Source organism: Variovorax fucosicus, assembly GCF_030316825.1.
GTDB classification, from domain to species: domain Bacteria; phylum Pseudomonadota; class Gammaproteobacteria; order Burkholderiales; family Burkholderiaceae_C; genus Variovorax; species Variovorax fucosicus.
In genome coordinates, this window is the sequence record NZ_JASZYU010000002.1 from 997,425 (window position 1) to 1,054,547 (window position 57,123).

The 57,123-nt window shown below is 64.7% G+C and carries 52 protein-coding genes (1 of these 52 cut by a window edge); 32 read left to right on the top strand and 20 right to left on the bottom strand.

From position 1 onward, the window contains the following. Window positions 1–6: 6 nt before the first annotated feature. The 12 genes from QTI05_RS16960 (at window position 7) to QTI05_RS17015 (ending at window position 12,526) form a co-directional block, all read left to right on the top strand. Window positions 7–675: a nitroreductase gene (locus tag QTI05_RS16960; protein ID WP_286622325.1), complete on the top strand. Its 669-nt coding sequence runs from the start codon at window positions 7–9 to the stop codon at window positions 673–675. A 16-nt stretch (window positions 676–691) separates the two neighbouring features. Next, on the top strand, window positions 692–1,834 hold the full coding sequence (locus QTI05_RS16965; RefSeq protein WP_286622326.1) for a CaiB/BaiF CoA transferase family protein: 1,143 nt from the start codon (window positions 692–694) through the stop codon (window positions 1,832–1,834). 8 nt (window positions 1,835–1,842) lie between these two features. After that, window positions 1,843–1,977: an acyl-CoA dehydrogenase family protein gene (locus QTI05_RS16970; RefSeq protein ID WP_286546184.1), complete on the top strand. Its 135-nt coding sequence runs from the start codon at window positions 1,843–1,845 to the stop codon at window positions 1,975–1,977. A 238-nt stretch (window positions 1,978–2,215) separates the two neighbouring features. Next, window positions 2,216–3,427, top strand: coding sequence for an acetyl-CoA C-acetyltransferase (locus QTI05_RS16975; protein ID WP_286622417.1), 1,212 nt, complete (start codon window positions 2,216–2,218; stop codon window positions 3,425–3,427). Between the two features lie 23 nt (window positions 3,428–3,450). Next, on the top strand, window positions 3,451–5,571 hold the full coding sequence (locus QTI05_RS16980) for a 3-hydroxyacyl-CoA dehydrogenase NAD-binding domain-containing protein (RefSeq protein ID WP_286546187.1): 2,121 nt from the start codon (window positions 3,451–3,453) through the stop codon (window positions 5,569–5,571). Window positions 5,572–5,586: 15 nt separating this feature from the next. Further along, window positions 5,587–6,009, top strand: coding sequence for a PaaI family thioesterase (locus QTI05_RS16985; RefSeq protein ID WP_286622327.1), 423 nt, complete (start codon window positions 5,587–5,589; stop codon window positions 6,007–6,009). Window positions 6,010–6,050: 41 nt separating this feature from the next. Next, window positions 6,051–7,214 (top strand): acyl-CoA dehydrogenase family protein, encoded by a 1,164-nt coding sequence (locus tag QTI05_RS16990; protein WP_286546192.1) that lies wholly within the window; start codon window positions 6,051–6,053, stop codon window positions 7,212–7,214. A gap of 45 nt (window positions 7,215–7,259) precedes the next feature. Continuing rightward, window positions 7,260–8,918, top strand: a complete 1,659-nt coding sequence (locus QTI05_RS16995; protein WP_286622328.1) for a CocE/NonD family hydrolase — start codon at window positions 7,260–7,262, stop codon at window positions 8,916–8,918. 15 nt (window positions 8,919–8,933) lie between these two features. After that, window positions 8,934–9,641 (top strand): nitroreductase, encoded by a 708-nt coding sequence (locus QTI05_RS17000; RefSeq protein ID WP_286622329.1) that lies wholly within the window; start codon window positions 8,934–8,936, stop codon window positions 9,639–9,641. Window positions 9,642–9,743: 102 nt separating this feature from the next. Further along, the gene (locus QTI05_RS17005; RefSeq protein ID WP_286622330.1) at window positions 9,744–10,820 is read left to right on the top strand and encodes a phosphotransferase; all 1,077 of its coding nucleotides are present in this window, start codon (window positions 9,744–9,746) and stop codon (window positions 10,818–10,820) included. A gap of 49 nt (window positions 10,821–10,869) precedes the next feature. Beyond that, window positions 10,870–12,090 (top strand): acyl-CoA dehydrogenase family protein, encoded by a 1,221-nt coding sequence (locus QTI05_RS17010; protein WP_286622331.1) that lies wholly within the window; start codon window positions 10,870–10,872, stop codon window positions 12,088–12,090. A 61-nt stretch (window positions 12,091–12,151) separates the two neighbouring features. After that, the gene (locus QTI05_RS17015; protein WP_286622332.1) at window positions 12,152–12,526 is read left to right on the top strand and encodes a VOC family protein; all 375 of its coding nucleotides are present in this window, start codon (window positions 12,152–12,154) and stop codon (window positions 12,524–12,526) included. Between the two features lie 142 nt (window positions 12,527–12,668). On the opposite strand, the gene QTI05_RS17020 is transcribed toward QTI05_RS17015, so the two are convergent. Further along, on the bottom strand, window positions 12,669–13,352 hold the full coding sequence (locus QTI05_RS17020; RefSeq protein WP_286622333.1) for a TetR/AcrR family transcriptional regulator: 684 nt from the start codon (window positions 13,350–13,352) through the stop codon (window positions 12,669–12,671). Between the two features lie 190 nt (window positions 13,353–13,542). Here QTI05_RS17020 and QTI05_RS17025 point away from each other — a divergent pair, with 190 nt between their 5' ends. From QTI05_RS17025 to QTI05_RS17050, 6 genes are all read left to right on the top strand, one after another. After that, window positions 13,543–15,090, top strand: a complete 1,548-nt coding sequence (locus QTI05_RS17025) for a class I adenylate-forming enzyme family protein (protein ID WP_286622334.1) — start codon at window positions 13,543–13,545, stop codon at window positions 15,088–15,090. After that, on the top strand, window positions 15,084–16,031 hold the full coding sequence (locus QTI05_RS17030; protein WP_286622335.1) for an alpha/beta fold hydrolase: 948 nt from the start codon (window positions 15,084–15,086) through the stop codon (window positions 16,029–16,031). The genes QTI05_RS17025 and QTI05_RS17030 overlap by 7 nt, the downstream gene beginning before the upstream one ends. A gap of 972 nt (window positions 16,032–17,003) precedes the next feature. Continuing rightward, complete coding sequence (locus QTI05_RS17035) at window positions 17,004–18,467, top strand: DUF3375 domain-containing protein (RefSeq protein WP_286622336.1); 1,464 nt, start codon at window positions 17,004–17,006, stop codon at window positions 18,465–18,467. Then, entirely contained in the window at window positions 18,451–19,146 is a 696-nt protein-coding gene (locus tag QTI05_RS17040) for a DUF4194 domain-containing protein (RefSeq protein ID WP_286622337.1), read from the top strand. The genes QTI05_RS17035 and QTI05_RS17040 overlap by 17 nt, the downstream gene beginning before the upstream one ends. Next, a complete protein-coding gene (locus tag QTI05_RS17045) occupies window positions 19,146–22,589 on the top strand; it encodes an ATP-binding protein (RefSeq protein ID WP_286622338.1) in 3,444 nt (1,147 codons plus the stop codon). Before QTI05_RS17040 ends, QTI05_RS17045 begins: the two co-directional genes overlap by 1 nt. After that, window positions 22,586–23,782: a Wadjet anti-phage system protein JetD domain-containing protein gene (locus QTI05_RS17050; protein WP_286622340.1), complete on the top strand. Its 1,197-nt coding sequence runs from the start codon at window positions 22,586–22,588 to the stop codon at window positions 23,780–23,782. The genes QTI05_RS17045 and QTI05_RS17050 overlap by 4 nt, the downstream gene beginning before the upstream one ends. Window positions 23,783–23,908: 126 nt before the next feature. Here the strand turns inward: QTI05_RS17050 and QTI05_RS17055 are convergent, their stop codons facing one another. The 3 genes from QTI05_RS17055 to QTI05_RS17065 form a co-directional block, all read right to left on the bottom strand. Next, the gene (locus tag QTI05_RS17055; RefSeq protein WP_286622341.1) at window positions 23,909–24,943 is read right to left on the bottom strand and encodes an L-idonate 5-dehydrogenase; all 1,035 of its coding nucleotides are present in this window, start codon (window positions 24,941–24,943) and stop codon (window positions 23,909–23,911) included. Window positions 24,944–24,967: 24 nt separating this feature from the next. Continuing rightward, complete coding sequence (locus QTI05_RS17060) at window positions 24,968–25,741, bottom strand: SDR family NAD(P)-dependent oxidoreductase (protein WP_286622342.1); 774 nt, start codon at window positions 25,739–25,741, stop codon at window positions 24,968–24,970. Between the two features lie 63 nt (window positions 25,742–25,804). Further along, a complete protein-coding gene (locus QTI05_RS17065) occupies window positions 25,805–26,803 on the bottom strand; it encodes a 2-hydroxyacid dehydrogenase (protein ID WP_286547270.1) in 999 nt (332 codons plus the stop codon). A 203-nt stretch (window positions 26,804–27,006) separates the two neighbouring features. On the opposite strand from QTI05_RS17065, the gene QTI05_RS17070 reads away from it, so the two are divergent. The 10 genes from QTI05_RS17070 to QTI05_RS17115 all read left to right on the top strand — a co-directional run bounded on the left by QTI05_RS17070 (window position 27,007) and on the right by QTI05_RS17115 (window position 38,396). Beyond that, window positions 27,007–28,215 (top strand): aspartate transaminase, encoded by a 1,209-nt coding sequence (locus QTI05_RS17070; protein WP_286622343.1) that lies wholly within the window; start codon window positions 27,007–27,009, stop codon window positions 28,213–28,215. 136 nt (window positions 28,216–28,351) lie between these two features. Further along, window positions 28,352–29,560 carry an ABC transporter substrate-binding protein gene (locus QTI05_RS17075; protein WP_286622345.1) on the top strand — a complete coding sequence of 403 codons (1,209 nt, stop codon included), beginning with the start codon at window positions 28,352–28,354 and terminating at the stop codon, window positions 29,558–29,560. Window positions 29,561–29,596: 36 nt separating this feature from the next. Next, window positions 29,597–30,469 carry a branched-chain amino acid ABC transporter permease gene (locus QTI05_RS17080; protein WP_286622346.1) on the top strand — a complete coding sequence of 291 codons (873 nt, stop codon included), beginning with the start codon at window positions 29,597–29,599 and terminating at the stop codon, window positions 30,467–30,469. A 26-nt stretch (window positions 30,470–30,495) separates the two neighbouring features. Then, a complete protein-coding gene (locus tag QTI05_RS17085; protein WP_286622348.1) occupies window positions 30,496–31,527 on the top strand; it encodes a branched-chain amino acid ABC transporter permease in 1,032 nt (343 codons plus the stop codon). Continuing rightward, window positions 31,514–32,287, top strand: a complete 774-nt coding sequence (locus tag QTI05_RS17090; RefSeq protein WP_286622349.1) for an ABC transporter ATP-binding protein — start codon at window positions 31,514–31,516, stop codon at window positions 32,285–32,287. The genes QTI05_RS17085 and QTI05_RS17090 overlap by 14 nt, the downstream gene beginning before the upstream one ends. Window position 32,288: 1 nt before the next feature. Then, complete coding sequence (locus QTI05_RS17095) at window positions 32,289–33,032, top strand: branched-chain amino acid ABC transporter ATP-binding protein (protein WP_286622350.1); 744 nt, start codon at window positions 32,289–32,291, stop codon at window positions 33,030–33,032. Between the two features lie 38 nt (window positions 33,033–33,070). Continuing rightward, window positions 33,071–35,161, top strand: coding sequence for a hydantoinase/oxoprolinase family protein (locus QTI05_RS17100; protein ID WP_286622351.1), 2,091 nt, complete (start codon window positions 33,071–33,073; stop codon window positions 35,159–35,161). Window positions 35,162–35,171: 10 nt separating this feature from the next. Then, entirely contained in the window at window positions 35,172–36,860 is a 1,689-nt protein-coding gene (locus QTI05_RS17105; RefSeq protein WP_286622352.1) for a hydantoinase B/oxoprolinase family protein, read from the top strand. Continuing rightward, on the top strand, window positions 36,860–37,663 hold the full coding sequence (locus QTI05_RS17110) for an SDR family oxidoreductase (protein ID WP_286622354.1): 804 nt from the start codon (window positions 36,860–36,862) through the stop codon (window positions 37,661–37,663). Before QTI05_RS17105 ends, QTI05_RS17110 begins: the two co-directional genes overlap by 1 nt. 13 nt (window positions 37,664–37,676) lie before the next feature. Then, complete coding sequence (locus tag QTI05_RS17115; RefSeq protein ID WP_286622355.1) at window positions 37,677–38,396, top strand: HpcH/HpaI aldolase family protein; 720 nt, start codon at window positions 37,677–37,679, stop codon at window positions 38,394–38,396. 3 nt (window positions 38,397–38,399) lie between these two features. Here QTI05_RS17115 and QTI05_RS17120 read toward each other — a convergent pair whose 3' ends face one another. Continuing rightward, window positions 38,400–39,368, bottom strand: coding sequence for a LysR substrate-binding domain-containing protein (locus tag QTI05_RS17120; protein WP_286622357.1), 969 nt, complete (start codon window positions 39,366–39,368; stop codon window positions 38,400–38,402). 134 nt (window positions 39,369–39,502) lie between these two features. On the opposite strand from QTI05_RS17120, the gene nac reads away from it, so the two are divergent. Then, on the top strand, window positions 39,503–40,462 hold the full coding sequence (gene nac, locus QTI05_RS17125; protein ID WP_286622358.1) for a nitrogen assimilation transcriptional regulator NAC: 960 nt from the start codon (window positions 39,503–39,505) through the stop codon (window positions 40,460–40,462). Window positions 40,463–40,482: 20 nt separating this feature from the next. Here nac and QTI05_RS17130 read toward each other — a convergent pair whose 3' ends face one another. The 9 genes from QTI05_RS17130 to QTI05_RS17170 form a co-directional block, all read right to left on the bottom strand. Next, entirely contained in the window at window positions 40,483–41,232 is a 750-nt protein-coding gene (locus tag QTI05_RS17130; protein ID WP_286547300.1) for a TerC family protein, read from the bottom strand. A 170-nt stretch (window positions 41,233–41,402) separates the two neighbouring features. Then, the gene (locus QTI05_RS17135; protein WP_286622359.1) at window positions 41,403–42,980 is read right to left on the bottom strand and encodes a phospholipase D family protein; all 1,578 of its coding nucleotides are present in this window, start codon (window positions 42,978–42,980) and stop codon (window positions 41,403–41,405) included. 19 nt (window positions 42,981–42,999) lie between these two features. Continuing rightward, window positions 43,000–44,076, bottom strand: coding sequence for an alkene reductase (locus tag QTI05_RS17140; RefSeq protein WP_286622360.1), 1,077 nt, complete (start codon window positions 44,074–44,076; stop codon window positions 43,000–43,002). 67 nt (window positions 44,077–44,143) lie between these two features. Next, the gene (locus QTI05_RS17145; protein ID WP_286622361.1) at window positions 44,144–44,944 is read right to left on the bottom strand and encodes an SDR family NAD(P)-dependent oxidoreductase; all 801 of its coding nucleotides are present in this window, start codon (window positions 44,942–44,944) and stop codon (window positions 44,144–44,146) included. Further along, a complete protein-coding gene (locus QTI05_RS17150; protein WP_286547306.1) occupies window positions 44,944–45,093 on the bottom strand; it encodes a hypothetical protein in 150 nt (49 codons plus the stop codon). Before QTI05_RS17150 ends, QTI05_RS17145 begins: the two co-directional genes overlap by 1 nt. Window positions 45,094–45,100: 7 nt before the next feature. Further along, window positions 45,101–45,805 (bottom strand): SDR family oxidoreductase, encoded by a 705-nt coding sequence (locus QTI05_RS17155; protein WP_286622362.1) that lies wholly within the window; start codon window positions 45,803–45,805, stop codon window positions 45,101–45,103. A 34-nt stretch (window positions 45,806–45,839) separates the two neighbouring features. Further along, window positions 45,840–46,841 carry an NADP-dependent oxidoreductase gene (locus tag QTI05_RS17160; RefSeq protein ID WP_286622418.1) on the bottom strand — a complete coding sequence of 334 codons (1,002 nt, stop codon included), beginning with the start codon at window positions 46,839–46,841 and terminating at the stop codon, window positions 45,840–45,842. A 22-nt stretch (window positions 46,842–46,863) separates the two neighbouring features. Further along, window positions 46,864–47,676, bottom strand: a complete 813-nt coding sequence (locus QTI05_RS17165) for an oxidoreductase (protein ID WP_286547308.1) — start codon at window positions 47,674–47,676, stop codon at window positions 46,864–46,866. 90 nt (window positions 47,677–47,766) lie between these two features. Further along, entirely contained in the window at window positions 47,767–48,366 is a 600-nt protein-coding gene (locus tag QTI05_RS17170) for a TetR/AcrR family transcriptional regulator (protein ID WP_286622364.1), read from the bottom strand. A gap of 90 nt (window positions 48,367–48,456) precedes the next feature. Between QTI05_RS17170 and QTI05_RS17175 the strand changes: the two genes are divergently transcribed. Next, window positions 48,457–49,116, top strand: a complete 660-nt coding sequence (locus QTI05_RS17175; RefSeq protein WP_286622365.1) for a DUF1345 domain-containing protein — start codon at window positions 48,457–48,459, stop codon at window positions 49,114–49,116. Here the strand turns inward: QTI05_RS17175 and QTI05_RS17180 are convergent. Genes QTI05_RS17180 through QTI05_RS17190 form a run of 3 tightly spaced genes read right to left on the bottom strand, consistent with a single transcriptional unit; the run spans window position 49,088 to window position 52,037 of the window. Then, on the bottom strand, window positions 49,088–50,050 hold the full coding sequence (locus QTI05_RS17180) for a DMT family transporter (protein ID WP_444812913.1): 963 nt from the start codon (window positions 50,048–50,050) through the stop codon (window positions 49,088–49,090). The two genes, QTI05_RS17175 and QTI05_RS17180, sit on opposite strands and share 29 nt — an antisense overlap. Next, the gene (locus QTI05_RS17185) at window positions 50,047–50,547 is read right to left on the bottom strand and encodes a methylated-DNA--[protein]-cysteine S-methyltransferase (RefSeq protein WP_286622366.1); all 501 of its coding nucleotides are present in this window, start codon (window positions 50,545–50,547) and stop codon (window positions 50,047–50,049) included. Before QTI05_RS17185 ends, QTI05_RS17180 begins: the two co-directional genes overlap by 4 nt. Then, complete coding sequence (locus QTI05_RS17190) at window positions 50,544–52,037, bottom strand: DNA-3-methyladenine glycosylase 2 family protein (RefSeq protein ID WP_286622368.1); 1,494 nt, start codon at window positions 52,035–52,037, stop codon at window positions 50,544–50,546. The genes QTI05_RS17185 and QTI05_RS17190 overlap by 4 nt, the downstream gene beginning before the upstream one ends. A 111-nt stretch (window positions 52,038–52,148) precedes the next feature. Here QTI05_RS17190 and QTI05_RS17195 point away from each other — a divergent pair, with 111 nt between their 5' ends. Together QTI05_RS17195 and QTI05_RS17200 are read left to right on the top strand one after the other, a co-directional pair. After that, window positions 52,149–53,531: a phosphomannomutase/phosphoglucomutase gene (locus QTI05_RS17195; protein ID WP_286622370.1), complete on the top strand. Its 1,383-nt coding sequence runs from the start codon at window positions 52,149–52,151 to the stop codon at window positions 53,529–53,531. Between the two features lie 5 nt (window positions 53,532–53,536). After that, complete coding sequence (locus tag QTI05_RS17200) at window positions 53,537–54,868, top strand: 3-deoxy-D-manno-octulosonic acid transferase (protein WP_286547317.1); 1,332 nt, start codon at window positions 53,537–53,539, stop codon at window positions 54,866–54,868. A 1-nt stretch (window position 54,869) separates the two neighbouring features. Here QTI05_RS17200 and QTI05_RS17205 read toward each other — a convergent pair whose 3' ends face one another. The 3 genes in view from QTI05_RS17205 to QTI05_RS17215 are tightly spaced (at most 23 nt apart) and all read right to left on the bottom strand, a layout consistent with a single transcriptional unit that may run on beyond the window. Then, on the bottom strand, window positions 54,870–56,381 hold the full coding sequence (locus QTI05_RS17205; RefSeq protein ID WP_286622371.1) for a TolC family outer membrane protein: 1,512 nt from the start codon (window positions 56,379–56,381) through the stop codon (window positions 54,870–54,872). 23 nt (window positions 56,382–56,404) lie between these two features. Then, on the bottom strand, window positions 56,405–56,743 hold the full coding sequence (locus QTI05_RS17210) for a rhodanese-like domain-containing protein (RefSeq protein WP_286622372.1): 339 nt from the start codon (window positions 56,741–56,743) through the stop codon (window positions 56,405–56,407). A 10-nt stretch (window positions 56,744–56,753) separates the two neighbouring features. After that, on the bottom strand, window positions 56,754–57,123 hold the 3' portion of the coding sequence (locus QTI05_RS17215; RefSeq protein WP_286622373.1) for a protein-L-isoaspartate O-methyltransferase family protein. 314 nt of this gene lie beyond the right edge of the window; 370 of the gene's 684 nt are visible here — the last part of the coding sequence; its start codon lies beyond the right edge, outside the window — the gene reads right to left on this strand; its stop codon occupies window positions 56,754–56,756.

The window sequence follows — 57,123 nt, forward strand, 5'->3', positions numbered from 1 at the left end:
GAACCTGTGAACGTTTCGAAAGCCCTGGAATCGCGTACTGCCGTGCGCGCGTATTTGGATAAGCCTGTTCCCTCGGACCTGCTCCAGGAAATTCTCGTTACTGCGGCCCGGTCCCCTTCGGGAGGGAACCTCCAACCCTGGCATGTGTGGGCGTTCACGGGCGATCACCTGAGTCGGTTCAAGGCCGCCATTGCGGAGAAGTCGCGAGCTCAGCCGATGGGGGAGGGTACCGAATACAAGATCTATCCTGACAGTCTCGGAGAGCCTTACAGGACGCGCCGATTCAAGAACGGGGAAGATCTCTATCGCGCCCTGGGCATCCCACGCGAAGACAAGGCGGCGCGTCTCGGGCAATTCGCTAAGAACTTCGGGTTCTTCGGCGCCCCCGTCGGGCTCATATTCACGATCGACCGCGAGATGGAGCCGGGTCAGTGGGCCGATCTTGGCATGTACATGCAATCCGTGATGCTGCTTGCTCAAGAGCATGGCTTGAGTACGTGCCCGCAGGAGGCCTGGGCGTTGTGGCACAAGACCATCCAAGAGTTCGTCGATCTTCCCAAGAATCTCATGGTGTTTGCTGGTATGGCGCTCGGCTATGCCGACAGCAGCCATCCCATCAACTCTTGGCGTAGCGACCGGGCTCCCGCGTCCGAATTCCTGACGATCCTGGCCTAAGGGAATCGGACTTCGCATGACCTGCGCTGGACCACTCCACGGCTATCGCATTGTCGAGTTTGCAGGCAAAGGGCCAGGCCCTTTGTGCGGCATGCTGCTTGGAGACATGGGCGCAGAAGTGATACGCATCGAAAGGCCGGTCGAACGCACCGGCGGCCGGCAATCGGACGAGGCGCTCGATATCGTCCACAGAAACCGCCGCTCCGTGGTGCTCGACCTCCGGCAGCCGCAGGCCAGGATCGCCGCCTTGCGTATCGCAGCGTCGGCCGACGGATTGATCGAAGGGTTCCGCCCTGGTGTTATGGAGCGGCTGGGTCTCGGTCCCGAGGCGTGCCTGTCTGCCAATCCTCGGCTCGTGTATGGACGAGTCACCGGCTGGGGACAGACCGGTCCGCTGGCGGCGCGAGCGGGACACGACATCAATTACCTCGGACTCACCGGAGCGCTGCACGCCATCGGTCCAAGCGGCGGAGCCCCGGTGCCACCACTCAACCTGATCGCCGACTACGGCGGGGGTGCAATGTATCTGGCGTTCGGACTGGTGTGCGGGTTGCTCGAAGCGAAGACATCCGGCAAGGGACAGGTGATCGACGCGGCCATGACCGATGCGGTATCGAGCTTGATGACGCCAATCCACGGCCTCCACAACGCCGGCCTGTGGCAGGACAAGCGCGGCGTCAATCTGCTGGACGGCGGCGCGTCCTTCTACGGCGTGTACGAAACCCGCGATGGTGGGCACATGGCGGTCGGTCCCATCGAACCCGCGTTCTTCGTGGAGTTCATCCAGCGGCTCGGTCTGCCTGAGGATGAATTCGCTGAGCGCATGAATCCAGCCAATTGGCCAGCGCATCGCATCCTGATCCAAGCGGCATTCCGACAGAAGACGCGTGCTGCATGGGAGGGAGTGTTCGAAGGCTCCGACGCCTGCGTCACGCCTGTCCTGTCCCTGAGCGAGGCGCCCCAGCACCCACACAACCAAGCACGCGGCACCTTTGCTGAAGTGAACGGTGTCGTGCAGCCAGCAATAGCACCGCGCTTCTCGCGAACACCCGGCGGGGTGCGTTCCGCGCCGCCCCAGACCGGGGTGGACGGCCGCGCGGTTCTTGAAGAGGTCGGCTTCGCCCCGGGGGAAATCGACGAGCTCCTCGAATCAGATTAGTGCACGGCATGGTGACCGAAGCGCTTGGCAGAACGGTCGATGCATGTCTCCAGCTGCATGGCGGCTGGGGTTGCATGCGCGAGTACGCAATCTCGCGCGCCTATGCGGATGCGCGCGCGGAGCGCATTACCGGCGGAAGCTAGGAGTGGGAGCCGGCGGTAGTGGTGAATCAGAAGAAAAATGACGTCTTATTTAGGCGAAAGGTAGCTCTTGTCGGGGGCGGCTCGCAGGGGACATCTGCACTTCATGAAGGCGCCCTGTAAATATGAATTGCTATTTACTTTTATTTCGTTTGCAGGTTTAATACAGGTAACGAACGGAGCAACGGCCAAGGCGCTCGTCTGGTGCGAAGCCAGTTCGCAGTCGGTCGGAAAAGGAACAATCTTGGAAGCTTTCATCTACGACGCCGTGCGGACCCCGCGCGGACGCGGCAAGGTCAACGGAGCGCTGCATACGATCGCGCCGCTCGAACTAGGCGCTGCCGTCCTCAGGGCGCTGCCGCAGCGCGGCGCTTTTTCACCTGACCTGGTAGACGAGGTCATATTCGGCTGCGTCGAGGCGGTGGACGATCAGGGGGCCAATCTGGCGCGCTCTGCCGTGCTGGAAGCCGGCTGGGGCGACACGGTTCCAGGCTTCATGGTCGCGAGATTCTGCGGCTCCGCCCTGGATGCGGTGAACACCGGCGCCGCCAAGGTCATGTCAGGACAGGCCGACTGCATCGTGGCGGGCGGCGTCGAGATGAATTCTCTCGTGCCGATGCTTGTGGGCACGGGCGGCCCCTCCGTCAGCGATGTGTTCTTCAACGACCGTGTCTTGCAGACACCCCAGGGCGTCGCCGCCGATCTGATTGCCACGCTCGAAGGCTTCTCCCGCACGGATGTGGACACGTTTGCGGCTGCGTCGCACCGCCGCGCGTTTGACGCGCAGCGCGCTGGCGCTTTCCGGCGTTCCCTGGTGCCGGTCCATGATCGGGTCGGCCGCCTGCTACTCGCCGAAGATGAACTCGTGCGAAGCGACGTCACAGCCGAAAGTCTGGGAAAGCTGAAGGCATCATTTGCCGAGAGCGGGCAAAAGATGGGCTTCGATGCGACGGTCCGCTATCGCTATCCGCAGGTCGACCGCATCGACCACATACATCACGCAGGCAATTCGTCAGGCATTGCTGATGGCGCATCGGCCGTGCTTCTCGGTAGCGAACGTGCTGGACGTAGCCTCGGCCTGACACCGCGCGCGCGCATAGTGGCTACCGCCAGCGCGGCCACTGACCCCTGCATCATGCTCACGGCCCCGGTGCCGGCCACTCGCAAGTGCCTCGAGCGTGCAGGGCTGACGGTAGACGACATCGACCTGTTCGAAGTCAATGAAGCCTTTGCATCGGTCGTACTTCATTTCATGCGCCACATGAAGGTGCCCCACGAAAAGGTCAACGTGGTAGGGGGGGCCATTGCGCTCGGCCACCCGGTGGGTGCGACGGGCGGCATGTTGGTGGGGACCGTGGTCGACGAATTGGAGCGCCGAAACGCAAAGCGCGCGCTGGTGACCATGTGTACCGGCCTGGGCATGGCGGTCGCGACCATCGTCGAGCGCGTCTGAACAACCAGTACAGGAAGCAAAAAGTGATTGACTATTCTGTAGGCAGCGACGGCATCGCTCAAATCATCTGGAACAACCCGAACGGGCCGGTGAACATCAAGAATGCCGAGTCGCGGGCCGCTTTTGTGAAGGCCGTCGACGCCGCGGTATCGGACCCAGCCGTCACGGGCATCGTCATCAGCTCAGCCAAACGAGACTTCTTGGCCGGCGGGGACATCGATGAGATCTACTCTGCGGCCAGCCCGGAAGCAGTCATCGCCAACGTGCGCGACATTGGGGCATGTCTGCGGCGCATGGAGCGCGCGGGCAAGCCCGTCGTGGCTGCGCTGAACGGCTCCGCACTGGGCGGTGGACTGGAACTCGCGCTCGCCTGCCACTATCGCGTGGCGGCCGATGACCAGCGGTTGCGCATCGGATTGCCCGAGTCGACCCTGGGTCTCATTCCCGGCGCGGGCGGCACCCAGCGACTGCCTCGGCTGATCGGCATTGCCCCTGCGTCGAAATTGATGCTCGATGGGAAAGCCGTGAATGTTCTCGAGGCGAAGTCGCTGGGCATCATCGACGCGATCGTGCCCGCCGATGAGCTGCTTGAGGCCGCACGGGTCTGGGCGTTGTCGCACTCGAACGTCGTACAGCCCTGGGATGCCAAGGGATTCCGCTACCGCGACTTCGAGCCGCAATCGCGTGAAGGGCGCTGGTTTTTCTTCTATGGCTGGCCAAAGCTGCGCGGCAAGTCGCCGGCGGGCGATTTGGCGCCCGGGGCCTTGCTGCATGTGCTGGCCCAGGGCCTGGAGCGCGGCATCGACGCCGGCCTGGAGATTGAGGCCCGCTACTTTGGCATGGTGGCAGCCTCGCCGTCGGCGAAGAACCGAATCCGCACCAGCTTCATGGCTGCGAACGCCGCGCGCAAGCTGGCGCGTCGGCCCGCGGGGGAGGCCACTTTCGAGCCGCGCCGTGTTGGCGTGATCGGTGCCGGCCTGATGGGCGCGGGCGTCGCACTGGTCTGCGCGCGCGCCGGACTGCAGACGGTACTCATTGACACGACGGACGAAGCCGCGCAGCGCGGCAAGGCTCGAATCGCCAAGACCTTTGATGGCGCCGTCGAGCGGAAGCTGATGACGCCTCAAGCGCGCGATGCCGCTCTGGCTCGCCTCGAAGCGGGTAACAACATGGCGGCGCTCGCAGGCTGCGACCTGGTCGTCGAGGCGGTCGTCGAATCGGTCGAGGTGAAGTCCCAGGTCTTCCGCAAGATCGCCGAGGCGGCGGGTCCGCAAGTGCTGATCGCATCCAATACGTCGTCGCTGTCGATCAACGCACTTGCAAAGGGCTTGGCTCAGCCTGCCAACTTCATCGGGCTGCACTTCTTTGCGCCGGTCGACCGCATGCAATTGGTCGAGGTCATTCTGGGCGGCGAGACATCGCCGCGCACACATGCGCACGCGCTGGACTTCGTCAAGCTGCTGGGTAAGACGGCCGTCGTGGTGAATGACGGGCCGGGCTTCTACACCTCACGGGTGGTGGCTGCCTACACGCGCGAAGCCCTCACCATGCTCGACGAAGGTGTCTCGCCGGCGCTCATCGACAACGCTGCGTTCATCGCGGGGATGCCCATTGGCCCGCTGGCCATGGCCGACCTCACATCCTACGACCTGTTGACCGACATTCTTTCCAGCCTGCAGCGCGAGGGTCGCGGCACGGCCTGCGAATCCGACAAGGCGTTGGCCGCGGCGAAGAAGCTGGTCGAGGCTGCACGCGTGGGTCGCAAGGGGCCAGGCGGTGTGTATGACTATCCCGAAAGCGGCAAGGTCTTGTGGGCGGGGCTCAGCGAGGTGTTTCCGCCGCTGCGGCGGCAGCCTGAGGCGGACGAAGTGGTGCAGCGCTTGATGCACGTGCAGTCGCTGGAGACGATCCATGCGATCGACGAGGGCATCGCCGAAGACGCGATGGAGATCGATCTGGCCTCGGTGCTCGGCTGGAGCTATCCGGCCTGGCGCGGCGGGGTGCTGGCGCATGTGGACGACACGGGCCTCAAGGAATTCGTGCACCAGTGCGACGTGCTGGCCGAGCGGCACGGCCGCCGCTTCCTCAGCCCAGATTCGTTGCGTCGCCGCGCTGAGACGGGCGAGACCTTCCATGTGCATTGAGGCGAAGGGGCGGGCATGACAGCCAAATTCACCCTCGAGCAAGGCGCCCAGGTGCTGGCCGACGCCACCATGCCCGGTTGCGTGCGTGAGCTCGGCCTCACCGTGGAGCACCTGGGGAAGGGAAGCGCGACGCTGCGGATGCGGCCCACGCCGATGGCCTGCCGCGAAGGTGGTATCTACGCCGGCCAGGCGCTGTCGGCGTTGGCCGACACCGCCATGTGCTTTGCCATCTGGACCGACGGCCGCGGCCGCCGGCCCGTGGCCACGGTGGATCTGCACATGACCTTCCTGAGTGGCGGCGGCAAGGAAGACCTGCTGGCCAAGGCAGAAATCGTTCGGTCGGGCCGCACACTTTCATTCTGCAAGGTTTCGATGGTGTTGGCCGATTCGGGCAAGGATGTCGCTTCCGCAATGGCCATATTCAGCCTGCCGGCATAAGGCGCTCCCGTCCGCCATCAAGTTCAAGCGAGAAGGTACCCATGATTGAACGCACTCTCTTCGGCCCCGAGCATGAGGCTTTCCGCGACAGCTTCCGCCGCTTCCTGGACAAGGAAATTGCGCCCTACCACGCCGCCTGGGAGGAGCAGGGCTACGTCGATCGCGCGGTATGGAAGAAGGCGGGCGACAACGGCTATCTATGCATGTCGCTGCCCGAGGAATATGGCGGTTCCGGCGCGGACAAGCTCTACTCGGTGATCCAGATGGAAGAGCTGGCGCGCGGCGGCTACAGCGGGATCGGCTTCAACCTGCACAGCGAGATCGTCGGCCCGTACATCTTGCGCTACGGCACGCAAGATCAGAAGAAGAGATTTCTGCCCAGGCTCGCGAGCGGCGAGATCATCGGCGCCATCGCCATGAGCGAGCCGGACGCTGGCAGCGACCTGCAGGGCATCAAGAGCACCGCGATCAAGCAGGCCGATGGCAACTACCTGCTGAACGGCAGCAAGACGTACATCACCAATGGCTGGCACACGGACCTGGTCATCGTCGTCGCCAAGACCAACCCCACTGCCGGCGCAAAGGGCACGAGCCTCCTGCTGGTCGAACGCGGCATGAAGGGTTTGACGTACGGCAAGCCGCTCAAGAAGCTGGGCTTGAAAGCGCAAGACACCGGCGAGCTGTTCTTCGACGATGTCAGCGTCCCCGCCAGCAACCTGCTGGGCGGCGAGGCCTTGGAGAACAAGGGCTTCATCTGCCTGATGGAGCAACTGCCCTGGGAGCGCACCCAGATCGCGATCGGTGCCGTGGCCACCGCGCAGACCGCGATCGACCAGACGGTGCAATACGTCAAGGATCGCAAGGTGTTCGGCCGCGCAGTCGCCGACTACCAGAACACCCGGTTTGTCCTCGCTGAACTGCAAACGGAGGTGCAGATCGCCCGTGTGTTCGTGGACAAGTGCATGGACCTGGTGCGAGAGGACAAGCTCGACGCCGCGACCGCCAGCATGGCCAAGTACTGGGCCACAGACTTGCAGTGCAAGGTGCTGGACGAATGCGTGCAGCTGCACGGCGGCTACGGCTACATGTGGGACTGCCCGATCACCCGTGCGTACGCCGATGCGCGCGTGCATCGCATCTACGGTGGCACCAACGAGATCATGAAAGAGGTGATCTCCAGAGCGATGGGACTGGCTGGCCGCTGACCCGCCCGACCTATTCGGAAAACAACGTTGAAGGTGGAGTTGAAGATGGACAAGACTGATTTCGAACTGCGCTTTACTCGCGGAAAGCACCCCTCCGGGGGCGGATACGTCGGTCTTCGGCCCGGGTATCGGGTCGACGAGAAGCTGGGCATGGTCTGCGAGTACGACGTGCCGGTCCCCATGCGCGACGGCGTGAAGATCTACGTCAACATCTTCCGTCCCAAGGCAGAGGGAAAGTACCCGGTGGTCCTGGCGTGGGCGCCTTACGGCAAGCACGAAGGCGCGGATGACTACTACGCGATGCTCCCGGGCTGCGGCGGATCGAAGGCATTGCATTCGGAATACGCCCGCTTCGAAGGGCCGGATCCGGCGGACTGGTGTCCCTATGGCTTCATCATCGTCTACGTCGATCCGCGCGGCGCCTGGGGTTCCGAGGGCGACTTGACGTTCATGAGCCCGCAAGAGCAATTGGATGGGTATGACGTGGTCGAGTGGGCGGGAACCCAGGCCTGGAGCAACGGCAAGGTCGGCATGAACGGCGTCTCCTATCTGGGCTGGAGCCAGTGGAAGATTGCCGCGATGAATCCCCCGCATCTGGCAGCGATCAATCCCTGGGAAGGCGTGAGCGACTTCTATCGCGAACTGGTCTTCCACGGCGGCATCCGCAGCAATTTCACCGCGATGTTTCCGGGCACGATGTGCCGCCCTCGCAAACGCGCGGAGGATCTGCTGGCAATGGCCAAGGAGCATCCGCTGTTCGACGACTATTGGGCCAGCAAGAACGCCGATCTGTCGAAGATCACCGTCCCTGCGTTCGTCGTCGCGAGCTGGTCGGACCATGGCCTGCATACACGAGGCACATTCGAAGGCTTCAAGAAGATCTCTTCGAAGGAAAAGTGGCTCAGGGTCCATGGTCGCAAGAAGTGGGTCGACTACTACGACCACGTGGACATGCAGAGGCAGTTCTTCGACAGGTTCCTGAAGGGCATCGACAATGAAGTGAAGTACTGGCCTGCGGTCAACCTGGAGGTGCGCCAAAAGTACAACGTCGGCAACTACCGAGCAGAGAATGAATGGCCACTCGCTCGCACCAACTACACGAAGTTGTTCCTGAGTTCGAGCAACAGTTCCATGAGCACCTCCCCGTCGACGAAAGCTGAGCAAAGCCGCTACAGCGTTGACGACCTGAATGACAAGACTCAAAACGCATTCTTCGAATTCGACTTCAAAGAGAGAACGGAACTCACCGGCTACAGCAAACTGAAGCTTTGGGTGGAGGCTGTCGGCAGCGACGACATGGACTTGTTCGTGGTGTTCGACAAGTTCGATCGGACCGGCGACCGGGTGCCATTCCCCTCGCAGAGTGGCTTTGATCATGGCCCGGTGGCGTATGGGTGGTTGCGCGTTTCCCATCGCGAACTTGACGAAGAGCGATCGACGCCCCAGCAACCTGTTCTCAAGCATCAGAGAGAGATCAAGCTGAGCCCGGGCGAAATCGTGCCGGTCGAAATCGAGCTCTGGCCTGCAAGTGTCTTGTTCGAGCCAGGGGAAACGCTGCGGGTGACGGTCCTCGGCAGCGATCTCCATGCGCACGAAGCTTGGAAACACACCGCAGTGCGAACTGCCAACCGTGGGATGCATGTCATCCACACCGGAGGCAAATTCGATTCGCATGTGCTCGTGCCGGTCATTCCTGCCGATTGATGCCTGGAGATTCGCATGCTGCCCACTCCTGAATCCATCGCAACGGTTGACGCCGCGATCACGTCGCGCCGCGCGGTGCGCGCCTTCCTGCCGACGCAGGTGCCGCGCCGGACGGTAGAGGAAATTCTCGACGTCGCTTCGCGCGCCCCGTCGGGCACCAACATCCAGCCGTGGAAAGTCTATGTCCTGGGCGGCGAGGCGAAGGCGTCCCTGTCGCGCAAGATCCTCGATGTCTACAACGATCCGGCCGCGCTCGCGCAGCAAAGCGAGGAGTTTCAGAATCACCCGACGGAATGGGTCTCGCCCTATATCGATCGGCGTCGCAAGGTCGGTTGGGAAATGTACAACCTGATTGGCATCGCAAAAGGCGACGCGGCGAAGATGCACGAGCAGCGCGGCCGCAATTACGAGTTCTTCGACGCACCGGTGGCGCTGATGTTCACGATCGACCGCATCATGGCCCCTGCCAGCTGGCTTGACTACGGCATGTTCCTGCAGAACGTGATGGTGGCGGCGCGCGCGCGCGGACTGCACACCTGCCCGCAGGGGGCATTCCTGAAGTTTCATCGGGTCGTCATGGAACACATCGGCGCGCCATCCGAGGAAATGCTCCTTTGCGGCATGTCCATGGGATTTGAAGACACCGGGGCGCCGGTCAACGCGCTGGTCAGCGAACGCACGCCAGCGGCGAAATTCGCGAGGTTCATCGAAGTGCCCGAATAAAAGGCGCGACTGCAGAGGATCTGGCGACGGCGGGTAGAGCACGTCGCAACCCAAAGCCGGATCGAGGTACGACGGCGCACCAAACGAAAGTGACTTTCCGGTATGAATTCCTTCACTGGCACCAAACCCGTCGCCGAGCGGCATGCATTTGACGCTCTGAAGCTGGAGCACTTTCTCGCCGCGCGCTTGGCGGGTTTCGCCGGGCCATTGGCGGTCGAGCAGTTCAAGGGCGGGCAGTCGAACCCGACCTACAAGCTAATCACGCCCGGCAAGGCCTACGTGATGCGCGCCAAGCCGGGGCCGGCGGCGAATTTGCTTCCCTCGGCGCACGCAATCGATCGCGAGTTTCGCGTGATGAGCGCACTCGGCGCAACCAGCGTGCCGGTCGCACAAGTCTATCTGCTGTGCGAAGACGAGTCCGTCATCGGTCGCGCCTTCTATGTCATGGAGTTCGTCGATGGTCGCGTATTGTGGGACCAGTCGCTGCCAGGCATGGACAACGCTGAGCGCGGGGCAATCTACGATGAGATGAACCGCGTCATGGCGGCGCTGCACTGTGTCGACATCGAGTCCGTCGGCCTGAGCAGCTTCGGCAAGCCAGGCAACTACTTCGAGCGCCAGATTGGCCGCTGGGGCAAGCAGTACGCCGCATCGATCACCGAGCCGATCCCCGCCATGGACAGCTTGATGCAGTGGCTGCCGGCGCATATCCCGGCGGCGGCGCGGGACGAATCGCAAACAGCTGTCGTGCACGGCGATTTCCGGCTTGACAACCTGATCTTTCATCCGACCGAGCCGCGGGTGCTGGCCGTGCTGGATTGGGAACTCTCGACACTGGGCCACCCGCTTGCCGACTTCAGCTACCACTGCATCTCGTGGCATATCGCGAATGGTACGGGGCCCAGCCTGGAGGGTCACGACATCGCGTCCCTCGGCATCCCGTCTGAGCTCGAATACGTGCGCCGGTATTGCGAACGCACCGGGCGCAACAACGTAGATGAGGTGATGGCGGACTGGAACTTCTACCTCGCCTACAACCTGTTTCGCATCGCTGCGATCGTGCAAGGCATCGCAAAGCGTTCGCTCGACGGCACCGCGTCGAGCGCGCAAGCTGGACAGGCGGGGGAGGGCGTCAAGCGCATTGCCGCACTCGGCTGGCGGTTCGCCCAGGCAGGATAACAAGCGCCGCACATGGCGCACCCGTTCCCAGATGCAGGAGACGAAACGCATGGACTTCAACTATTCCCTACGAACGATCGAGCTACAGACGCGGCTGAACGCCTTCATGGACGAGTACGTCTACCCGGCCGAGACCGGGGTGCTCGAAGAGCTGCAGGCGAACACCGCCGCAGGCAAGCGCTGGACCCCGCTGCAGGTGATTGAGAGGCTCAAAGCCAAAGCCCGCGACGCTGGGTTGTGGAATTTGTTCCTGCCCGAGAGCGAATACGGCGCCGGACTCACGAACCAGGAGTACGCGCCGCTGGCTGAAATCATGGGCCGCGTCGTTTGGGCAAGTGAAGTCTTCAATTGCTCGGCCCCAGACACCGGGAACATGGAAATCATCGTGCGCTACGGCACGCCAGAGCAAAAGAAGCGCTGGCTCGAGCCGCTTCTTGCGGGTGAGATTCGAAGCGCGTTTGCCATGACCGAACCCGGCGTTGCGTCGTCGGATGCCACGAATATCGAGTCGCGTATCAAGCGCGAGGGGGACCACTACGTTCTGAACGGACGCAAGTGGTTCACCTCGGGCCCAGCCGACCCACGATGCGCGGTCTATATCTTCATGGGCAAGTCGGACCCGGACGCGCCGCGTCATGCCCAGCAGTCGATGATCTTCGTTCCGGCTGATACCCCGGGCGTCAAGGTGGTACGTCCGCTGCAAGTATTCGGTTACGACGACGCGCCCCACGGCCACGTGGAAATGATCTTCGAGAATGTCCGCGTTCCGGCGTCGAATATGTTGCTCGGCGAAGGGCGGGGCTTCGAAATTGCGCAGGGGCGCCTTGGCCCTGGGCGCATCCACCACTGCATGCGCCTGATCGGCCTCGCGGAACGCGCGCTCGAATTGATGTGCCAGCGCGCAACGACGCGGATCGCCTTCGGTCGCCCATTGTCGGATCAAGGCGTGACGCGCGAGCGCATCGCCGAGGCGCGCTGCAAGATCGACATGGCGCGGCTCTTGACGCTCAAAGCAGCATGGATGATGGATGTGGTCGGCAACAAGGCGGCGTTGGCTGAGATTGCGATGATTAAAGTCGTCGCACCGCAGATGGCATGCGACGTCATCGACTGGGCAATTCAGCTGCACGGCAGCGCCGGCCTTAGCCCGGATTTTCCGCTAGCGCAAAGCTACATCACGGCGCGGGCGGTGCGAATTGCAGATGGCCCGGACGAGGTCCACCGCAACACGCTTGCGAAGCTCGAACTCAACAAGTATGTGTCGCGCTGAGATTAAACAAGAACAGCTTCCTGGATGAACACGGGGACAACAGCACTGCGAGGGCCAGATTGTGATCATAGGCATTGACCATATTGTTCTAACGGTTCGTTCCCTTGACGTCACGTGCGAGTTCTACGCACGGGTGCTCGGGTTCCGGCGCATCGATGTGCAAGGGCGGCCCACCGGTTTGCACTTCGGTCAACAGAAAATCAATGTGCATGAAACCGGGCGCACCTTTGATCCAAAGGCGGCGCATCCCACGCCAGGCTCTGCCGACGTTTGCTTCATCACAGAACGGCCGATCGAAGAAGTTTGTCGCCACCTCAAAGAGTGCAATGTCGAGGTCGAAGTCGGCCCGATAGCGCGGACGGGGGCCCGCGGAGAAATGACTTCCGTCTACTTTCGTGATCCGGACAACAACCTGATCGAAGTAGCTCGCTATTGAAATCGTCTTCGGCAGTGAACTAAGAGCGGTTTGCCGCCCAGCGCGGAAACGGCTTGCGCCGCTGCATTCTCAAGGATTGATGCAACGCGCGGTGCGCGGTATTCCGATCGCGATGCCGGTGCTGGACTTCCAAAGGAGTGCGTCACTTTGCACTCAAGGTTTGCTTGGCTGCGGCGTAGTCGGCGTTGGTGAGCGACTGCCAGCCGACGGCATGCACGAAGAGCTCGGTCAATACTTTGACGGCGGTGGCATCGTCGATGAAGCGGTCCGGGAAGTCGCCGCCCTTCGCCGTCCAGTTGTAGCAGGTGTATTCGAGCATGGAGCAAAGTGCGGACGCGGCCAGTTCGGTGTCCATGCCCGGGCTGTAGCCCTCCTTCTGCGCGAGTTGAATCATGACGGAGAGCCCGCGTATGCCCTGCTGGCGGACGCTGCGCCAAGCGCGGGAGAACTGCTGATCGACCATCGCCATTTGGAAGGCCGCTGTGGCGATCGGCCAATCCTCCCGATAGATTTTCCAGAAAGCCGTCAATCGCGTTGAGAGATTTTCGAGGGGGCCTTCGGTATTGCTGACGGGTCGGTTGACTTCGTTCTTGAGTCGCTGACGGAAGTCTTCCAGCAGTTCGTGCAGCAGTTGTTCCTTGGTCTTGAAGTACAGATAGAACGCGCCAGGCGAGCGATCCGCCTGCGCCATGATGTCCGCAATCGTTGCGGCAGCGAAGCCGTCGATGGCGATTGTTCGTTTGGCGGCTTGTTTGATCGCCTCTCGCGTGGCGTCCCCTTTGTGGGTCGCGCGCTTGCGTCGGAGGGGAGGAGCTTCGGTCTGCATTGGGAGGTGAATGTAGCGTCAGCTTAGATTTATGTCGAGGACTGGCCTCGTTTATGTGGCGGCCCATAGGGTTTTCCAGAACTGAATGGACATTTACTTTTAAGGATCGCTGTCGTCTAATGCATTGCAGATCATGCCGGGCCGGATCCGAAAGTGATTCGTTCCAATCTTGCGGCCAAGGAGCACATTCATGACGTCAACGGCGGCGCTGCGCAGAGCGGCCAGCATCAACCCTAAGGGTTTGGCAATTTCGAGTGGTGAGGAGCGGCGCACTTGGCCGGAACACCTGCGGCGCGTGTCCGCAATGGCGGGCGCGCTGAGGTCTCTGGGACTCAAGCCCGGCGATCGGATCGCAACGCTTTCCAAGAACTCGCCTAGCTACTACGAACTGTTGATGGCTATCTGGTGGGCGGGCGGCGTCATCGTGCCCCTCAACACCCGCTTGGCCTATCCGGAACTCCGATACATCACGGGACACTCGCAGTCGTTGCTGCTTTTCGGCGATGAGTCCTTCAAGGAGGTTGGAATCCAAATCGGAAACGAGGTGCCGACGCTAAAGGCATTCGTCTGCTTCGATGGCGAACGGTATGCGGAAATGATCGAGCATCCGCCGATCGATGACGCTTGCGAGGACCTCCATGCGCTAGCCGGGATCTGCTACACGGGAGGGACAACAGGGTTGCCCAAGGGGGTCGAACTCACCCACTTGAACTTCGCTTTCAGCGCAATGGGTATACAGCGCGAACTCGGCCACGACACGCAAACCGTATACCTTCATTCGACGCCGCTGTTCCATTTGGCCGATCTCGCGAACGGGCTGGCCGTGACATTTGGCTGCGGCACGCACAGCTTCATAGATCAGTTCACGCCGGGGGTGTTCTACCGGCGGCTCCGGGAAGAAGGTGTGACACACATTCAACTCGTTCCGACAATGGCTGCGATGGTTCTCGATGCGCCGGAGCGTGACGATCGGCTTCTTTCGCAGATTCGCTCTATCGCGTATGGCGCCGCGCCGATATCTCAAGCACTGCTTGCGCGAATGGTGCAGGGATTCCCAAATGCCCGCCTCAACCAGTTTTACGGTATGACCGAGGCGTGCGGTGCGAGTAGTACGTTGGCACCTGACAGCCACGTCTTGAGTGGCCCCAAAGCGGGGAAGTTGGGTTCTGCGGGGCAGGTGATGCCGGGCTTCGAGATTCGTGTCGTCGATGTTCACTCTCGCCCGTGCGGTCCTGGGGAAACCGGCGAGATCCAGATGCGCGGTCCTGCCATCATGCGCGGCTATTGGAAGGAGCCCGAGAAAACCGCGAAGACCATGGTGGACGGGTGGCTCTGCTCCGGTGACGCAGGCTATCTGGACGATGACGGCTTCCTGTACGTTATCGATCGCATCAAGGACATGATCATCAGCGGGGGCGAGAACATCTATTGCGCCGAGGTTGAGAACGCCCTGGCCTCCCACCCGAACGTCGACTCTTGCGCTGTGATCGGTCTGCCCGATGAGCGCTGGGGGGACCGGGTTCATGCTGTGGTCGTGCCGAGGGTCGGCTCGACACTGAGCCCTTCTGATTTGGACACGCACTGCCGCGCGCTGATCGCCGGCTACAAGGTCCCGCGCAGCTATGACATCCGCAGCAAGCCGCTACCGCTCTCGGCCGTCGGCAAAGTCCAAAAGACTCAGTTGCGAGACGAGTGGCTTGCCGCTGCCAAAGCCCACACAAAGCAGCTCGCATGCTGAAGAAGGTGGAAGCGGGTGTACTCAGCGTTGCCTACGAAGAGAGCGGTGCCGGAGACGGCGCACCAGTCCTCCTCCTGCACGGGTTCCCTTACGATGCTCACGCCTACGACGACGTCACACCTCTTCTGGTTGCCGCGGGGTGTCGTGTCATTGCGCCCTACCTGCGCGGGTACGGCCCCACGCGCTTCCTGTCTCCCGAGACTCCGCGTTCAGGACAGCAGGCGGTGCTCGGCCACGATCTCTTGGCGTTCATGGATGCCCTCCAGATACAACGCGCCGTGCTGGCGGGCTACGACTGGGGAGGCCGTGCCGCCTGTATCGTCGCTGCGCTGTGGCCCGAACGCGTCAGCGGCTTGGTAACCGGTGGCGGCTACAACATCCAGTACATCCCCGGTGCCATGCAGCCGCAATCGCCCGCGATTGAGCATCAGCTTTGGTACCAGTACTATTTTCATGGCGAGCGTGGGCGGGCGGGCCTGGCACAAAATCGGCGCGAACTGTGCAGGTTCATCTGGCAACTTTGGTCGCCTGGCTGGCATTTCGACGGGGCGACGTACGACCGCACTGCAGCCTCTTTCGACAACCCGGACTTCGTCGCCGTGGTCATTCATTCCTACCGCCATCGTTTCGCGTTGGTGCCGGGAGATCCGACGGTCGAAGCCACCGAGCGCCGCCTGGCCGAGCGGCCGCCGATCCAGGTGCCTACCGTCGTGTTGCACGGCGGCAATAGCGGATTCACGCTGTTTGCCAGCCCAGAGCACGAAAAGCAGTTCTTCACGGGCTCCTGTGTGCGCCGGCTGATTCCGGCTGCGGGCCACAATTTGCCCCAGGAGGCGCCGCGCGACTTTGCAGCAGCGGTGCTCTCGTTCGTTCAAGGTGCCGGAAAGGATCGACTTGTAGCGGGAAGATGCGGACGATCTGGTCACGGGCCGAGATGGTGATTCGCTCGGCCAGACTGAACAGCCGCAAGATGTGTTCGGTGGTCGGGCGTCGGCACGCGCGCTGCTCCGGATAGATCGGCACCTGTTCGATGCTGGCCACGGCCATCGCCTGGCGCAGCTCCCGCTCGATCAGCGCGTGCACCATCAGCGCGAGGAAGTACACGGTGAACAGCGCCTCGATGCGCGCCTCCTTCTTCAGGAACACCGGAGCGATCTCGTGCACCGTCTTCAGCTGTTCGAATCGCTTCTCGATGCGCGGCGCCGCCTTGTGGGCGGTCAGCACCTGCGCGGGCGTGAGGCTGCGGTCGTTCGTCAGCACGCCGTTGATCAATGCGGTGAAGTGGCGCGCCAGCACGAAACGGAAAGCGCCGGCTTGGTAGACGATGTGCAGCGCCGGCCGGCGCTGATCTGTGAGCGCGCGGCGATCTCGCGTTGACTGCGGTCGCAGATCAGGATTGCGACGCTGGCTGCCATGCATGCAGCCGCTACAGCGGACTGCCTTGTGGCTCGGCGCACCCCGGGGTGCGCAACCCACGGTAGTCCTGGAGGCGGGCCTCCTCAAGAAGTCAAGCCATCTTGTCTAGGAAGGCACTCATCGGGCGCGGGCGGAGCTAACGATGCGGACGGGGTCGGCCATGTGTTTTCCCAAGGCAATCGCATCCCCCTCGATTGGATAAACGAGCTGACCCCGTCCTCAGTTCACCCAGCTACCCGAAACTCGCCAGGGCCTCGTGTCAAATGGTCCCGATCAGCTCTGGACGGCGGTTCCACTGCGAATTTTCTCGACTGGAAGCGAAGAGCATCGCCGTTGACGCTTGGTCCTGCAGCAAAAGGATACATTCCGGGTGTCCCGGGTAGGACGTTACTTGACCGATTGGGCCTCTAACCATTCTGTCAAGCTCGGGACTGGCCCCGCTGGAGCATCTCATCAAGCGGGTCGACCGTAAGTTTGAACTGTGAGAAGAACAACAAGTGGGAGCAGTCAAGAGGATTGCAGAACTGCGGCAGCTTCGGGAGCAGCCGCTTTGGAAGCTGCTCGCTTCGCTTAATGCACCACCGGTGCTGGGCGTGCTGCAGGAATTGCTGCTGCGCGATGAGAAGGTCTTGCCAGCGTCGGCCCTGCTGGAACGGCTCCGGCAGGAACTTCAGGCCTTGAAGCAAGCCGGCGAAGACATGCCGCAACCTGCCCAGGCTTACCTGGCGCTCTGGTTGAATGAGGGCTGGCTCACGCGGCGGCTGCCCCCGGGCGCGCAAGAGGAACAGTACGAGCTCACGACCGACGCCATCACGGCCATTCGTTTCCTGCAAGGCGTCCTCCAGCCCCGTGCAACGGCCACGGAAAGCCGGCTCGCCACCGTCATGCAGCAGCTGACCAAGCTGGCCGAGGACACAAATCCCGACCCCACCAGCCGACGCGCCGCTTTGCTGGCAGAGCGCGAGCGCATCGACCGGGAACTGGAGCAACTTGGGAAGGGCATCGTCGAGACGCTGCCGCCGGAGCGTGCGGTGGAGCGAGCCCGGGACATCATCGGGCTCGCGGACGAACTGGTGGCCGACTTCCGCCGGGTGCGGGGGGACTTCGACCAACTCAATCGCCAGCTGCGCGCCGACCTGCTGAACAACGAGGGCAGCCGTGGTCAAGTTCTGGAGCAACTGTTCGCGGGCATGGACCTTATCGGCGAAACCGCCGCCGGCAAAACCTTCTACGCCTTCTGGCGCTTGCTGACAGACATCGAGCAGGCCACCATCTTCTCCGAATCGCTCACGGAAGTCCTGGGCCGGGACTTCGCTGGCCAGTTGAGCGCTGGCGAGAAGCGGTTTCTGCGTCATCTCACCAACCGACTTCTGGATGAGGGCGGTAGCGTTCACGAGGTGCTGCAGACGTTTTCACGGAGCCTGCGTAGCTTTGTGCAGAGCAGGGAATACCTTGAACAGCGGCGGTTCAACGCGGTCCTGCGCGAGTCGCAGCGGGACGCCCTGACCGCAAAGGACTACCTGCGCCCGAACCAGGACGTGGGATTCGAGTTGTGGCTCACGAGCGCAAAGCTGCGCTCGGCTTCGCAGTGGCACCTGTACAACCCGTCGGAGCGGATGGCATCCCGCGGGATGGAGGATGCGCCCGATTCGAGCATGAGCCTGCATGACATCGCCAGCATGGTGCGCAATTCGGAAATCGACTTCGGCTTGCTCAGACGCAACATCTACGAGTTGCTGCAGCAGTCCAGCGTGGTGAGCATCGAGGAACTGCTGCGCGTCTACCCGGCCACGCAGGGGCTGGGCTCCGTCGTCGGCTACATCTACCTTGCCTTGCGCCACGGGCAGGTGACTCCCAGCAACGTCCAGGTAAGCTGGACCGGCATGGATTCGGTGGAGCGCAGCGCCACCGTCCCGGCGGTGTACTTCATGAAGGAAAAAGAGCGTGAATTTGCCCGTTGACACCGACTCCGATGACTTCGACATTGACACCGACAGCGATACACCCGACGACGCTTCCTTGGAGAGCGAAGCCCGGTTTGCGGGTGACACGGGAACGCTGCCGGTGCCGGCGCGACGAGTATTGGTGCGCCTGCTCCAGGGGCCGTCGCTCGACGCCCGGCGGCACGAGAAGTTGTGGACGCTTCTCAAGCGCTACGAGAAGGACTTGCGCTCGCGGCTGCACGACGTCTTCTTGGAACTGCTGGTGGACAACGAGAGCAAAGTGGCCTTTTGCCGCCAGGTGGTTTCCGACGAAGTGGACGTCCCAATCCTGCTGCGCCGCCAGAGCCTGAGCTTCATCGAGTCGGTGCTGCTGTTGTTCCTACGCCAGAAGCTCACGCACTCCGACGCGCAGGCCGAACGCGCCGTTGTCGATCAGCTGGAAATGACGGAGTACCTCCGGGCCTACGAGCGCAGCGACAACTTGGACCAGTCGCGCTTCGGACGGCAGATGGAATCGGCCATCGAAAAGGCCAAGAAGCTGGGCATCCTGTCGCGACTGCCCGGCGGCGTGGACCGATTCGAAATCTCGGCCACCCTGCGCCTGCTGTTCCCGGTGGAGGAAGTCCAAGCACTCACTGAGGCCTACCGCCGTCAGTTGCCCGCCGACGCGGTCGCCCAGTCCCAAGAGGCCCACTGATGCAGGCGCCGCTCGCACTGACGGCTCTGGCGGCCACCGTCCAGGCCGCCTTGGCCTTGGCGCCGGGGCAGGAGTTCCAGTTCCAACTCCGTGTGGTCCAGACCTACAACTGGGGCACGTTCGACAAGTTGCGCGAAATACATGTTGCACCGGAAGGCCACATCGTGCTGGGGCCGTCCGGCTCCGGCAAGTCGACGCTGCTGGATGGGCACACATCGTTGCTGACGCCCCCGCGCTGGCTTGACTTCAACACTGCAGCGCGCAGCACAGAGAAGGGCACCGGCGACCGCAGCCTGGCCACCTATGTGCGCGGCGCGTGGGCCACCCAGACCGGAGAAGAGGGCGAGAAGGTCAAGAAGTACCTGCGCTCGGGCACCACCTGGTCGAGCTTGGCGGAAACCTACCGGGATCACACCGGCCGCACGGTGGTTATCGGACGCATCCTTTGGATTAAAGGCAACGGCTCCTCTGAGGCGGACGTGCATCGCCTGTTCTTTGTCGCTGAGCGCGAATTCTCGCTGCGCGAGCTGGAGTTCTTTCCGGATGACGGTACCGGCTTCGAGGTGCGGCGCCTTAAGGCGAAGCTGCCGGATGTGTTTTTCACGGACGAGTTCAGCGGCTACCAAACCCGCTTCACGCGCCTGTTCGATATCAAGAGCGACCGCGCGCTGCGGTTGCTCCACAAGACACAATCGGCCAAGGACCTGGGCGACCTCAACAAGTTCCTGCGCGACTTCATGCTGGACCCGCCGGAGACCTTCACCGTCGCCGAAACGCTGGTCAACGAGTTCCAGGTGCTCAACGCCGCGCACGAGGCGGTGCTCACGGCCCGGCTACAAATCGAGGCACTGCGTCCGGTGCGTGATGCGCTGATGGAGTACGAAGCTACCCGCAACGTCCTGTCGCTGCTGTCCGAGGAGCGCCTGGGCGTCAGCTACTGGGGCGAGCAGCTTCGCCACAAGCTCCTCACCGAGCTGGTCGAAGAACAGACTACCCGAGCGGCAGGGCTGGCCGCGGACATCGACCGGGCCAAGAGCAAGGAAAGGCACGAGGAGGGCAACTACAACGCCATCCTTTCTATGCGCGCAGGGGCTGGCGGCAGCCTGATGGCATCGCTGAAGGACCAGGTCGAGCGGCTGGAACGCGTCCGGGTTCCCGAAGTCTCTGCAAACCATCGACGCTTGGGTGAGGCCTGCGTTGCGCTGGGCTGGGGCTTGCCGGCGACTCCGCAGGGGTTCGCCGAAGCACAGGCTGAAGCCAAGGTCATCGTGGAAGGCCGCGAGAGCATGAATGCGCGCCACGAGGACGAGCGCGACCGCCTGAAGGAGGACAAGCGCAAGGCCGAGGAGCGGTTCGCTTTTCTGATGCAGGAGATCCGGGCGATGGAGAAGCGCGCCTCCAACATGCCGTCGCACCTGCTGGAAATCCGCGAGCGCATGTCGCAGGAGCTGAATATTCCTGAGGAAGACCTGCCATTCGTGGGCGAATTGCTGCAGGTAAAGGCCAAGGAGTACCAGTGGACGGGGGCCATTGAGCGCGTGATGGGCGGCTTTGCCACCTCCTTGCTGGTGGAAGAGCAGCACTACCGCAAAGTCGCCGGCTGGGTGGACGCTACCCACTTGGGTCATCGGCTGGTCTACCTGCGAATGTCTGCCCGTACTTCGCAAGGGCCGCTCTGCCAGTCTGCTGCTAACTCGCTCATTCGCAAGCTGGATGTCGCGCCCAAGCACAAGGAGTGGGTCAGCGAGGAATTGCGCCGGTTCGACTACGCCTGCGTGATGACGGCGGATGAACTGCGTACCGAGGAAAAGGCCGTCACCATTGCGGGCCAGGTGAAGCACAGCCGCAGTCGGCACGAGAAGGACGACCGCAAGCGCATCGACGACCGGCGCAACTGGATCCTCGGCTTCTCCAACGTCGAGAAGCTGCAGGCCTACAAAGACGAGGCCAGCGGCGTGGCACAAGCCCTGGGCGAAGCCGAGCGCGCATTGGAAGATGCTCGCAAGGGCGCCACCCACGAGCGGGAGCGGGTCTATCACGGTCAGGCGCTGGTCAATCTCACCTGGGAGAACACCGACATCGCTGCGGTGCTGGACGAAGTAAGGGGACTGAAGAAGCGCATCGAAGATGAACACAAGACCCGGCCTCATCTGTCCGAGCTCGACAAAAAGGTCGAAGCTCAGAAGAGGGAGTGGGACAAGGCGGCGCACTCGCGCCAGAGCGCGGAAGCCGACGCGGCCGACTGCACGCGTGAGCTGGTCCGCGCCAAGAATCGGCTGGAGGAAATTCCAGCCGAGAAGCTCTCCTTTCCCCTGTCGCCGGCGGTGACGCAGCGCCTGACCACTCGCTTTGAGGCGACGGGCAAGAAGCAGGTGCCGGACCACATCGATTCGGCCAGCACTGCGATGATGAGGGCCATCGGCGAGGCTGAAAGCACTGCCTTGGGCAAGGCTTCCGAAATGAAGCAAGACATCGAGCACAGGCTGTTCGTCTTCTGCACGAAGTGGGAAGCCGAGGCGAAGGGCCTGGACCCGACGCTGGAGGCAGCCTCGGACTTCATGGCGAAGCTGGAGCGGCTCGAGACGGACGGCCTGCACGAATACGTGGCCCGTTTCAAGGGCCTGCTGAGCGAGCAAAGCGACCAAAACTTGGCCGTGCTGCACGCCAAGCTGGACCAGGAGCGCCGCAGCATAGGTGAGCGCATGGAGCAGGTGAATGAAAGCCTGCGCCGCTGCGCGTTCAACGAGAACACGTACCTGAAAATCAACTTCGAGGACAAGCCCACGCAGGAGGTGGTCGAGTTCCGCGCCCAGCTCCGGTCGGCCCTCAGCCACAGCTTCAAGGGCGATGACGACGATGAGGCCGAGCGCCGCTTCGCCGCCTTGAATGCGGTGGTCCAGCGCCTGGGCAGCCAGCAGCCGGCGGACATGAAGTGGCGCAATCTGGTGCTCGATGTGCGCCAGCACGTGGTGTTCTCTGCCACTGAGTTCGACGACACGAGCATCGAAGTGGAGACCTACGACAGCGGTGCTGGCAAGTCCGGCGGCCAGCGGCAGAAGCTCACCACCACGGTACTGGCCGCGGCGCTTCGCTATCAGCTTGCCGGTGAAGACGGCGTGTGGCCCACCTATTCCACGGTGGTCATGGACGAAGCCTTCGACCGCGCCGACAACGAGTTCACTGCGATGGTCATGAACATCTTTAAGAAGTTCGGCTTCCAGGTGGTCGCGGCGACGCCGGTGAAGAACGTCATGGCCCTGGAACCGTTCATCGGTGGGGGAACCTTCATCAGCATCAGGGACCGGAGGCATTCTGAGGCCTTGGCCATCACCTACGTTGCTCAAAGCGGTCGACTGAACTTGCCCCTGGAAGCGCAGGAGGTGCTCGCCGAGGAGCTCGCGGCCGAGGCCGCGGAAGCTGACGCGGGTGAGTCGGCTGCATGAGCGAGCCGAAGCGACTTTCCATCGCCCAGATCCAGGCTCTTGTCCGCAAGAAATGGGATGCCCACCATCCCAACTGGCTGGTCGGCGCCGCGACGGACGCGTCCTGGCCGCTCGCATTCCGGCTGCACGATCTGACCGAGAAAGATGTTTTTCGCAGTCTCGCTGTCACGCGCGAATGGGTGCAGTCGTGGCGCGCCTGGAACCCTGGCACCTGCACCGTGGAGTGGACGGGACGCCGGTGGTCATCTGGGGACCAGGAACTGCCGGACCGCCTCGTCGTCCCCAGTGCTGAAGCGGCGGCCGAACTCCTCGGCCAGCGAGCTGCCTGGGAACGGGCGAAGAGCAGGTACGCTCACCTGTGCGCGGCTTTCCCTCAGCTGGCGGGGTCCCGGGCGGCTGCCCGGCAATGCGACGGGGTGCTGGCGGATTACCCGGATGCCGATTTCGACCGCCTTTCACGCCTGCTGAACTGGTTCGCTGAGTACCCGCAGTCAGGCCTCTACTTGAGACAGCTTCCGGTGCCTGACGTGGACACCAAATGGGTCGAGCGGCGAAAGGGCGCCGTGGGCGACCTGGCCCGTCAAATTCTGGGCGGGCCAGAAGATGCGAGCTTCCATGCCGTATGCGGCCTATGCATCGAGCCTTCCAGGATGCGAGTGCGCGTGCTTTGTCCGCAACTTCGTGCCCTTGTAGGCGGCTTGTGCGATATCGAGTCGCCGACGGCGCAGATTGCTGCCCTGCCGATTCGACCGCAAACCTGTCTGGTGGTGGAGAACCAGAACACAGGCATCGCGTTGCCCGACATGCCCGGTGCTGTCGTTTTCATGCGGCTGGGCCTGGCGGTCGACCAGCTCGAGCCGATTGCGTGGCTGCGTGACGCCGACCGCCAGGTGTATTGGGGTGACCTGGACACGCATGGATTCGCGGCGCTTGCGCGGGCCCGCCGGCGCTTTCCCCGCATGGTCTCCGCCCTCATGGACGAAGTCACCCTCCTGGCTCACGAATCGATGTGGGTTCGCGAAGACAAACCCAGCAAGGTGGAAAGCCCCGACGGCCTGACGCCCGAGGAGTTGGCAGTCTATGCAGGCCTGCGTACCAATCGCTGGGGCGAGCAAGTGCGGCTGGAGCAGGAGCGAATTTCATGGCCGGCTGTGCTCCAGACGCTTCGGTCCGTCGGGCTGTTGAAAGATTGACTTTGTTTGTGAGAAGCAGTCTTGCAGGAGGACATTGGCGCGTGCCCGAGGAGCGGTTGTCCGATTTGTAGTCGAACACGTCGGCGCGGGCCTGTTCCCTGGTTTGGTAGACCTTGCCGCCCCTGCTCAATCGAAGTTCAGAATCACCTTCATGGCCTGCGACCGGTCAGCCGCCAGGGCAAAGGCACGCGCCGAATCGCGGTACGACAGCGTGGCCGAGATCAGGGGCTTGACGTCCACCAGCCCCTTGTTCAGCAGCTCCACCGCGACCGCGAACTCCTCATGGAAGCGGAACGCCCCGCGCAGCTCGAACTCCTTGGCCACGATGGTGTTGATCGGCAGCGTCATCTCGCCGCCCAGCCCGAGTTGAACGATGATGCCGCGCGGGCGCAGCGCATCGAAGGCACCGACCAGCGCACGCGCATTGCCGCTGGCCTCGAACAGCACGTCGAAGCTGCCCTTGTCCGCGCTGAAGCGCCCAAGCCCCTCGGGCTCCTCGGCCACGTTGACCACCTCGTCGGCACCGACCTTGAGCGCCTTGCCCAGCGTGTGGGCGCCGACATCGGTGGCCACGATGTGCGCCGCACCGGCGCGCCGCGCCGCAATGATCGCCAGCGCCCCGATCGGCCCGCAGCCCGTCACCAGCACCCGCTTGCCCAGCAGCGAGCCGGCCCGGCGCACCGCGTGCAGCGCCACCGACAGCGGCTCGGCCATCGAGCCCTCCCCGTCGCTCACCGAATCGGCCAGCCGGTGCGCCTGGTGCGTCTCCACCACGATCTGCTGGCGGAAGGCCCCCTGCACGTGCGGCGTGCGCATGGCGCTGCCGTAGTAGCGCATGTCCAGGCAGTGGTTCTGCAGGCCCTGCTGGCAGAACTTGCACAGGCCACACGGCCGGCTCGGGCTGATCGCCACGCGCTCGCCGGCTGCAAAGCCGCTCACGTCGGCCCCCACCGCCTCGATCACGCCCGCCACCTCGTGGCCCAGCACCATCGGCTCCTTGATGCGGATGGTGCCGAAGCCGCCGTGCTGGTAGTAGTGCAGATCGGAGCCGCAGATGCCGCCGCAGCGCACGCGCACCTGCAGCTGGTCGGGCCCGAGCGCGGGCGTGGCCACCTCTTCGACGCGCAGGTCGCCGGGGGCGTGGATGACGAGGGCTTCCATGGGGAGGGTCTCTCTCTATCTATCTCAGAGGGTTGCGGTCACGCCGCCATCCACGTAGAGGATGTGGCCGTTGACGAAGTTGGAGGCGTTGCTGGCCAGGAACACGGCTGCGCCGACCAGGTCCTGCACGTCGCCCCAGCGCCGCGAGGGGGTGCGCCCGACCAGCCAGGCGGTGAACTCGGCGTTGTCGACCAGGGCCTGGGTGAGTTCGGTCTTGAAGTAGCCCGGGCCCAGGCCGTTGACCTGGATGCCGTGCTGGCCCCAGTCGATCGCCATGCCCTTGGTGAGCATCTTCACGGCCCCCTTGCTGGCGGTGTAGGGCGCGATGCCGGGGCGGCCCAGCTCGCTTTGCACCGAGCAGATGTTGACGATCTTGCCTTGCTTGCGCGGGATCATGTGGCGCGCCACCGCCTGGCCGACCAGGAACACGCTGTCGACGTTGGTTTTCATGAGCTCGTGCCAGTCGGCCTCGGCGAACTGGTCCAGCGGTGCGCGGCGCTGCATGCCGGCGTTGTTGACCAGGATGTCGATGGCGCCGATCTCGGCCTCGATGCGGGCCACGGCGGCGGTCACGGCTTCGCCGGAGGTGACATCGAATGCGGCGGTGAGCACCTCAAGGCCTTCGGCGCGCAGCACCTCGGCTGCCGCTTCGAGCTTGCCAGCGTTGCGCGCGTTCAGGATCACACGGGCACCGGCTTGGGCCAGGCCACGCGCCAGGGCGAAGCCGATGCCGGCGCTGGAGCCGGTGATGAGCGCCGTGCGCCCGGCGAGGTTGAAGCTTTCAAGGACAGGGTTCAAGGCGAGGTTCTCAATCAAGATACAGGCGAGGCGAGGCCGGAACGGCCCAACCGGTCGGAGGGGTCAGCGCGCGCCCAGCGCTTCGAGATTGACCGGCGTCGATGGCCTGCCGGCCCGTGGCCCGAAGCCGAGCGCTGCGATGAGGTTGTCGATGGCCAATGCTGCCATCGCGTGGCGCGTCTTCACCGATGCGCTGCCGATGTGCGGCGTCAGCACGATGTTCGGCACCGCGAGCAGGTCAGGATGGATGGCGGGTTCACCTTCGAATACGTCGAGACCGGCGGCCGCAATCGTTCCGGCGCGCAGCGCGTGCGCGAGGGCTGCGTCGTCGACGATCCCGCCGCGGGCAATGTTCGTCAGCGTGGCCTGGGGCTTCATCTGCGCCAGCTCGGCCGCGCCGATCGCGTGGTGGGAGTCGGGGGAGTAGGGCAGCACCAGGATCAGATGGTCGGATTCGCGCAGCAGCGTCGCCTTGTCCACATAGCGGGCGCCGGTCATGTCTTCCAGGTCTGCCGGCAGGCGCGAGCGGTTGTGGTAGATCACCTGCATGCCGAAACCCAGTGCGCCGCGCCGTGCGATCGCACGGCCGATGCGGCCCATGCCCAGGATCCCGAGGGTTGCGCCGTACACGTCGCCGCCGGCGAACATGTCGTAGATGCCGGTCTTGCGCCAATCGCCGCGCCGCACGAAGCGTTCCGACTCCGCAATGCGGCGTGCGGTGGCCATCATCAGCGCGAAGCCATAGTCGGCGGTGGTCTCGGTCAGCACGTCGGGCGTGTTAGTGACCAGGACGCCCCGCGTGGTGCAGGCGGCGACGTCAATGTTGTTGTAGCCGACGCCGACGTTGCAAACCGCCTTGAGCTGCGGGCAGGCGTCGAGGAGCTCGGCGTCGATACGCTCGCTGCCCGTGCTCATCACCCCTTGCTTTCCCTGCAAACGGCGAACCAGTTCGTCCCGGTTCCAGATTTCGTCGGCGGGGTTGTCTTCGACATCGAAATGCTGGCGCAGCCGAACGGCGATGTCTGGAAAGGTGGCGCGGGTGGCCAGGACGGATGGTCGCATGAAGTCTCCTGCTCGATCTGAGCGTCGCCTGCGACGTTATGCAGATCGGCCCGATCGACCAAGACGAGATCGATCTACCACCATCGAGAACGCTTATGCCAGGCCGCCATAACGAAATGCGGCACCCCTAGAACGATGCCGTCTTTGCGTTGAAGCCGGCCCGGGCCTAACTTTGGTTCGTCTTCAACAAGAGCAAAGATCACGTGAGCCCGTCCCGCATCTCGAAGCGCATCCGCCGCATCAAGCCATCCCCGAGCAGCGCCGCCGCCGAGCGCTTCGCAGCCTTGCGCCGGGAGGGCAAGGACATCATCAACCTCGCAATCGGCGAGCCCGACTTCGACACGCCCACGCACATCCGCCAGGCCGGCTGCGAGGCGATCGAGCGCGGCGAGACGCGCTACACGCCCGTGGCTGGAACCCTGGCGCTGCGGCAAGCGATCTCCGCCAAACTGAAGCGCGAAAACGGTCTCGACTACAGCGCGGGCGAGATCATCGTGACCTGTGGCGCCAAGCACGCGCTGTTCAACGCGTTGTCGGTCACGGTGGAGGAAGGGCACGAGGTGATCGTGCCGGCGCCTTTCTGGGTCTCGTATCCGGACATGGTGCTCGCCTGCGACGGTACGCCGGTCATGGTCGCTTGCCGGGAAGAAGACGATTTCCGGCTGACCCCCGAGGCGCTCGAAGCCGCCATCACGCCCGCCACGCGCTGGCTGGTGTTCAATTCGCCGACGAATCCGACCGGGACGACCTACACGACAGCGCAACTGCGCGCGCTGGCGGACGTTCTCTTGCGGCACCCGCAGGTCATGGTGCTGCTCGACGATATCTACGAGCACATCCGCTTCGACGGTGCTGCCCCGCAGCATCTGCTCGCCGTCGAACCGGCGCTTCGAGACCGAACGCTGGTGGTGAACGGCGTTTCTAAGACCTATGCGATGACCGGCTGGCGCATCGGCTATGCCGCAGGCCCCAAGGACATCATCGCCGCGCTGGACATGCTGCAATCCCAATCGACGAGTGGTGTCAGCTCGGTCAGCCAGGCAGCCGCGGCCGTGGCGCTCAACAGCGAAGCCAGCTTCCTGCCGGAATGGGTAGGCCTCTACCGCCAGCGCCGCGACACCGCTGTCCGTATGCTCAACGAGATCCCGGGCATCCGCGCCAGGTCACCTGGGGGCGCCTTTTATCTATACCCTCACTGTGGGGGCCTGATCGGCAAGCGCACACAGAGCGGCAAGCTCCTGGAGACCGACAACGACGTCGTGATCCACCTGCTCGAGGCGGGCGGCGTGATGGTGCTTGCGGGCACTGCCTACGGGGTTTCTCCTTACTTCCGCATGTCGACTGCGACCACCGTCGAGCAGATCGAGGAAGGCTGCCGGCGCATTGCCAAGGCGGTCGCCGAGCTGAGCTAACTGCACCGGCTGCGCGGGCGGCCGCACGGGTTCCTGCGTATCAAGAACGCTTATAGGCGAAGGTGCATTCCATATTGGCTGCGCCGGAAGTCGCTTCCTATCATTCCTTCAACCCTTCCACTTTCGGAGACCAGCGATGAACAGGTACCTCACGATGACTTCCATGCCCTACCGCATCACGGCGATGACGATCGCGGCGCTTGGCTCTCTTTGCATGTTCACGGCGGCACGCGCGCAAAGCGCGGACACCTTCAAGATCGGGATCATCAGCCCGATGAGCGGGCCGAATGCCCGCTACGGCGCCTTCGCCAACAAGGGTGCCGCGCTGGCCGCCAAGGAGATCAATGCCGCTGGCGGCGTGCTCGGCAAGAAGATCGAACTGGTGAGCGGCGACAGCCAGTGCGTGCCGGCCGAAGGCGTGGCGGCAACGCAGCGCATGATCAGTCTCGAGAAGACGGCGATCATCATTGGCGACGTCTGCAGCTCGGTCACGCTGGCGATGCAGCCCATGGTCGAAGAGTCGAAGGTGCTGCTGGTCAACGCCGCATCGTCCAACCCCGACATCACCTACAAGGCCGGTGTCGGCGGCTTCAAGTGGACCTTCCGCAACTACCCGACCGACGAGGTGCGCGCGGCCACCGTGCTCGAGTACGCAGCCAAGACCAAGGGCTTCAAGAAATACGCGGTGCTTTCGGTCGATAGCGACTATGGCCGCGGTGCCATCAAGTTCACCAAGCGCTACCTGCCGAAGTACGAGGGCGCCGAAATCCTCAGCGAGGACTACTACAAGGACTCGGAAACCGATTTCCGCTCGGTGCTCAGCAAGATCCGCCGCTCCGGGGCACAGGCCATCATCCTCTACGGGCAGGCCGACACCACCCCGATCATCGCGCGCCAGATGCTCGAACTGGGGCTGGCCGGCAAGGTGGCGCTGGTGGGCAACGGCGAGTTCAACACCAAGGACACCATCGCCGCTGCGCCCAAGGTCATGAACGGTGCGGTCGAGGCCGCAGCCTGGCTGCCCGAGGTGCCGGCGCCGCGCAGCCTGAAGTTCGTCGACGACTACAAGAAGGCCAATGGCGGAGAAATGCCCAACAACCATGCCTACACCCACTACGACACGCTGCAACTGGTCGCGCAGGCCATCAAGAGCGCCAACAGCCTGAAGGGCGAGGACGTGCGCAATGCCCTCGCGAAGATCAAGTACGACAGCCCGATGGGCGTGGTCACCTTCGACGATCACAACCAGGCCGTGATGCCGATGGTGCTGCTGGAAATCGTCGACGGCAAGCCGGAAATCAAGGGAACGATCACCACCCGGGTCGACTACGCGGCGGCCAAGTAAGGTGGCGCAGCAGCAGCCCTTGAAGAGGACGCCGCCGTGAGTTCCTTCATCCTCGAGCAGATCGTCAACGGCATCATCACCGGGTCGATGTACGCCCTGGTGGCCGCCGGCATGACGATGATCTTCGGCGTGCTGCGGGCCATCAACTTCGCGCACGGCGAGTACTACATGCTGGGCACGTTCGCGGCCTGGTGGGTCATGACCAGGCTGATGGCCGACTACAGCCTCGCCATCGTCGGCGGGGTGGCGATCGTGTCGCTGATCGCGGTGCTGATTGGCCGCAGCGTGATGCAGCGGCTCATCGGCCAGCCCTTCCAGGCGGGCGTGCTGGCCACGCTGGGCCTGTCGCTGATCCTGCAGAACGTCGTCATCCTGGCTTTCGGCGGCGGCTACAAGGTGTTCTCCGGCGGCTGGATCGAGCCCATCGAGATGGGCGACTTCGGCATGTCGCAGCAGCGGGTGATCCTGGTCGTCGTCACGCTCGTCGTTTTCGCCGGTCTCGAATGGATGGTGCGCGGCACCCGGCTGGGCCGGTCGATCCGGGCGGTGTCGCAGAACATCGAGTGCTGCCAGGTCAACGGCATCGACGTCGAGCAGGTGGTGCGCCGCACCTTCCTGATCGGCGTTGGCCTGGCCGCGCTCTCGGGCATCCTGACCGGCCCGGTCAACGTGAGCATCTATGGCGGCATGGGCGAGGCGATCACGCTCAAGACCTTTGCCGTGATCGTGATGGGCGGCATGGGCAACGTGCGCGGCACGCTGATCGCCGGCTGCCTGCTGGGTGTGGTCGAGAGCCTGGTGGCCAGCTTCATCGGCTTGCAGTACCGCGACTCGGTAGGCTTCATTGCACTGCTCCTCATGCTGATGTTCCGGCCGCACGGCCTGTTCAGCAGCAAGGCCCGATTCTGAAAACCCTTCGTCTGGAGCAAGTCCCCATGTCATCCACCACACTGGACGCACCGCTTCTTCCGGCTGCAAGGGTCGCCAAGGTGAACTGGAGCGTCTGCGCACTGGCGCTCGCCGCGCTGCTTGCCACGCCCCTCTTTCTTGGCGACTACTACCTGCACGCCATGGTGCTGGCGATGATCTTCCTGCTGCCCGCGCTGGGCCTGAACCTTATCCTCGGCTACACCGGCATGCTCTCGCTCGCGCAGGGCGTGTTCTTCGGACTGGGTGCCTATGCGTCTGCGCTGATGTCCATCCATTTCGGCACGCCATTCCTCGTGAACTTCCTTGTGGCCGGGTTGTTCGCGGGGCTGGTGGCATTGCCGCTGGGCATTCCGGCGCTCAGGCTGCGCGACACCTCGTTCGTGATGTGCACGCTGGGCATGGTCGTGATTGCCCAGATGGTGTCGAAGAACTGGGTGGACTTCACCCGCGGCGACATGGGGCTGTCGGGCATTGCCAGGCCGAGGCTGGGTTTCGGCGACATGGTGTTCACCGTCGTCAAGGCGCCGGAGTACTTCTACCTGGTGCTTGCCGTCGCGGCACTGGCGGTGGCGGCGTTCGTCGCACTGATCCGCTCGCCGGCGGGCCGCTGCATGGTGGCGATCCGCGACAACGAGACGCTGGCCGAATCGCTCGGCGTGCCGACCTGGACCTACAAGCTCATCGTCTTCATGCTGAGTGCGGTGTTCGCCGGACTGGGCGGCAGCCTCTACGCGCATTTCTCGACGGTGGTGAGCCCGCTGGTGTTCCAGTCCTACTACTCGAACACGATCCTGATCATCGTGCTCGGCGGGGGCGTCGGGAAGGTGCCGGGCGCAATCATCGGCAGCTTCGTCTTCGTTGCCGTCTCCGAAGCGCTGCGGATCACCCCCGAGCTGCGCATGATCATCTACGGATTCGTGCTTCTCGGCCTGGTGTTCCTCTTTCCCCAGGGCCTGGCGCCGCTGTTCCAGAAAGCGGCCGAACGCATCGCCCGCTTCGGCCACCATGGCAAGGAGACGCATCATGCCGGCCGATGACGTCATGCTGCGCATCGAGGGCCTGCGCAAGAACTACGGCGCCGTGGCCGCTCTGCAAGGCGTGGACATCGATGTCCGCCGCGGCGAAGTGATGGGGCTGATCGGCCCGAACGGCTCAGGCAAATCGACACTCTTCGATTGCTGCACAGGCCTGCAGAAGAGCGATGCGGGCCGGGTGCTGCTCAAGGGCGTGGACATCACGGCGTGGCCGATGAACCGGATCGCCCGCGAAGGCCGCTTCCTGCGAAGCTTCCAGAAGACGGTCGTGTTCCCGACGCTGGATTCGGAAGAGAACCTGGTTCTCGCCGGACAGATGTCGCGCTTTCCAAGCGTTCTGTCCACCTTCTGGATCGGCCCGGCCGCGCAACGGCGCGTGAAGGCGCTGCGCGAGCGGGCGCGGGAACTGATCGAGGTGTCGGGCCTGGCGCGCGTGGCGCACCTGCCGGCCGGCAACATGTCGGGCGGCCAGCAGAAGCTGCTGCAGTTCGCGTCGATGCTGATGCCCGATCCGGAGCTGATTCTTCTCGACGAGCCGCTGGCGGGCATCAACCCCATCCTGATCGAGAAGGTGATCCAGTGCATCGAGCATGCGAACCAGGCACTCGGCGTCACCTTCGTCGTGATCGAGCACAACACCGACGTGCTCATGAACCTGAGCCACCGTGTCGTGGTGCTGCACCAGGGCATGAAGCTGGCCGACGACACACCCGAAGCAGTGGTGCGCAACCCGGAGGTCGTCGAGGCCTACCTTGGAGGCTGACATGGCGGACGCGAAGATGGAACTCGAAATCGACAACCTGCATGCGGGCTATGGCCACCTGGACATCCTGCACGGGGTGAACCTGAAGATACGGCACGGCGAGTTCATCACGCTGCTGGGGCCGAATGGCGCGGGCAAGTCCACGCTCCTCAAGTCGCTCTTTGGCATGACGACGCACAAAGGCGGCGCGATCCGATGGAAGGGCAAGGACATCGCCGGCCTGCGGCCGCAGGCCATGCTGGCGCAGGGCATTGCCTATGTGCCGCAGGGACGCTGCAACTTCCAGCTCATGACCATCGACGAGAACCTCGAGATGGCTGCCTACACCCTCAAGGACGGCGACCTGAAGGGCGAGCGCGAATACGTCTACGACCTCTTCCCGATCCTGCGCAAGCGCCGCAATGAGCTGGCCGGGAACATGTCCGGCGGCGAACAGCAGTTGCTCGAGATGGCGATGGCGGTGCTGCGCCGGCCGGAGATCCTGCTGGTCGACGAGCCCTCGGTCGGGTTGTCGCCGCAGGCGATCACGCTCGTCTTCAACGAACTCAAGCGCCTGCACAAGGGCGGCCGGACCATCTTGCTGGTCGAGCAGAACACCCGCAAGGCCATGGAAGCCGCGGAACGCGCAGTCGTGCTGCGCCTGGGCAAGGTGATCTGGGACAGCCCGGTCGGCGATCTGAGCACTGCGGATCTGGGCGAACTTTTCATGACAGGCAGGCGCGCGTCCGACGCGCAGCCCGCCTGATCGCTGCATCTGAATGAACACCGAAGGAGCTGAAAGGCATGAAACTGGCATTTGACACAGGCGGCACGTTCACCGACTTCGCCATGACCGAGGACGACGGAACCATTTTGCTGCACAAGGTACTGAGCACGCCCGACGCACCGGCGCGCGCCGTGCTGCAGGGCGTGGACGAGCTGCTGGCCAAGATTCGCGAGAAGAACGGCGGCAAGGCCGCGGGCGCCGGCACGCTGCAGATACTCGGCGCGACCACGGTCGTGACGAATGCGGTGCTGGAGCGGCGCGGCGTGCACACGGCTTTCATCACCACCGATGGCTTTCAGGACATGCTGCGCATCCGCACCGAAGGACGCTACGACCTGTACGACCTGCGCATCAAGTACCCCGATCCACTGGTCACCCGCGACCTGTGCTTCGGCGTGGAGGAGCGCATCGCAGCGGACGGCACCGTCATCAAGGCGCTGGACGAGGAGGGCGTTCGCGCGATTGCGAGAACGCTGCTCGAGCGGAAGGTCGAATCGGTGGCGGTGTGCCTGCTGCACGCGTACAAGTACGCGCAGCACGAGCGGCGCGTGGGCGAACTGATTGCCGAGGTGGCGCCGGGAATCTCGGTGTCGCTCTCGTCGACCGTCTGCCCTGAGGTGCGCGAGTACGACCGCGCATCGACGACCGTGGTCAATGCCTACACCCGGCCCATGATGGTCGGACACGTGGGCCACCTGGAGCGTGAGCTGTCGAAGCGGGGCGTCGAGGGGCAACTGCTCTGGATGACATCGAGCGGCGGCGTGGTGCCGAGCTCCTCGGCTTCCCGCACGCCGGTGCGTCTGATCGAGTCGGGCCCGGCGGCGGGTGCGGTGGCGGCTGCCGACTACGCCCGCCAGGCGGGGGAGGCGAGCGTGCTCTCCTTCGACATGGGTGGCACCACGGCCAAGCTCTGCCTCATTCCGAACGGCGAGCCGATGGTCGCCAACGACCTGGAGGTCGCGCGCCACGAGCGCTTCCGCAAGGGCAGCGGCTTCCCGCTCAAGATCCAGTCGATCCACATGATCGAGATCGGCGCCGGCGGCGGTAGCATCGCGGCGCGCAGCAAGCTGGGCCTGCTCGGCGTCGGCCCTCGCAGCGCTGCGGCGGCGCCGGGCCCGGCCTGCTACGGCCGCGGCGGCACCGAGCCGACGGTGACCGATGCGGATCTGCTGCTGGGCTACCTGGACGCGAAGTCCTTCCTCGGCGGCGACTTCGCCCTCGACAAGCCCGCGGCCGAGGCGGCGATGGCCCGCCTCGCCAAGGAGCTCTCCATCACGCCGGAGCGCTGCGCCTGGGGCGTTCACGACATGGTCAACGAAAGCATGGCGGAGGCAGCTTCCATGCAGGCCACCGACAGCGGCGTCGACCCGCGCGCGTTGCCGCTCATCGCGTTCGGCGGCGCGGGCCCGGTGCATGCCTACGGCGTTGCGCGCAAGCTCGGCATTCGCAAGGTGATCTGCCCGACCGGTGCGGGCGTGACCTCGGCCATCGGCCTGCTCGGTGCGCCGGTGGCGGCGGATCTTTCCACCAGTCTGCCGATGCGGATCTCGGCATGGAATCCGAGTGCGGTCAAGGTGGTCAAGGCCACGCTGGCCGAGCAAGGCCGCGAGGTGGTGCTGGCCAGCAAGGTGCCCGCCGATCGCATCCGCTTTTCTTATACCGTCGACATGCGCCACGTGGGGCAGGGCTACGAGATCTCGGTGCCGCTGCCGGATCTCGACCCGGCCGACCCGGCCTTCGTCGCGGAGCTGGTGTCACGATTCCATGCCAACTACGTTGCGCTCTACGGCCGCGCGGTCACGGGCACGGATGCCGAGATCATCACCTGGCGCATTCGTGCCAGCGGGCCCAAGAGCACGGTGTCGCTCGCCGGGCTGCGCGGAGAAGCCGGCGCGGTGCGCGATCCGCGCAAGGGATCGCGACCGGTCTTCTTCTCGGAACTCGGCAAGTACGTTGAAACGCCGGTCTACGACCACTATGCATTGCTTCCCGGTGTGCCGATCGAAGGCCCCGCGATCATCGAGCAGCGCGAGTCGACCGTGGTGATGGGACCGAACGCCACAGCCTCGCTCGACGACCAGCACAACCTCATCATGCTTTTGTCCTGAAGGTCACGCCATGTCTATCCTCAAACCCGATTTCAACGACCCGATCACGCTGCAGGTGATGTGGGATCGCCTGGTCTTCATCGCCGACCAGGCCGACACCGCCCTCGGCCGCACCGCCTTCTCGCCGATCGTGCGCGAGAACCACGACTACGTGAACGTGCTGCTCGACGCACAGGGGCGCGCCCTCGCACAGTGCACCTGGTCGATCCCGGTTTTCATCACGACGCTGCCGATGGCCGCGCAGAACTACTTTCTCAAGGCCTTCCCACCGGAGTCGCTGGAGCCGGGCGACGTGCTCGCCACCAACGACCCTGTGATCGGCACCGGGCATCTGCCGGACATGGTCATGCTGACACCGATCTTCCGCAATGGAAAGATCGTGGCCTACGCCGGCAGCATCGCGCACTTGCCCGACATCGGCGGGCGCCCGCAATCGCCGGACTCGACCGACATGTTCGAGGAAGGCATCCGCATTCCGATGCTGAAGCTCTTCAAGGCCGGCAAGCCGAACACCGACGTGTTTTCCGTGATCGAGGCGAGCGTGCGTCTTCCGCACGAAGTCCGTGGCGACATCCAGAGCATGGTCGCGGCCAACGAAGTGATGAGCCGCGAGTTCAGCCGCTTCATGGACGAGTACGGGCTCGACGACTGCGACGCGCTGGGCCAGGCCATCTTCAGCCGCTCCGAGCGGCACATGCGCAAGGCCATCACCGCCTGGCCCAACGGCAGCTACAAGGCCGACATGACGATCGACGGCTTCGAGACCGAGGTGAAGCTGTGCGTCAGCGTCGAGGTGAGGGACGATTCGATCCACGTCGACTACACCGGCACCTCGCCCGAGGTGGCCAGGGGCATCAACGTGGTGCCGCACTATCGGGTGGCGCACAGCGTGTATGCGCTCAAGTGCCTGCTCGATCCGGACACGCCCAACAACGAGGGCTGCATGATCCCGCTGACCGACTCCGCGCCCGCGGGCTCGATCCTCAACCCGAGGCCGCATGCGGCCGGTGCGGCCCGCAACCTGGTCGGGCATTGCATTCCGAGCCTGATCTTCAAGGCGCTCCAGCACGTCGTGCCCGAAGGCGCGATGGGCGACAGCGGTGGCGCGCCGATCTGGGGCATCAACTGCCAGGGCCAGCGCTCTGACGGCACGGCCTACGGCAGCGCGCAGAACTTCCATGGAGGGCAGGGCGGCCGCTCGTCGATGGATGGGCTCGACACCCTGAGCTTTCCGTCGAACTGCCGCGTGACACCGATCGAGATGTACGAGCTGGCGGTGCCGGTGCTGATTGAGTGCAAGGAACTCATTCCCGACTCCGGCGGTCCGGGCAAGTTCAGAGGGGGCCTGGGCCAGCGCGGGATCATCCGCAACCTGTCCGACCGCGAAATGAACATCTACCTCAGCACCGAGCACGTGAAGTATCCGTGCCTGGGCGTTCTGGGAGGCCAGGCCGGCCGCAACGGCGCGGTGCTGCACGACGACCGACCGGTGTTCGCCAAGGGGCGGCTGGTTCTCGCGACGGGCGAGCGCCTGACCATCGAATTGCCCGGCGGGGGCGGCTGGGGCGACGCGCAGGAGCGCTCGCGCGAGCTCATCGAAGACGACCTGAAGCAAGGCCTCATCAGCGTGGAAGGCGCGCGCGCGCACTACGGCTATGACGCCCCCGTCGTCAGGAAGCCCGTGGAGGTGGCCGCGTAATGGCCGCCAAAGCGCTGGCGGGCCAGGTCGCCCTCGTCACGGGCGGCGGCTCCGGCATCGGTCGCTCGACGGCCCTGATGCTTGCTGCCGAGGGCGCGCGGGTGGTGGTGATGGGACGCCGCATCGAGCCCCTGCAAGCCGTCGTAGAGCAGATACGCGCGTCCGGCGGCGAAGCATGGTGCCGGCAGGCCGACCTGCAGAGCCGCGAACAGCTGCAGGAACTGGTGCGGTGGACGGAAGCGGAAGTCGGCAAGGTCGGTATCCTGGTCAACAACGCGGGCCTCACCAGCCGCGTGCGCAACATCCGATGGATCGAGCCGGACGATTGGGAGTCCGCGATTTCGGTCAACCTCACGGCGGTCTACGTTCTGATCCAGGCGGTGCTGCCGGGCATGTTGGCAGCGGGCGCGGGAACCATCGTGACCGTGTCGTCCCTGGCGGCCGTGCGGCCCAACCTGCTGGGCGGCGCGCCCTATGGCGCAGCGAAGGCGGCCGTGACGAATCTCATGGGGTTCATGCACGCCACGTTCCGCAACAACAACATCCGTTCCACGACGATCCTGCCCGGCGAGGTCAACACGCCGATCATGGACACCCGCGCTCGGCCGCCGACCGCGGCCGAACGTGCGGCGATGGTCGCGCCCGACGACGTGGCGCGCGCCATCCTGCTGGCCTGCACGTTGCCGCAAGGCACCACCATCGAGCAGCTGGTCATCAGTCCGACCCTGGCGCGCGACCAAGGGCCCGATGTCGAGACCAGCCGCTGGCTTGGCGCGCCCGAAGGCACTTTGGGCAAACCCTGAACCGGAGCAAACGATGAGCACGACTCTTCATCAACGCCTGGCACGCGGCGACTCCGTGCTGATGGTCAACCCCAACCACGTATCGCCCACGCTGTGCGAGAAGCTGGTGCGCTCGGGTGCCGATTCGGTCTTCATCGATTGCGAGCATGGCCTCGCCAGCTTCGAGGACATTCATCACATGGCCAAGGCCGCACGCTACGGCGGCGGCTGGGGCATCGTGCGGCCACAGAACCAGGAACGCTCGACCATCACCCGCTGCCTGAATGCCGGCGCGGACGGGGTGATGGTGCCGCTGATCCACACGGCCGAGATCGCCCGGCAGGTGGTGCACACCTTCCGCTACGCCTGTCCAGACGACCATGCGACCCGGTTGCTGGTTGGCATGGTGGAATCGGTCGAGGCGGTGCGCAATCTCGACGAGATCCTTGCGGTCGACGGGATCGACGTGTTCTTCGTCGGCCCCGGTGACCTCTCGCAATCGATGGGCTATTCACCCGCCGTGGGCGCGGGCAAGCGCCGTCCCCAGCCGGTGCTCGACCTCGTGGATCAGACGCTGCAACGCATTCGCGCAGCCGGCAAGATCGCGGGCACGCTCGTCGTGCGACAGGATGTGCAGCATCTCGTGTCGGTTGGCGCGCAGCTGCTGTACTACCACGCCGATCCGTTCGTGAATGAAGGCGTCGCGGTCATGCGCCAGCTTTCGTCGGTGCCGTCCGCCGCGGCCGTGACCTGAGCTTCAGGCCGACGGCACCTGTTCCGGGGGCGCGCTGATCCCGGGGAGCCGGCCCGTCGCGAATAGATCGTCGATCTGCGCCCTCAGGATGTCGAGGACGGCCCTGGCCTGGTCGGACATCGGCAGATGATTCGGCACGCACAGCGACACGGTCGCCTGCAGGCCGGGCTCCACGATGCGGCGGATGATCGGAGGGTTGGCCGGTGAAGAGAAATCGGCCAGCGCTGCCGGAAGAATCGTGGCGCCGACGCCGGCCTCGATGGCCTGGCGCAGCGTTTCCGACGATTCGATTTCGGCCCGGATGTTCGGAACCACGCCAACCCGCGCGAATGCCTCGTCGACCGCCCTACGCAGGAAATGCATTCGGCTCGGCAGGAGCAGGTCGATGCCGGCGAGCGCACGAAGGGCGATCGTCTGGTCGTCCGTGTGCGGCAATTGAAGGCCAGCGGGCGCGATGAGAAACAGCTCCTCGGTCAACAGCGGCTGCAGCGTCACGCCTTTCATGGGACTGCCGGCATAGATGATGGCCATGTCCATGCGCCCCGTCATCACCATCTCGCTGAGCACCAGCCCGAAGTTGTCGTTGATGAACAGATTGACCTCGGGATAACGGCTGCGCACAGCCTTGAGCAGCGGCATCGAGAGGATGGATGCCGTGCTGTAGGTGGCCAGCCCGACTGAAACCGGGCCCGAGATGGCGCTGGCATCGATGCGGTTGGCGAGATCGCGTTCGAGTTGATCGAGGTGGCCCAGCATGATCTGCGCCTGCCGATACAGCTGGGCACCTGCGGGCGTCGGCGTCACGCCGGCGTTGGACCGAACCAGCAGCTTGCGCTTGAAATGATCTTCGAGCGAAGCGATGTGCTGGCTCAGGGCAGGCTGCGCCACGCTCAGCTGGTGCGCTGCCGCCGAGAGGCTCTTGGCGTCCACCGCCGTCACGAAACTTTTGAGTGTCTTGAAATTGACTGTCATGCAGAAGTCCATTCCGCCCGCGGCGAGTGCCGCTTGCTTCGGTTCGGCGCGCTGATCGTAACCCCGGTTGACGACGCACGACGGTGGCTTGATGCTTGCTTGCTCCCCATCTTGCAAGCAACAACGAGGCCCTCGTGAATCTCAGGCGTTTGAAGTATTTCGTGAAGATCGTGGACGTTGGCAGCCTGACTTTGGCCTCCGAGATTCTGCATGTTGCGCAGCCCGCGCTGAGCCAGCAACTGGCAACGCTCGAAGGCGAGTTCAATCAGAAGCTGCTGCTGCGAACTCAAAAAGGTGTGGTGGCCACAGAGGCGGGCAAGGTGCTGTACCGGCATGCGCAGATGATCCTGCGGCAGTTCGATCAGGCGCGTGCGGACGTGCTCAACGCGGGCCGCAGTCTGGCGGGGCAGGTGTCGGTGGGGCTGGCGCCGGGCACGGCAGCCTCGACGCTGGCGCTCAAGCTGCTGCAGACGGTGCAGGGCCGCCATCCCCAGATCGTGCTTCACATCAACGAGAACTTCGGCACGACGCTGTGTGACGTGGTTCGAAGCGGCCTCATGGACATGGCGGTTCTGTACGGTGGAGAGAGCCCGGTGCAAGGGCTCTCCTTCGATCCATTGCTGACGGAGGATCTTTGCGTCGTTGCGCCCGCGGAGATGGTGAGCAAACCCGGGGACTTGGCGCTGCGCGACCTTCGCGACGTGGATCTCCTGTTGCCCTGTACCAATAACCAGCTTCGACGGTACGTCGACCAGGCGTTCGCGGCGGCCCACGTGGTGCCCCGCGTGGTGGCCGAGATGGAGTCCGCCAGCACGCTCGCCGCAGCGATCGCTTCCGGCGTCGGCGCGACGATCCTGCCATTTTCGGTAGCGCGATCCGTCGCCGCGACTTCGTCAGTGAACGTCTGCCGACTTGTCTCGCCCACGATCGAAGTGCCACTGGCGATGTGCGTGTCGGATCACCTGCCTCTGTCCGAGCCCGCGCAGGTCGTCAAAGGCATTCTCCTGGAGCTCGTCGGGGCACTCGATCTGCAGGGTGGATTGCACCGCACCTTGCTCAATCACGCGCGCGTTCAGGTGGTCGCTCACGAATAGACCCGGCCGCGCCGCTGCCTTCAGCCGCCCGGTATATGGGGCGGGCGCAACTCCACCGGCTTGGCTGACTTCTTGCGCATCCTGATGTTGAGCATCTCCACTGCCACCGAGAAGGCCATGGCGAAGTACACGTAGCCCTTGGGCACGTGATGGTCGAAGCCCTCCGCGACCAGAACCACCCCTACCACCACCAGGAAGGCCAGAGCCAGCATCTTGATGGTGGGGTGGTTGGAAACGAAGCGGCCGATCGGGCTGGCGAACAACATCATCAGGAGCACGGAGGCGATCACCGCGGCGATCATGACCCGCACGTCATCCACCATCCCGACGGCCGTGATGATCGAGTCCAGCGAGAACACGAGATCGATCACCATGATCTGCAGGAGCACGGAAGAGAAGCTGGCCTTGACGGCGCTGGACTTCTGCTCGTGCCCGCCTTCCAGCGATTGGTGAACCTCGCTCGTGCTCTTCCAGATCAGGAACAGTCCACCCAGGATCAGGATCAAGTCGCGGCCGGAGATCTCCTGGTCGAGCACCGAGAAGAGCGGGGCCACCAGGCCGACGATCCAGGCGAGCACCAGCAGCAGGCCGATGCGCATGAACATGGCCATGAACAGACCGATCCGCCGTGCGGATTCGCGCCGGGCGGGAGGCAGCTTGTCGACCAGGATGGAGATGAAGATGATGTTGTCGATGCCCAGGACGAGCTCCAGCGCGGTCAGCGTGGCGAAGGCGATCCAGACTTGAGGATCGGTCAGGAGTTCGAGCATTGAGGTTCTTTCAGCAGGGAAGGGCCGGGAAGGGTTGGCCAGAATAAGCTTCTCCAACTCTCCGGTGCTGTATCGCGTTTGCGATACAGGACTTCATTCTTCCGTCTCGCCATGAATGCCACCTGACGCACACATGAATATTGGATGAATAGAGCCGCCTTGGCCCGGCGCTACAGCAACTCTTCGGCCACGAAAGGGGAGAGCAGCCAGTTCTTGCTCTTGATGAACCAACTGGTCTCCGGTTCGTCCTCGTGAACAGCCGTCGTCGTGCCGTTGCTGTCCTGCTCGACCCATTCAACGCCACCCGTAGCCCCTATTCGCACCAGGTAAGCACTGGTATATCGATCGATCGATATGATGCGATTGATGTCTGCGGCGATCTCGGGACTGTCTATCACCAGGCCGATCTCGGTGTTGAGGCTGGCAGAGCGCCCATCCAGGTTCATCGATCCCACGAACACCCGCTTGTCGTCGATAACGGCCGTCTTGCCATGCAGACGTCCCGTGGTTTTGCCGAATTCGCCCAATCGTCCCGAGCGCTGGCTCAGCATGGGACTGAGTTCGTAGATGACGACCCCCAGCTTCAATATTTCCTTGCGATAGCGAGCGTATCCGGCATAGACCAGCGGCTCGTCGGTAGCAGCGAGAGAGTTGGTGACGACAATGATCTTGACGCCGCCTTGAAGTTGACGTTGGATTTGGGCGAGGCCAACCTGGCCAGGCACGTAGTACGGCGACGTGATGAAGAGATGCGATCGGGCCGTCTCCAGAACGGCGAGCGTTCGTTGCGAGACACTCCCCTGAAAGCGTTCTTCGATGCGCCCGCGCATGATTTTCGCTGGGTCGTCAACGAGAACTTGCGCCTTCGCATGGAATTGATCCAGCTTTCCGTCGTCGAGTTGACGCGCGACCGAGGTTCTTCCCAGAGCATCTCGCTCATTCTCCGGAAGCCCATGTCCTGCTCCGCCAACCCATTGATCGAAGCGCCGTTGCGCTTGCTCTGGGGATAGATCGAACGACGCTACCTGGCCAATGGGGCGCACTTGCTCGCTGTTCCAGTAGATGTCGAATGCGGCGGACTGCTCACGCACCACCGGCCCACTGGCCAGCACATCCATGTCGATAAAGTTGGCCTGCCCGTCCTGCATGAAGTATTCATCGGCTATGTTGCGGCCACCCGAGACGGAAAAGCTGTTGTCGACGATGAACAGTTTGTTGTGCATGCGATGGTTGATGCGGCCAAACTCGTGAATCGAGAAAACGATGCGCGACAGCAATGAGCCCGATCGCGCCGGCAACGGGTTGAACAGGCGCACCTCCACGTTGGGGTAGGCCGCCAGCGAGCTGAACAGCTCATCCGCGTCAGACATGTACAGATCGTCCACCAGCAGCCGCACCCGCACGCCACGCAGCGAGGCATCGCGCAGTTCACGCAGGAGCTGCCGCCCCACGCCATCGTTGCGCAGTTCGTAGTACTGCGCGTCTATCGACTTCTCAGCCCGGCTTGCCAGAGCAATGCGGGCATTGAACGAGAAGGGCGCCTCCGGCAGCAAGCGGAACCCCGAAAGCTCTGCAGCACCAGGCAGAGCATTTTGCTTTGCGATGCGCGCAAGCCGTGTTGAAGCTACATCCTGAATGGCATAGGTGGGTGGCACCGGCCTGGGCGCCGGCAGCGACGCGCAACCTCCCAGAAGCGCCGCCACAATCAACAGGCAACGAAGTCCGAAGAAGCTGGCGTGCCTCTTCATGGCCACGGCGCACCCATGCTTAACCGGCGAGCGCCGGATAGTCCGTGTAGCCCTTGGCACCGGGCGTGTAGAACGTGTCCGGGGCAGGAGCGTTCAACGGCGCGTCTTGGCGCATGCGCTCAACCAGGTCAGGGTTGGCGATGAAAGGCCTGCCCATGGCTGTCAGATCCGCGCGGCCTTCGCTCAGCGCCTGTTGTGCGCTGGCTTTATTGAGTCCACCGGCGAGGATGAAGGGGCCGTCGAACGCAGCCTTCAAATCGGCCTTCAGCTTCGCCGAGACGGGCGGGGCGCCAATGGCCGAATGGTCCAGAACGTGAACGTACATGAGGTCGAGTGCGGAGAGTTGCTTCACCAGCGCCAGGTACTGTTCGTCCACGCCTTCGAATGCGCCGGTGCTATTGACCACACCGTGAGGCGACAGGCGGATGCCGACTCGCTCAGCGCCGATCTCCTTCACGGCAGCACGGGCGACCTCGAGCACCAGCCGGTTGCGCCCTTCGGGCGTGCCGCCGTAGCCATCGGTGCGGCGGTTGACGTTGGCGTTCAGGAATTGCTCGAGCAAGTAACCGTTGGCCGCGTGCAGCTCGATGCCATCGAAGCCGGCTTGGATGGCAAGGCGCGCGGCCGTTGCGTACTCGCCGATCGCGACCTGGATGTCGGCCTCGGTCATGGCGCGCGGCGGCGTGTGCGGTTGGCTGCCTTGCGTATCGGTCCACATTTCGCCAGGGCAGGTCTCTGATGAAGAGCTAAGCACTTCGGCGCCGGCCGGCAGGTTGGCCTGGTGGGACACCCGGCCGGTATGCATCAGCTGCACGACGATCTTGCCGCCCTTGGCATGGACTGCGTCGGTCACAAGCTTCCAGCCTTGCACCTGGGCGTCATTGAACAGACCCGGGATGCGGGCGTAGCCCAAGCCGTTGGGCGACGGCGAGGTTCCTTCCGTGATGATGAGGCCGGCACTCGCGCGCTGGGCGTAGTAGGTGGCCATCAGGCTGTTGGGCGTGTTGTTGTCGACCGCGCGGCTGCGCGTGAGCGGCGACATCACGGTGCGGTTCTTGAGCGGGGTGGTGCGCAGGGAGAAGGCGTCGAAAAGCATTGAGCTGTCCTGGAGGAGTTGGAAGAGGAAAGAGAAGAAGAGAGAGCCGGGATCGTGGCCTGAGGGCTCAGCCGATGCGGTAGCGCGGGGCCGGCGTTCCAACCTGGGTGGCGGCGAACAGTGCGGAGCGCGCTGCCTCGTACTTCTCCCACAGAGCTGCATCGGCGACCGACGGCCAGGTGATCGCTTCGCCTTGATCCAATCCCGCAAGCGCCGCATCGACCATGTGCTCGGTCGTCATCAAGGCGTCCTTGTTGAGGGCCGCCAGCGGAACGCCCGACAGATCCCAGATCTCGGTGGCCGTCGAGGCTGGCAGGACCAGCTGAACCTTCACCCCGGTGCCGGCCAGTTCCTCCTGCAGGCCCCGGCTGTATTGCAGTACGAAGGCTTTGGTGCCGCTGTAGACGGCGCTGATGGGCAGAGCATGGATGCCCAGCACCGAAGCGATGTTGATGATCACTCCGTCGTTTCTCGCGATGAAGGCCGGCACTGCCGCCTGGGTCAGGCGCGTCAGCGCCGTGACGTTGAGGGCGATCTGCGAGAGCGCGTCGCCTGCGGACCTCTGGGCCAATGGTCCCAGTCGCGCAATGCCGGCGTTGTTGATCAGGACGCGCACGTCGGCGTTGGTGGACAGAATCGTCTCGATCCGCGCCAGGTCCTCGTCCTTGGTCAGGTCGGCAACGACCGGCTCGGCTTTGATCCCGTGCGCCTTCGAGACCTGCGCGCAGAGGGCTTCCAGGCGATCAGCGCGCCGGGCGACAAGAATGAGGTCGTAGCCACGCGCAGCGAGGCGATCCGCATACACGGCTCCGATGCCGGAGGAAGCCCCGGTGACAAGGGCGACTTTTCGGGAACTGGGATTTGTCATTAATAGCTTTCCAATGAAATTGCGTGCTCAACCAAAAAGGTTGAGGGCTCAAATGAAGATTGACCAACCGCCGGTTGTTGATGGTGCAGCGCGATGTCGGTGGAGGTCATCGCCCGAGGGGCACTGGTGACCAGAGCTTCGAAGAGCATGGCGATCTCAGGACGCCTGCGGAAGGTAGCTCGGCCGCGCCGCCGTCATCCCGTGCTTGACCTGCAGGGTGAGTTCATCGGCCAGCACCTCGTCGACGCCCGATTCGAGTCCGTCGAGTGCACGCTTGACGATGTCTTCAGGGCTGGACTTCGGCACATCGAACCCGCGCGTGAGGTCGGTGTCGACGTACGCCATGTGCAGCCCCAGCACTTGGGTCTTCTGCGCCGCCAGTTCATTGCGCAGGGCATTGGTGAGCGACCAGGCTGCGGACTTGCTGGCCGAATAGGCCGCCAGCTCACCGCCGTTCACCCATGAGGCGACCGACAGGACGTTGAGCAGCGCGCCGCCACCGTTGGCCTTGAGAATTGGCGCGAAGGCCTTGCTCATGCGCAACACGGCGAAGAAATTGGTCTCGAAGATGCGTCGTGCGACGTCTTCGCTATCGACTGCGAGAAAGCCGCCCGGCTGCGCAATGCCGGCGTTGTTGATCACCAGCGTCACATCGGAGGCCAGCGCGGCGGCGGCCGCCACGTCTTCCGGCTTGTTGACGTCCAGGCGCAGGGCCTCCACACCGGATTGGGTGATGGCCGCGGGGTCGCGCGCGCCGGCGTAGACCTTGCGCGCACCGCGGGCGAGCAGCTCGCGCGCGAATGCCAGGCCGACGCCGCGATTGGCACCCGTGACGAGGACAACAGCGTTTTCAATCTTCATGGGAATCTCCAAAAGGTGGGGTGGAAAACTTGACTCACTTGATCTTGATGACGACCTTGCCCTTGGCACGGCCTGCTTCGACATAGGCCAGGGCCTCATTGGTCGATTCGAACGGGAAGACCCGGTCCATCACGGGGCGGATGACGCCGGCATCGAAGAGACGGGTGATCTCGCGCAGCTGGCTCCCGTTCGCCTTCATGAAGAGGAACGAGAAGCGGACCCCGCGGCTCTTTGCTTTGCGTCTGATGCCGGAGCTCAGCAGCCGCACGACCAGTTTCACGAAGCCGGGGGCTGCGATCTCCTTGCCGAATTCGGGATCGGGCGGCCCGGAGATGGAGATGAGCTTGCCGCCGCTCTTGAGAACGCGAAGGGATTTCTCGAGCGTCTTGCCGTCCTGGCTGTTCAGCACCACGTCGTAGTCGCGCAAGACATCCTCGAAGTCCTGCGTCTTGTAGTCGATGACGATGTCTGCGCCCAGGCTCTTCACGAGCGCGACATTGTTCGTGCTCGTCGTCGTGGCAACGGTTGCGCCCAGATGCTTGGCCAACTGGATGGCAAAAGTGCCCACGCCACCGGAGCCCGCCTGAATGAAGACCTTCTGTCCCTTCCTCAGGCCGGCCTTCTCGACCAGTGCCTGCCAAGCCGTCAACGCGACCAGGGGAATGGAAGCGGCCTCTTCCATCGTCAGGCCCTTGGGCTTGAGCGCCAGCGAAGCTTCCTTGACGGGGACGAATTCGGCGAACGTACCGATCCGGAAATCATCCGGCCGCGCATAGACCTCATCGCCCAGCTTGAACTGCCGCACGCGCGAACCGACCTTGACGACCACCCCCGCCACGTCGTGGCCCAGGATGAGGGGCAGGCGATAGGGCAGGATGAGCTTGAACTCTCCGTCCCGGATCTTGGAGTCCAGCAGGTTCACGCCGGCGGCATGAACTTCGACCAGGACCTCGTCATCGCGCAACTCGGGGGTCGGCATGTCGGCCGACCGCAACGCGCGCTTCTTGCCATATCGCTCGAGAACAAATGCTTTCATGGATCTTCCTTGTTTGTCGTGCCTATGCTTCGAGCCGCAGGTCTTTTCGAACCCCTGCATCGAGTACGCCAGCGGGCGCAAACCTGCGCAGCAGGCGCATGCGGCTGGCGAGCCCAGGGGCGTAGCGGAGCTTTGGATGAATCGCCGTGGCCGCCTTCAACACGATTTCGGCCACCACATCGGGCCCGTCCGCGCCCACCAGCACTTCCTTGACCCGCTTCTCCACGCCCGCGCGAATCTCGCGGTACACATCGAGGGGCGCGTCGGGCCTCATCAGGTTCGCATCGAATGGCGTGTTGATGTAGGCGGGCTCGACCACCGAGACGCGGATGCCCTGCGTGCGCAGCTCGTGGTCGAGCGATTCCGAATAGCCCGCAACCGCATGCTTGGTGGCGGAATACAGCGCCATGTAGGGCATGGGCAGGAAACCCAGCACGGAGCCGATGTTGATGATGCGCCCGTCCCCTTGACTGCGCATATGCGGCACGACGGCCCGGATCATCCGGACCATCCCGAAGAAGTTGGTATCGAAGATCGACTGGGCCTGCTCGATCGAGCTCTCTTCCGCGCCGGCTGGAGCGACCCCGAAGCCGGCGTTGTTGACGAGAAGGTCGATGCGGCCTTCCAACTGCATCACCTTCTGAACCGCCGCTTCGACCGACGCGTCCTCGGTCACGTCAAGTGGCAGCATCTCGAATGGTCGTTGGCCCGCCTGGCCTGCGCGTCTGCTGGTGCCGTACACCTTGTAGCCGGCCTTCGCAAGCTGCTGTGCAGTCGCTTCGCCGATGCCCGAGGAGGCCCCCGTAACGATGGCAACCTTGCTTTTCGTGTTCATGATGTTTTTCCTTCAGCGTGTGGAATGCGGAGTTCGCATGACAATCATCATATTGTTGAGCGTGCGAGCAGGCAGCGTGTTTCAGGGGATTCAGGCGGGGGCCAGGTATTTCAGTGTGGCCCCGCACAGGCTGTCCGACAACGCGGGGTCGTCGACCGCCCGCGCCAACAGCAATGTGCCCACCATGGCGGCGACGGTCACGAGTGCCCGTTCGTGCGCACCGGGCTGCCCCCAGTCAGGCGACTGGCGGGCGACAAGATCGATCATTTCCTTGATGTGCCGGGTGGTCACCCGGCGGACTTCGGGTGCCTGGCGCGGGGTCTCCGAGCCCAGCGCGGCCAGGGGACAGCCCATCTCGACCTGTGCCAGGTGCTCCCGCGAGAGATAGGAGCGAAGCATGGATGCCAAAGCCTGCTCGGAAGGCACGCTGGCAACAACGCTGGCCGCTGCGGCGGCCGACTCGGCGCACGCCCGAGTCGCTGCTTCGGCCAGCATGGCCTCGCGCGACGCGAAATGGGCATAGAAGGCGCCATGCGTCAGGCCGGCCTCCTTCATGATGTCGGCGACGCCGGTACCGTCGTAGCCGCTGCGGCGGATCGCCCGCGCAGCGACGGACACGATGCGCTCGTGCGAGGCTTCCTTGGCTGCTGCTCTGACGTTGGGCTTTGAATTCCGCATGATGTGCATCATACATTATTTCGCAAAGCACGTACAGGGTCGGTCGACAGCGCCACTGTGCTGCTGATATCGACTGCAAGGCGCAGCGATACAGTCCCCACCATGCGCAAACACCTTTCCACCACCACCGGCACCCAGCGTCTGCTCTACGGCGGCGCGGTCGGCCTTGCGGTCGGGCTGCTGCCCCTGCCGCTGAACGGCATGGCGCGCGGGCTGCTGGGCTGGTGCTGCGGCGTGGCGGTGTACCTGGCGCTGGCATGGTGGCTCACCGCCGCCTTCACGGCGCAGCAGACGCGCGAGCGCGCGCAGTCGCTCGACCAGCCCAACGTGCTGATCCTTTGCAGCATGCTGGCGGTGATTGGCGTGAGCGTGGCGGCCATTGCGATGCTGCTGCAGCAGGTCAAGCAGCTCGATGGGGTGGCGCGGGCCGGGCACATCACGCTGGCGCTGGTGGCACTGGCCGGCTCGTGGCTCATGATCCACACCATCTACGCGTTCCACTACGCGCACAGCTACTACATCCTCGAAAAAGGCCGCAAGGCGGACGAGCACGGGCTGGATTTTCCCGGCACTGCGCCGCCGGACTACTTCGACTTTCTGTACTACTCGCTGGTGGTCGGCATGACCTCGCAGGTGTCCGACGTGCAGATTCTCTCGGCCGAGATGCGCCGCATCACGCTGGTGCACAGCGTGCTGTCGTTCTGCTTCAACATGCTGGTGCTGGCCCTGAGCATCAACGTGGTCGCGGGCGCGATGCAGTAGCGGGCCGGCGCAGCTTGACGATGCCGGTCGACAGCGCCACGCCGCACACGATCACCGCTGCGCAGATCAGCATCCACGGCGTGATCGGTTCGTGCAGGAACACGGCGCCGTAGAACACCGCGAACACCGGCACCAGAAAGGTCACGGTCAGGGCGCGCGCCGGGCCGGCCTGCTCGATCAGGCGAAAGAACAGGATGTAGGCGATGCCGGTGCAGGCCACGCCCAACACCGTGAGCGCAAGCCACGCCTGCAGGCTCGGCATGTGCGTGGGCCAGAACCAGATGGCCGGCAGCGCGAGGAACAGCGTGGCGCCGATCTGGCTGCCGGTGGCCGTTGCCAGCGATGGAATGCCGCCCAGATAGCGCCGCGCCGCGCTCGCCGAAATGCCGTAGCTCAAGCAGGCGCCCAGGCAGGCCAGCACGGCCCACAGCGGCGCCGAACCGGCGTCGCCGGGGTGCGGCCCGGCGCTGCGGCTCGCCAGCATCGCCACGCCGGCAAAACCGATGACCAGGCCGACCAGCCGCGAACCGTCGGGCCGGTCGCGAAACCAGGCCCACGCCACCAGCGCACCGAACATCGGCACCGTGGCATTGATGACCGCCGCGAGCCCGGTGGGCACGACCAGCAGCGCAAAGCAGAACAGCGCAAACGGCAGGCCCGAATTGAACACGCCGATGATGGTGGTCGCCTTCCAGTGCAGCAGCAGTGCCGGGCCATGGCCACTGATGAAGAGGCAGGGCAGCAGGAACAGCATGGCGATCGCCACGCGCACGGCTGCGGTCGGTAGCGCGCCGAACTCGGCCGCGCCGATGCGCATGAACAGGAACGACGCGCCCCACAGCGCGGCCAGCAAGAGCAGGTCGATGACCCAGCGGCGTGGCGGTGTGGGCGGCGCAGCGGTGGTGGGGCTGGCGGCTTCGACGTTCTCGCTCACAGCGCGCCCTCGAGCGTGAGCAGCGCGCTCTTGCGCTCGAGCCCACCCGCGTAGCCGGTGAGGCCACCGTCGGCGCCGAGCACGCGGTGGCACGGCACGACCAAGCTGATCGGGTTGCGCCCGACCGCCGCACCCACCGCGCGCACGGCAGCCGGCTTGCCGATGCCGGCGCTCAGGGCGCCGTAGCTGGTGGTGCTGCCGGGCGCAATGGCGCAGAGCGCCTGCCACACGGCCTGCTGGAACGCGGTGCCGTGCGTCAGGTCGAGCGGCAGATCGAACGCGGCGCGCGTGCCGGCGAAATAGTCGCGCACCTGCTGGGCGGCTTCGCGCAGCACCGGGTGGTCGGCGTCGGCGCGCCAGCCGGTCATGTCCGGCGCGTGGCGCTGCGCGTCGAACCAGAGGCCGGCCAGGCCGTCATCGGTGGCGGCGAGCGTGATGCCGCCGAGCGGGCTGTCGATGTGGGTGCTGCGAATGGCGGCGGGGTTCTTGAACTTCATGGTGTCTCAAGGGGCTCAGGGGTTGTAGGGGTGGCATGCCAGGCGCGCAGCACGGCGTAGCTGCGCCAGGGGCGCCAGCCGAGCGAAGCCTCGTGCGCAGCCTTTGCGCTGCTGGCGCCCAGCGCTTTCTGCAGCGCAACGTCGCCGGCCGGGAAGGCATCGGGCCAACGCAATGCACGCATCGCGATGTATTGCGCCGTCCAGTCCCCGATGCCGGGCAGGGCCTGCAGCGCGGCGAGCGTGGCCGGCACGTCGGCCCCGGCATGCAGCGCGAGGCGGCCGGCCATGACTTCGCGCGCGATGGCCTGCAGCGCGGCCTGGCGCTGTCGCACGATGCCGAGCTGGCCGAGCGCATCGCCGCTGGCGGCAGCAATGGCGGCCGGTGTGGGAAAGAGGCGGGTCAAGCCCGTGACCGGTGTTTCGATCGCCTCGCCGAAGGCCGCCACCAGCCGCGTGCCCAGCGTGCGCGCCGCCGCCACCGTGATCTGCTGGCCCAGCACCGCGCGCACCGCGAGCTCGAAGCCGTCGAGCGTGCCCGGCACGCGCAGCCCGTCGCCCTGCGGAAAGTGCGCGTGCAGCGCAGCGTTGATCGCGATCGGGTCGGCATCGAGGTCGAGCATCGCCCGCACGCGGCTGATCACGACCGGCAGCACGGCCGCAAGCGAATCGCTCACCGACAGCAGCAGTTGCTCGCGCCCGGCATCGAAACGCAGCTGCAGCCAGCCCGCGTGGCTGCGTGCGCCTTGCGCGATGCGCAGCGTGCGTGCCAGCGTACCGGTGCCCGCCATTTCAACGCCCCCCAGCGCGCGACGCTCGAAGAAGCCGAGCATGGCCGCGCTGTCGTAGGGCGGCCGAAAGCCGAGCCGCACTTCGATCGGCTGGCCTTCGCGGCGTGTGCCGGCGCGTCGCAACGCGCTCGGGTTGAGCTTGTAGTGCGCGACGAAGGCCGCGTTGAAGCGCCGCACGCTCGCAAAGCCGCTGGCCAGCGCCACCTGCGTCATGGGCAGGCGCGTGTCGGCAATGAGTTGCTTGGCCGCCAGCAGCCGTCGCGTTTGCAGGTACTGCAGCGGCGACACGCCGAACTGCGTTTCGAAGATGCGGCGCAGGTGCCGGTCGCTCACGCCGAGTCGCGCGGCGATCTGCGCGGCACCCGGGCCATCCTCGGTCCAGGCGTCAGGCTCGTCGATGAGCCGTGCCGCCTGCAGCGCCAGGATGCGCGAGGCATCCTCGATCGACCAGCTGGCAGCCCGCGGCGCCAGCTCGGGCCGGCAACGCAGGCAGGGGCGAAAGCCCTCGGCCTCGCATTGCGCCGCATGGCGGAAGAAGCGACAGTTCTCGCGCCGCGGCAGCTTCACCCGGCACACCGGGCGGCAGTAAATGCCGGTCGACGTGACGGCGGTGAAGAACGTACCGTCGAAGCGTGCGTCGTGCGTCTTCATCGCGAGGTAGCAGGCATCGCTTTCGAGACTCGGCGCGGTGGCGTTGGACATGGCTGGATGATAGGCCTGCGCCATTCTGCAACTAGCCGTTTCCGGACATCTGGCTGATAGATGCGCCGCCTACAATGCCTTTCGCTTTTTCCGACTCAGAAGGGACGCTTCATGCAGCTCAGCGCATCGATTTTCAAGGCCTATGACATTCGCGGCGTGGTGCCCACCACGCTCGACATCGACGTTGCCGAGGCGCTCGGCCGGGCCTTCGGCAGCGCCGCGCGCGCGGCCGGCGAAAAGACGGTGGCAGTGGGGCGCGACGGACGCCTGTCAGGCCCCTCGCTGGCTGCTGCGCTGATCAAGGGCCTGGTGGCGACCGGCGTCGAAGTGATCGACATCGGCGCGGTTACCACGCCGATGCTCTACTTCGCGGCCCACACGCTGTGCCGCAGCGGCATCCAGGTCACGGGCAGCCACAACCCGAAGGACTACAACGGCTTCAAGATGGTGCTGGGCGGCCGTGCCATCTACGGCGACGAGATCCAGGGCCTGCGCCGTGTCATGGAGGCCGGCAGCGCCACGCTGGCCGAGGGCGGCAGCGTGCGCGAGGTCGATGTGCTGCCGGAGTACGTGAAACGCATCGTCGGCGACATCAAGCTGGCGCGCCCCATGAAGATCGTGGTCGATTCGGGCAACGGCATCGCCGGTGCCTCGGCGCCGGCCATCTTCCGCGCGATCGGCTGCGAAGTGACCGAACTCTTCAGCGAGGTCGACGGCAACTTTCCCAACCACCATCCCGACCCGAGCAAGCCCGACAACCTGAAGGACCTGATCGCTGCACTGCAGAAGGGCGATGCCGAACTCGGCCTGGCCTTCGACGGCGACGGCGACCGGCTCGGCATCGTCACCAAGGACGGCCAGAACATCTTTCCGGACCGCCAGATGCAGCTGTTTGCGCAGGACGTGCTGTCGCGCGTGCCGGGCGGCACCATCATCTACGACGTGAAGTGCTCCCAGCGCCTCGGCCCGGCGATCGAAGCCGCCGGCGGCGTGGCCATGATCTACAAGACCGGCCATTCGCTGATCAAGGCGAAGATGAAGGAACTCGACTCGCCACTCGGCGGCGAGATGAGTGGCCACATCTTCTTCAAGGAACGCTGGTTCGGCTTCGACGACGGCACCTACGCCGGTTGCCGCCTTCTCGAAATCCTCAGCAAGAGCCCCGACGCCAACGCGGTGCTCAACGGCCTGCCCACCAGCTTCTCGACGCCCGAGCTCAACGTGCAGTGCGCCGAAGGCGAGCCGCACGGCCTGGTCGATACGCTGGTCAAGACCGCACTTTTCGACGCGCCGGCCAAGGTCTCGACCATCGACGGCCTGCGTGTCGACTGGCCCGATGGTTTCGGCCTGATCCGTGCGTCGAACACCACGCCGGTGCTGGTGATGCGCTTCGAAGGCCAGACCGACGCCGCGCTGCACCGCATCCAGGATCGGATGCTGACGCTTCTCAAGACCGTCAAACCCGACGCCACGCTCGCAGAGGCCGCCCACTGAGCCGCATGCGTTCGCTGTCCCTGCGCCTCTACGGCGTGGTCACCTGGTTGATGCAGCCGCTCGTTCGCCGCAAGTTGCGGCGCCGCGCCGTGGCCGAGCCCGGCTATGCGATGGCGGTGGAAGAGCGATTCGGCCACTACCCGACCACGCCGGCCGGCACCGACTGGTGCTGGATCCATGCGGTGTCGCTCGGCGAGGCACGCGCCGCCGCGATCCTTATCGAAGAATTGCGGCGCCAGGCACCTGGCATCCGCCTGCTGCTCACGCACGGCACCGCCACCGGCCGCGAAGAGGGCGCCAAGCTGCTCCAGACCGGCGACATCCAGGTCTGGCAGCCGTGGGACACGCCTTCGGCCGTCGCGCGCTTTCTGGATCGCTTTGCGCCGCGCATCGGCGTGTTGATGGAAACCGAGGTCTGGCCCGAGATGACGGCCGCCTGCGCCGAGCGCGGCATTCCGCTGGTGCTGGCCAACGCGCGGCTGAACGAAAAGTCGCTCGCGTCCGCCGAGCGGCTCGGCTGGCTTGCGCGGCCGGCCTACTCGGCGCTGGCCGCCGTTTGGGCGCAGACCGAAGCCGATTCCCACCGCCTGGTGTCGCTCGGCGCCAAGGTTGCGGGCGTGTTCGGCAACATGAAGTTCGACGCAGCGCCCGAGACGCGCCAACTCGTGGCCGCCGCCAACCTGCGCGCCAGGCTGCCCAAGCCGGTTGTGGTGTTCGCGAGTTCGCGCGATGGCGAGGAGCAGCAGTTCCTCGAGGTGCTCAAGCGCTTCGGTGCCACCGTGCCCGTGCCGCCGGTGCAGGTGGCCGTCAACTCGATCGCCAAGCGGGTGCACGACGTGCAATGGATGATCGTGCCGCGACACCCGCAGCGCTTCGACGAGGTCGCCGCGCTGGTCGAGGCCCAGGGCTTCGCGGTGGCGCGCCGCAGCACGGCGGGCGAAGAGCCCGGCGACGCCGAAATCTGGCTCGGCGATTCGCTGGGCGAGATGGCGCTTTACTACGGCCTGGCGCACGTCGCGTTGCTCGGCGGCAGTTTCGAGCCGCTCGGTGGCCAGAACCTGATCGAAGCGGCCGCCTGCGGCTGCCCGGTGGTGATGGGCCCGTCGACCTTCAACTTCGCCGAAGCCGCCGAGCTCTCGCTCGCGGCCGGCGCCGCGCAACGCGTACCCGACATGGAACATGCCGTGAAGGTTGCGCTCGCGCTGGTGGCCGACCCCGCGCGCCACGACGCCATGGTGCAGGCCGCGCTCGCCTTTTCGTCGTCCAACCGCGGCGCCGCGCAGCGCACGGCGGCGGCGCTGCTGGCGATTGCGGTGCCGGCCGGGCCGGCGCAGTAGGTCAGCGCACCGGCGGATTCACGATCACCGGCGGCGGAGGCGGCGAGGGCATCACCGGCGGCGTCGGGTTGAACGGCTGCTGGGGCACGGGCGGCACGGTCGGAATGGTGGTGGGCACCACCGGCACCGGGCTCTGCGTCGCGGCCGACGGGGCATCGGCCGAGGCCGCCGCCGCTGCGCTACCGGGTGCGGCCAAGGTGGCGTTGATGGCCTGCAGGTCGTTCTCGGTCAGCGTGCCGTTGGCCTGGCGCAGCTTCAGGTTGCCCAGCAGCACGTTGTAGCGCGCCTGTGCCAGGTCGCGCTTGGTCTGGAACAGCTGGCTCTGCGAATTGAGCACGTCGATGTTGATGCGTACGCCGACCTGGTAGCCGAGCCGGTTGGCGTCGAGTGCGCTCTGGCTGGACGACTCGGCCGCTTCCAGTGCCTTGACCTGGCCGGCGCCCGACACGAGGCCGAGATAGGCGGCGCGCGTGGCCTGCGTCACGCTGCGGCGCGTGGATTCGAGCACCTGCTTCGACTGCTCTTCGAGCGCCAGCGTTTCCTTGATGCGGTTTTCGGTCGCGAAGCCGGCGAACAGCGGCATGCTGAACACCACGCCCACGCTGGCCGCGCCGATGCGCGACTTGCCCGTGCTGGTGCTGGTGCCTTGCGGGTTGTTGGTGACGTTGTAGCCAAGCTGTGCGTCGATCGTCGGCTTGTGGCCGGCCTCGGCCTTCTGCACTTCGAGCCCGGCCACGTCGACCGCGAGCCGCGCCTGCTGGATCGAGGGGTGCGCGGCCTCGGCTTGCGCCACCCATGCGTTGATGTCGGCCGGCAGCAGCACCGGCAACGCGACGGGCGCGGCCAGCGGCGTCGGCACGGTGCCGACGCGGCCGACCAGCTGGTCGAGCACGATCTTCTTCACTTGCAGGTCGTTCTCGGCCGCGATCTCCTGCGCGATCACGAGGTCGTAGCGGGCCTGGGCTTCGCGCGAATCGGTGATGGTGGAGGTGCCGACCTCGAAGTTGCGCTTGGCCGAAGCAAGCTGCTCGGCCACCGCGACTTTCTGCGCCCGTACCAGGGCCAGGCTGTCCTGGCTGGCCAGCACGTCGAAGTAGGCCTGGCTCACGCGCACCACGATGTCCTGGTCGGCGGCGATCAGCACGGCCTGCGCGATGTCGGCCTGGCGCTTGCCCTGTTCGTAGGTCGCCCAGTTGGCCGGGCGGTAGAGCGGCTGGGTGGCGTTGACGCCGGCCGTCTGCGTGTTGAGCTTGCGCGAGATATCGGCCGACGGCGTGTCGATGTCGAGGTTGGTGTGCGTGGCGCCGGCCGAGAGGCCGACCGCCGGCAGGATGCCCGCCTTGGCCTGGGCCGCCCGCGCCAGGCTCGCGTCGTATTGCGCGCGCGCGGCCTGGTAGGTGGCGTCGTAGCCGCGCGCTGCTTCATACAGCTCGACCAGGCTCTGGCCGTGGGCCGGCAGGGCCAGCGCCATCGAAAGCGCTGCCGCAAGGGGGAGAAGCCGGAACACGGTCATGAAAAGAGTCCTTGAAAAAAAATTCAATAGCGCGGCACGGCAGGGTCGTGCAGCATCGACCAGGCGTCGATGCCGCCGGCCACGTTGGCCAGTGCATCGAATCCGTTCTGGTTCAGGAACATGGCCACGCGCTGGCTGCGCGCGCCGTGATGGCAGAGGCAGGCCACGCGTTGGCCGGCATCGAGTTCGGCCAGCCGGGCCGGAACTTCGTTCATGGGGATGGCCAGCAGCGTGAAGCCGGCTGGCGTGACGCTGGCGGTCTGCCGTTCCCAGGGCTCGCGCACGTCCAGCAGCACCGGCGCGGCGGCTGGGTCTACGGCGAACCATGCGGCCAGATCGGCGGGGGCGACTTGATCTATCACGGCGTTGCGATCAAAAACTGAAGCGCGACGGCTCTGGGAAATTGAGCAGGCGCGGCGCCACGGTGTCCCAGGGCTGGGCGGTGCTCCACTGGCCTTCGCCGGTGCGGGTGACGATGTGGGTGCGCATCATGGGCTCCTCGCCGACGATCGCCACCAGGCGGCCACCGACGTTGAGGGAGCTCAGCAGGCTTTGCGGAATCTTCGCGACCGAGCCGCTGAGCACGATCACGTCGAAGCTCGGGCCGCTCGGCAGCGGCTTGGAGCCGTCGGCGTTGCGCACCTCGACATTGCTCACGCCGTTGCGGCGCAGCGTTTCGGCGGCGCTGGCGGCCAGCGCGGGGTTGATTTCGAGTGTCAGCACGCTGGCTGCGCGGTGCGCG

What these genes read in the sequence shown, in the direction of transcription:
- QTI05_RS17140 (WP_286622360.1), bottom strand. Translation starts at nt 44,076, where the DNA reads ATGCTTTTCGACGCCTTCTCCCTGCGCACCACCCCGCTCAAGAACCGC.
- QTI05_RS17110 (WP_286622354.1), top strand. Translation starts at nt 36,860, where the DNA reads ATGGCCGCCAAAGCGCTGGCGGGCCAGGTCGCCCTCGTCACGGGCGGC.
- QTI05_RS16965 (WP_286622326.1), top strand. Translation starts at nt 692, where the DNA reads ATGACCTGCGCTGGACCACTCCACGGCTATCGCATTGTCGAGTTTGCA.
- QTI05_RS17030 (WP_286622335.1), top strand. Translation starts at nt 15,084, where the DNA reads ATGCTGAAGAAGGTGGAAGCGGGTGTACTCAGCGTTGCCTACGAAGAG.
- QTI05_RS17185 (WP_286622366.1), bottom strand. Translation starts at nt 50,547, where the DNA reads ATGAAGTTCAAGAACCCCGCCGCCATTCGCAGCACCCACATCGACAGC.
- QTI05_RS17005 (WP_286622330.1), top strand. Translation starts at nt 9,744, where the DNA reads ATGAATTCCTTCACTGGCACCAAACCCGTCGCCGAGCGGCATGCATTT.
- QTI05_RS17090 (WP_286622349.1), top strand. Translation starts at nt 31,514, where the DNA reads ATGCCGGCCGATGACGTCATGCTGCGCATCGAGGGCCTGCGCAAGAAC.
- QTI05_RS17190 (WP_286622368.1), bottom strand. Translation starts at nt 52,037, where the DNA reads ATGTCCAACGCCACCGCGCCGAGTCTCGAAAGCGATGCCTGCTACCTC.
- QTI05_RS17095 (WP_286622350.1), top strand. Translation starts at nt 32,289, where the DNA reads ATGGCGGACGCGAAGATGGAACTCGAAATCGACAACCTGCATGCGGGC.
- QTI05_RS17145 (WP_286622361.1), bottom strand. Translation starts at nt 44,944, where the DNA reads ATGACAAATCCCAGTTCCCGAAAAGTCGCCCTTGTCACCGGGGCTTCC.
- QTI05_RS17150 (WP_286547306.1), bottom strand. Translation starts at nt 45,093, where the DNA reads ATGCTCTTCGAAGCTCTGGTCACCAGTGCCCCTCGGGCGATGACCTCC.
- QTI05_RS17025 (WP_286622334.1), top strand. Translation starts at nt 13,543, where the DNA reads ATGACGTCAACGGCGGCGCTGCGCAGAGCGGCCAGCATCAACCCTAAG.
- QTI05_RS17050 (WP_286622340.1), top strand. Translation starts at nt 22,586, where the DNA reads ATGAGCGAGCCGAAGCGACTTTCCATCGCCCAGATCCAGGCTCTTGTC.
- QTI05_RS17165 (WP_286547308.1), bottom strand. Translation starts at nt 47,676, where the DNA reads ATGAACACGAAAAGCAAGGTTGCCATCGTTACGGGGGCCTCCTCGGGC.
- QTI05_RS17100 (WP_286622351.1), top strand. Translation starts at nt 33,071, where the DNA reads ATGAAACTGGCATTTGACACAGGCGGCACGTTCACCGACTTCGCCATG.
- QTI05_RS17065 (WP_286547270.1), bottom strand. Translation starts at nt 26,803, where the DNA reads ATGCGACCATCCGTCCTGGCCACCCGCGCCACCTTTCCAGACATCGCC.
- QTI05_RS17160 (WP_286622418.1), bottom strand. Translation starts at nt 46,841, where the DNA reads ATGAAAGCATTTGTTCTCGAGCGATATGGCAAGAAGCGCGCGTTGCGG.
- QTI05_RS17200 (WP_286547317.1), top strand. Translation starts at nt 53,537, where the DNA reads ATGCGTTCGCTGTCCCTGCGCCTCTACGGCGTGGTCACCTGGTTGATG.
- QTI05_RS17135 (WP_286622359.1), bottom strand. Translation starts at nt 42,980, where the DNA reads ATGAAGAGGCACGCCAGCTTCTTCGGACTTCGTTGCCTGTTGATTGTG.
- QTI05_RS17170 (WP_286622364.1), bottom strand. Translation starts at nt 48,366, where the DNA reads ATGATGCACATCATGCGGAATTCAAAGCCCAACGTCAGAGCAGCAGCC.
- QTI05_RS17115 (WP_286622355.1), top strand. Translation starts at nt 37,677, where the DNA reads ATGAGCACGACTCTTCATCAACGCCTGGCACGCGGCGACTCCGTGCTG.
- QTI05_RS16970 (WP_286546184.1), top strand. Translation starts at nt 1,843, where the DNA reads ATGGTGACCGAAGCGCTTGGCAGAACGGTCGATGCATGTCTCCAGCTG.
- QTI05_RS17010 (WP_286622331.1), top strand. Translation starts at nt 10,870, where the DNA reads ATGGACTTCAACTATTCCCTACGAACGATCGAGCTACAGACGCGGCTG.
- QTI05_RS17155 (WP_286622362.1), bottom strand. Translation starts at nt 45,805, where the DNA reads ATGAAGATTGAAAACGCTGTTGTCCTCGTCACGGGTGCCAATCGCGGC.
- QTI05_RS16990 (WP_286546192.1), top strand. Translation starts at nt 6,051, where the DNA reads ATGATTGAACGCACTCTCTTCGGCCCCGAGCATGAGGCTTTCCGCGAC.
- QTI05_RS17195 (WP_286622370.1), top strand. Translation starts at nt 52,149, where the DNA reads ATGCAGCTCAGCGCATCGATTTTCAAGGCCTATGACATTCGCGGCGTG.
- QTI05_RS17105 (WP_286622352.1), top strand. Translation starts at nt 35,172, where the DNA reads ATGTCTATCCTCAAACCCGATTTCAACGACCCGATCACGCTGCAGGTG.
- QTI05_RS17175 (WP_286622365.1), top strand. Translation starts at nt 48,457, where the DNA reads ATGCGCAAACACCTTTCCACCACCACCGGCACCCAGCGTCTGCTCTAC.
- QTI05_RS17085 (WP_286622348.1), top strand. Translation starts at nt 30,496, where the DNA reads ATGTCATCCACCACACTGGACGCACCGCTTCTTCCGGCTGCAAGGGTC.
- QTI05_RS17075 (WP_286622345.1), top strand. Translation starts at nt 28,352, where the DNA reads ATGAACAGGTACCTCACGATGACTTCCATGCCCTACCGCATCACGGCG.
- QTI05_RS16985 (WP_286622327.1), top strand. Translation starts at nt 5,587, where the DNA reads ATGACAGCCAAATTCACCCTCGAGCAAGGCGCCCAGGTGCTGGCCGAC.
- QTI05_RS17205 (WP_286622371.1), bottom strand. Translation starts at nt 56,381, where the DNA reads ATGACCGTGTTCCGGCTTCTCCCCCTTGCGGCAGCGCTTTCGATGGCG.
- QTI05_RS16995 (WP_286622328.1), top strand. Translation starts at nt 7,260, where the DNA reads ATGGACAAGACTGATTTCGAACTGCGCTTTACTCGCGGAAAGCACCCC.
- QTI05_RS17120 (WP_286622357.1), bottom strand. Translation starts at nt 39,368, where the DNA reads ATGACAGTCAATTTCAAGACACTCAAAAGTTTCGTGACGGCGGTGGAC.
- QTI05_RS17000 (WP_286622329.1), top strand. Translation starts at nt 8,934, where the DNA reads ATGCTGCCCACTCCTGAATCCATCGCAACGGTTGACGCCGCGATCACG.
- QTI05_RS17055 (WP_286622341.1), bottom strand. Translation starts at nt 24,943, where the DNA reads ATGGAAGCCCTCGTCATCCACGCCCCCGGCGACCTGCGCGTCGAAGAG.
- QTI05_RS17045 (WP_286622338.1), top strand. Translation starts at nt 19,146, where the DNA reads ATGCAGGCGCCGCTCGCACTGACGGCTCTGGCGGCCACCGTCCAGGCC.
- QTI05_RS17130 (WP_286547300.1), bottom strand. Translation starts at nt 41,232, where the DNA reads ATGCTCGAACTCCTGACCGATCCTCAAGTCTGGATCGCCTTCGCCACG.
- QTI05_RS17020 (WP_286622333.1), bottom strand. Translation starts at nt 13,352, where the DNA reads ATGCAGACCGAAGCTCCTCCCCTCCGACGCAAGCGCGCGACCCACAAA.